The sequence below is a fragment of the Thiothrix eikelboomii genome (assembly GCF_900167255.1).
Classification (GTDB): domain Bacteria; phylum Pseudomonadota; class Gammaproteobacteria; order Thiotrichales; family Thiotrichaceae; genus Thiolinea; species Thiolinea eikelboomii.
Genome location: NZ_FUYB01000001.1, coordinates 315644 through 373122 on the forward strand (window position 1 = coordinate 315644; position 57479 = coordinate 373122).

Consider the following 57479-nt stretch of genomic DNA (forward strand, 5'->3'; position numbering starts at 1 on the left):
TCTTTGATGAAGGTAAAGAAGTCACGCGCTTAGAAGGCAAGCTATTTAATTTCCATTTCCAGCAGCTCTTAAACTATGTGAGTAGCCAAGGTTATAAAGAGCATAGCTTCCCAGCACATTTAGGTTTACGCCAAGCCGAATTACTGCAACAAGGTAAAACCGTGGATATTAGTGAATAATCGTTAATAACGATGAATATAATCTTTAAGCTAAATCAAGGTAAGGAGAGGAATATATGGTCTTTAGCGAGTTTTCGAGTGCTTGGCTTTCGTTTTTGCTAGCAGGTTTTATTATTGCTTTTATCTTAGGTCTAATTGCCAATAAAACCCATTTTTGTACCATGGGTGCAGTGTCTGATTGGGTGAATATGAATCATATTGGGCGCTTACGCTCATGGTTTTTAGCCATTGCAGTGGCTATCTTAGGAGTAACCGCTTTAGAATACGCAGGGATCACGAGCTTTGACAATAGTTATCCCCCCTATCGCAATGGCCAGCTGATTTGGGCAGAAAATATCTTAGGTGGTCTTTTATTTGGAGTTGGCATGACCCTAGCAGGTGGCTGTGGTAATAAATGTTTAGTCCGATTAGGGGCTGGTAATCTTAAATCCTTATTGGTATTTTTTATTATTGGCCTGACGGCTTATTTCATGTTGAATCCCTTCCCTAACTCTGATCAAACCTTATATTCACTGCTATTTTATCCATGGCTCAATCCACTGGCATTTAATGTCGGTAGCTCCCAAGATTTAGGGGCTTTATTAAGTAATGAAACCAATCTACCCCTGATGCGATTAATCATGGGCAGCCTCATTGGTATTCTATTATTAGGATATGTCCTGATCTCGGCCGATTTTCGCAGTAGCAAAGATTTTGCTTTAGGTGGCTTGGGGGTAGGCTTATGTGTATTAGCCGCTTGGTATGTAACCAGCCAAATTAAACTCGAGTTAGATGGGCAAGCGTATGCCCTCTCTCAATACTATGCCGAATGGGATATGTTGGCTGAGTCAGAGGCGGGTAAGCCAGCGAGTGGTGCGCCATTAAGCACTCAATCTTTTACATTTATTAATCCTATCGGGCAAAGCCTCGCTTATGCAGCCAGTGGTTTTAAGTCCAATTTACTGACTTTTGGTATTTTGGCATGTTTTGGAGTCGTTGCAGGTTCATTTGCTTGGGCTTTAATTTCACGGGGCTTTAAAGTCGAGTGGTTTGCCTCCATCGGTGATTTTGCCAATCATGTAATTGGCGCTGCCTTGATGGGTTTTGGTGGAGTTTTAGCGATGGGCTGCACGATTGGCCAAGGTATTACTGGAGTTTCTACTTTGGCAATTGGCTCAATATTGACCTTAATCAGTATTATTTTTGCCAGCGCTTTAACTATGAAAATTCAGTTTTATCGCATGATGTATGAAGCAGAGGCTAGTTTCTCAAAGGCCTTAGCCAGTAGCTTGGTGGATTTAAAGCTGCTCCCAGAATCTATGCGGCGTTTAGAAAAAGTTTAACTCTAGTTGTGAGGAAGTCGCTATGCTGAAATATGTAATCAGTGGTTTATTCGTTAGCATCTTAGCTTTAAATGGGAGTATCAGTACGCCGACTTGGGCAGCGACCACCCCCACCGATACCGCAAGCACAAGCACAAGCACAAGCACCGAACCTGAGTCACAAACTCAGCGCTTAGTGATTCAAATTAATAAAAATGACCCCGAGCTACAAGACCATGTACTGTCCAATATTGTTAATCTGCAGAAACATTTTGGGATGGATGCTATTGAAATTGAAGTAGTGGCTTATGGTCCAGGGATTTGGTTTTTAACCGATAAAAGCCCCCATAAACAACGCATTGAAAGCTTACTGCTGCAAAATGTAGTTTTCACTGCCTGTGGTAATACCTTAGACACCATCGAAGCAAAAGATGGCAAACGCCCGACTTTGATTGAGGATGTGGACACTGCTCAAGCAGGTATAGCCCGTATTATGGAAAGGCAGAATCAAGGCTGGAATTATTTAAGTCCTTAAGCTGCTACCTCAGCCGCCCTCAGCTCAGCTTAACTTAATGCGCTGAGGGCAGACTTTAAACCGTTAAACCGCCAAACCCGGATTCCCTTCCACATTTTTTAGCTTCGGTGTATTCAGCTCGACTTTGCTGATGGTCTTTTTATCACGCAGATAATCTGCCACCACGTCCCAAATCTGTTTATTGTCTGGCACGCTCTCTTGGACACTCGCCCAACCAGCAACTGGATATTTCTTGGTCATATCCAAGGGTGAACCTGCTAACTCAAGATCAGAAACACGCTCCCCCATTTTCGCCGTCGGGTCAAAACTAAACTTTAAGCCACCGACTCGTACCATATCCCCGCCTTGTTGATAATAAGGGTCAGGGTTAAATAGATTATCAGCAACATCCTCTAAAATACCTTTAATGGCTTCACCCGTCAGCTCATTGCGTGTGACCGTACCGTAGGTAATCGCGGTTTGATCAGCAACATGCTCAAACGTAATCGGTTGGCCGGGCAACAAACTAGTCCCCCAGCGGAAACCGGGTGAGAAGGCAATCGGTGCATCCAAGCGCTCCATTAAAGCATTGCAAATCAACTGATCAAACGTGCCATTGAAATTACCCCGTCGATACAGCACCTCATCACAAACCGCTAACTCTTCCGCTAATTCTTTCTTGAAAGGTTCACGGACTTTTTCAATCAGCTTGAGCATTTCAGGGTCAGGAGTGAGTAAATTCGAAAAGACGGGTAAGAGCTTATAACGATAATCGACAACCTTACCCTCTTTCACGTCTAAATCCAGCACCCCTAAAAACTTGCCATTCGAACCAGCATTAGTGACTAAGGTTTTACCGCTGGCATTGTCAACCACCACTGGCTGATAAACACCGTCATGGGTATGTCCGCCCATAATCGCATCAATACCCGTGACTTTGCTGGCCATTTTCAGGTCAACATCCATACCATTGTGCGAAAGCACCACCACCACTTTCGCACCCTTACTGCGAGCTTCATCCACCATCGCTTGCATACGATCATCACGGATACCAAAGCTCCACTCGGGAATCAAATGCTTAGGATTAGCCACGGGGGTATAAGGGAAGGCCTGCCCAAGAATAGCCACTGGCACACCATTGATCTCCTTAATCACATAGGGTGCAAAGACAGGCTCTTCAAAATCGGTACTCATCACATTTTGTGCGACGAAATCAATCTTACCTGCAAAATCTTTTTCAATGATTTCTTTGACTCGATCTGCACCATAGGTCATTTCCCAATGTGCAGTCATCACATTCACGCCCAAAGCTAATTGGGCATCGACCATATCTTGAGCTTTGGTTTTGAGTGAAGTCCACGAGCCTTGCCAAGTATCGCCCCCATCCAATAATAAAGCCCCTTTGCGTTGGGCACGGATTTGGTCGACCAAGGTTTTCAAATGCGCGAAACCCCCGACTTTACCATATTGCTTTGCGGCTTCGGCGAAATCTAAATAAGTAAAGGCATAAGCATCTAAGCTTTTTGCTTCAAGCTTATAATGCTTTAGAAAATGCTCACCGACTAAATGGGGTGGCTTAGCTAACATGCCGGCTATGCCTAAATTAACATTCGGCTCACGATAATAAATGGGTGAAAGCTGTGCATGGCAATCCGTATAATGTAACAGGGATACATTACCAAACGCAGGCAATTCATAGGGATTAGCAGGCTGGTCAGCAGCAAAGCTCAAGCGCGGATTCAAGTGAAAACCCGCCACACTCGCAGCCGTTAATAATTGTAAAAACTCACGGCGATTCATGCCCATTGGGTGATCCCCTAAACTGGAAGAATGTTAGATTAAGCGCTCAAATTCGAAATACTTGAGCGCTATTTTAAGATTACTTATTTACTGGCGATGCAGGGTCAACGAGGAAAGCAACCAGATCAGCGACCTGTTCAGGCGTCAGCACGCCGTTATGCCCAAAGCGGGGCATATTTGAGCAGGCCATATACGTCTGCGAATTGAAGATCTTCTCGTAAGTATACTTAATGGTTTCCTCACTATTACCACGCATTTTGCCGTAACCCGTTAAAGAGTTGCCAAGATTACCTGCTGCAACTTCTTTGGGGTCAGCAGCATGACAGGCATAGCAATTACCGCCACGGGGTTTATCCGCCTTATCCGGTGCAATGACACCGACACGCATCCCAAAACCTGTATTAAAAACTTCCTTGCCCTTTTCCCAATTACCCATCATTTTATTATCAGCGGGGTATTTAATGGTTGCTTTCTCACGCTCCATGATGGCTTTCATCAAGTCGGCAGGCGGTTTATTGCGATGCTCAGAGCAAGCTTTTAGAGTCTCGTCTTGCTTTAAACGCTCTAACTGCTGCTTCTCGCCCTGTTGATAACCGGTAGCTATATATTGATCGACTAAAGCTTGAATAGCTTTGTCATCGTCCGCAGCCCAAGCCACACCTGCTAAGGCTGCTAAAGCTAAACTTGCTAGTAATGTTTTTTTCATAACCCTTGCTCCTTAGCGTGACATGCCGGGTAAAACATAAGTGCCATCTTTAGCTTGCGCAGTCAGATAAGCAATCAAGGCCACACTCAAAGGCGCACCGTATTCTGTATCTGGCAAACGCATTTGCCCTTCACAATCCCAAATACGATGTTGCATAGTGCGCACCGCTGCATGCGATACACGATAAGTCGGCCAACCACCAATCGCCTTTTGTGCATCAGGGCCAGCTTTAGAGAAATTGCCGAGGTTTTGTAAACGAATCCGTTGCTTATCTGCACCATGACAAGAAGCACAGGAAAAATCTAGGGGGCCAGTGCGATGATAAAACAGAGCTTCGCCCACTTTAATCGCTTCTTGCTCTTTAGGATGAGCCAAGGATGGATTAATTTTCATACCGTCTGACTGCGCTGCGATATACACGGCGATAGCTTCTAAATCGGTGTTATCCTCATTCGCTTTTTCATTGGCATAGGTTTTTTTCTTCAGTTCTGCTGCATCAAAACCTTGTACCGTCGTCATACAGGTAATCATACGTGATTCTAAATCTTGCACTTGATCGGTATCTTTGAAATAGCGTGGCAGCTCGGCATAAACACCTTTCACGACACCTTTGCCTAAACCAAAATCACACTCTTCCATCGAAACATTTTTCGGGCCGCGCTTTTCTTTAAATAGCTCCTCGCCTCGATCAACCACCAATAAGGCCGGATTCGCATCACGGTCACCGTAGGTCATTTCACGATAAGCATCCGCATTCGGCTCTTCGGCTGCATACACTGCCGTCAGAGCCAAACTGCTGATGAGCAGTCCGGGTAATACTAATTTTTTCATTGAAAGCTCCTTCCCTAGCATTAGAGCAAAACTGATTTGACGGTTTATTCGACGGCTGCTTCGGCTGTATCCGTCCCGTCTTTATTGTCTTTCCAAGTTAACTTCAACTTATCGCCCACCGCGCCCTTATAATTGAAGGACAGATAAGGATTCTTGGAAACTGACCCACCCCAACTCGTTTTCATCACTTCCTTATCATTGGCAGTGACGACAACTTCGGTAATATAATGTGCTGGAACAACTGCACCAGAAGAATCTTTCCGCAGCCCCGTTTCCATCGGGTGAGTCATGAGGGCTTTCACTTCGATCAAGCCACCATCAATTGATTTTGCTTTGAGTTTTACGCTCGCCATCTAAATATTCCTCCTGCCTGTATTAACCGCCACAACCACCAATGGTCACTTTCACTTCCTGCTTAGCACTAAACAGCCCATCTTTGGTTTGCACTAAAGCAATCACTTCAGAAGTTTTGGCCATTTTAATCCGAGTCGACACGTCTGCCGATGTACCTTCAGGAATCGTAAAAGTTGCCGCTAAGGGAGTAGGATTATTCGACACCACAATACTGATGCCTGTAATTCCTGCCAGCGTTGAGCTAACCGTCAGCGGTACAACCGCACCGTTTTCAGCAATTTCAGGGGCTTTCAGTTGAATATCGGTCGAGGGTTTTGAATCGGTTGCATTAATCAGCTTTAAAACTTCATCCAAAGTTTTAGCCGTAAAAGGATTAGCTGCTGGGTCTTCAGCCGCCACTGCTAAGTTTGAACTAATTAAGCCACTGCCAATCGCAATACCGGCAGCACTAATGGCTAATGTATTCGTGAGAAACGTTCTCCGTTTCATAAGATCTCCTGTCTATCTTCTAGCTAAGCGCTCCTGAATGGAGCTTAAAATTAAAGTTACAATGGGATGGGTAATGGTATAGCCGAACTAGAGAGCTAGCGGAAATCACTGAATGAATTTGGCAAGTTGCAGTAGAGTAACTCATCAAACCACCTCCTCCTAGCGGCTATCAATTTAACTACAGTTAATTAGAATTGATAAATAACGAATGAGTAGCAAACATTAATAACACCTAAACTCTATAGGGTCAAACGTCTATCTCTAAAGGGAAGGGTGGCTTATACCGCTTAGCTAAGCTAGATCAAGGCTACTTTAGCGATGAATAGACAACCTATACACCCCCCTAAATCGCTCAAGGTGTTTGCTTAAGCACCGCCAACTCAGCGAGAATAGGCGCTTAAGTTAGCCTTTGAAACAGAGTCATGACCTCACGTCCCTATCAACTCAATCAACTCATCGCCCTCGCCCAAGATGAAGCCAACCGTTTTCGTCTGAATCACCCGCAATCGGCTAGGCTCGCTGAACAAGCCAAGCAGCATTTATATGGGGGTGTCCCGATGCATTGGATGGCAGATTGGTCGACCCCTTTCCCTTTATTTGTACAAGCAGCTAAAGGCGCCTGCTTTAGCGATGTCGATGGTCATCGCTATGCTGATTTTTGCTTAGGTGATACTGGCTCGATGTTTGGACACTCTCCTGCTCCAGTCGCTCAAGTCATCGCTGAGCAGGCCGCCCACGGCTATACCACGATGCTCCCGAGTGAAGATGCCATTGCCGTTAGTCAGCAACTCAGCGAGCGTTTTGGCTTAGCCTTTTGGCAAATCGCAACGACGGCCACTGATGCGAATCGTTGGGCTTTACGGTGGGCGCGTGCCGTCACCAAGCGCAAGGTGATAGTCGTCTTTGATGGCTGCTATCATGGCACGGTCGATGAGACGATGGTGCGGCTACACAACGGCAAAACCGTACACCGCAAAGGCTTAAAAGGCCAAGCTTTAGACTTAACTCAATACATGCGTGTCGTGGAATTTAACGATCTTGATGCGCTTCAAGCGGCTTTGCAAAACCACGATGTCGCTGCCGTCTTATGCGAACCTGTGATGACTAATATTGGTATGGTTTTGCCAGAGGCTGGCTTTCATGCCGAGCTGCGCCGCCTTACCCGAGCGTATGGTACGCTGTTAATCCTAGATGAAACCCATACCATCTCTACTGGCTATGGTGGCTATACTCAAGCCTTTGGCTTAGAGCCAGATCTATTTGTGTTAGGTAAGCCTATTGCAGGCGGCTTGCCTTGCTCAGTATTGGGTATGAGTGCTGAGGTTGCACAGAGCATGCAGCAGCTCAATACCTCAAATAATCCTAATGATCACGATGGGCATGGGCATAGCGGGATGGGCACAACCCTATCTGCGAATATGTTCACGATGCGAGCGATGCGGGCTAATCTTGAGCAAGTCATGACCCGAGCAGCCTATCAAGATATGATCCCTAAAGCAGAGTATTTAGCACAAGGCTTGCGGGCGATGCTGGCCCAACATCAACTAGCTTGGTGTATTACCCAAATTGGCGCACGGGTAGAATTTCAATTTAGCGCTACTCCACCACGGACTGGGCATGCAGCCGAACTTGCCTTTGACGATGAATTAGAACAGTGCATCCATCTCTATCTGCTGAATCGTGGTATAATGATCACCCCGTTTCACAATATGATGCTCGTGTGTCCGGCGACTCAAGTTACTGATATTGATCAACTTATTCAAACACTCGCTGCCTTCATTCAAGCATTATACTAAGGATTGATCATGCAACCGACCGCCCCTGTTCGCTCACCGGAAGTGACGAGTTTTTTAAGCGCCCATCCACATTTGTCACAAATCGCACTGATTCTGACGGATATTAATGGGATTGCGCGTGGCAAATTTTTGCGCCCTCACGAATTGCATGCTTTATTTTTACAGGGTCGCCCGCTGCCGAGTTCAATTCTTTCTTTAAATGTATTAGGTGAAGATGTTGATACGACCGGTTTGGTTTGGGAAGTCGCGGATCAAGACTGCCTCGCTAAACCTATCGTGAACTCACTCAAACTCTGCCCGTGGCTACCCAATACTGGGCAAGTCTTGGTCAGTATGGATAAATTGGCAGGTCTGCCAGCGGCGGTGGCGGACCCGCGTTTGCGCTTAGCTGCGATTATCGCAGGATTGAAAGCGGATAACTTACAGCCTGCGTTGGCGTGTGAATTAGAGTTTTATTTGCTCGATGCACAAGCTTGGAAACAAGGCAAAGTCATGCCTGCTACCGCTAGCAATCAATTGCCACTCACGCAAACTCAGGTCTACAGCGTGGATGATTTAGAAGCCATGCGCCCTTTTTTTGCCGATGTATATAAATACGCCGCACTGCAAGGTTTACCTGCAGAAACCGCCATTTCTGAATACGCACCGGGGCAATTTGAAATCACCTTAGTCTATCGCAAAGATGCCCTGCAAGCCGTGGATGAAGCCATTCAATTCAAGCGTTTAATCAAGGGCGTTGCTGAGCAACACGGAATGTTGGCCTGTTTTATGGCTAAACCGTTTACGGAGCAAGCTGGGAGTGGCATGCATATTCATGTCAGTTTGCAGGATAATGATGGCTTAAACCTCATGAGTACCGATGAAACTGAAACCAATGCCTACTTACTGCATAGCATTGGCGGTATGGCTGCGACCATACAAGACAGCATGGCAATTTTTGCCCCACATGCCAACTCGTATCGGCGCTTTAAAGCCAATAGTTATGCGCCCACTGCTGCGACTTGGGGGATTAATAATCGCAGTGTCACCTTCCGCGTCCCCACGGGAGCAGCAGCAAGTCGGCATATTGAACATCGTGCTTCGGGTGCGGATGCGAATCCTTATTTGGCAGTGGCTGCAGTCTTAGCAGGTCTGCATCATGGGATTAAGCATCAGATTCATCCGGGCAAACCTATCGAAGGTAATGCGTATGGCGAGCAAAATAATACGCTGCCATTGAATTGGTATGACAGTTTAGCCGTATTTGCAAACTCAGATTTTATTGCTGATTATTTTGGCGAGGACTTCCAACGCATTTACAGCGCCTTAAAACGTGAAGAATGCGAGCGCTTTAATGCCGAAGTGAGTGAGTTAGATCATCGTTGGCATTTACGCTTAGCCTGAAGCATCCATGAACCCATGAAGAAGCCGTGAAGGAGCGCTTGCCCCTTCAATCTGACTGACTACGCTGCACCTATGGGTTCTGGGCGAGATTAATACACATCACGCTGATAGCGATGCTCGGTGATTAATAATTCCAACCAGTCATGCGCTTGCTCTGGTGTTTTACCGCCCTGCTGAACTGCAATCTCCAGTAGCGCCTGATGCACATCTTTTGCCATACCGTGCATATCGCCACAGACATACAGATGCGCTCCGGTTTGCAGCCACTGATAAACCTCTGCCCCTGCTTCTAATAAACGATGCTGTACATAGATTTTCTCAGCCTGATCCCGCGAGAAGGCCACACTCATCCGTTCAAGTACACCAGACTGCAATAAGCCTTGCCATTCAATTTGGTAGAGGAAGTCGGTACGAAAACGCTGCTCACCAAAAAATAACCAAGTATTACCGCTTAGACCTTGAGCTTCACGCTCAAACAAAAAGCTACGGAAAGGTGCTACCCCTGTACCTGCGCCGATCATAATCAGCTTAGTAGTTGGATCAGCTGGTAGGCGAAAATGGGGATTTTCTTTAATATAAACCTGACTGAAATCACCTGCTTGCAAGCGGGCTAAACCATTAGAAGCCGTACCTAAATGCTCGCGCCCATTAAACGGGTATTGGACACGCTTGACTAATAAATGAACCTCATCAGGATGCGCCTTCGGGCTAGACGCAATTGAGTATTGGCGATCTTGGAGCGGACGGAGTAACTCGACTAGAGCTTGAGCCGTTAATTTACTCGGATAGGTTTGCAAAACATCCGCCCAGTCAGCAGTCCACAAAAAATCCTTCAAAGCGTCTTTAGCTTCGACGGCTGCTTGCAATTCAGTCTGCTTAATTAATTCGGCATATTGCTTTAATTGGCGTTTCGTCACCGTTGATAATTCTAAATGATGGCTTAAAGCAGTGCGTAACGCTAACTCATGCTCATTGAGCCTAACCGTTTCAGAGCCGGTGAATTGCCCCTGCCTTAAGACTTCATCAACCAAAGCGGCATCATTTGGGAGTTGAACTGCTAAAATATCGCCGGGTTGATATTGAATACCCGAATCTTCTAAAGAAAACTCTAAATGCCAAACTTCCTTGCTAGAACCCGTATCGGTTAGATTGATGCTCGTTAATAACTCGGATTTAAACGGACGCTCACTTGAATATAAAGCCTCACTCACACTGGCAGCGACGGGGTTAGTGATAAATTGAGTATTCGCAGCCTCTGTTTCTGGTTTGAATTGTGCTAAGACTTGCTCCTGCCAAGCTTGAGCCGGTTTAGCAAAATCGACATCGCAATCTACTCGCGCTAATACCCGCTGGGCGCCTAATTCGGCCAACCGTGCATCTAAGAGAGCGCCTGCTTGACAAAATTCATCATAACTCGAATCACCTAAGGCTAAGATGCTGTACTCAAGTTTTTCTAGGCGAGGTGCACGCGCTGACTGAATAAAATTAAAAAAGGCACGGGCATCATCCGGTGGTTCGCCATTGCCATGCGTACTGACAACCATCACTAAGCGCTGTTCTTGCTTCAGCTGCTGCGGGCGATAGTCCTTCATATTGCTCAGGCTCACTTCACCACCTTGGGCTGTTAAGCCAGCAGACAATTGCTCGGCAATTTTCTTACCATTACCTGTTTGGGTGGCATACAGAATCAAGGTTTTGATCGCCGCTGGCGTCGTTACGACCGAACTCATCACGGATGTCGTCGCTATAGCGGTACTGCGCTGTGGGAAAGGAATTACATTGTCCTTCCCCATCGACAAACCTGAAAGATAGCCACCCAACCAAGCGAGTTGGACAGGGCTTAAATCCGTGACAGCGGAGGTAATACGCTCTAATTGTTGGGCACTCAACACGGTCATAACTGCTCTCATTCAGGCTAAAAATAGTAGATTCGCGCCAGTATGCCGCACTAAGTATTTCTGTTAAAGTGATATAAAAAGATTAAAATATCACATTTTTCGCTATTAAATTTTAAATAAAAATACCTGCTAACCAGCAGGTATCCAAAGCACAAAACGATCAGATCACTTCGTATATTTAAAAGCAGGCATCTTTTCTAATAGCTCTTTAGTTGCACCCTCTAATACAATTTGCTCATCTTGCATTTGGAGGAATTTAACGGGTACAGCCACTCGATGTTCACCCATCCCTAAAAATCCGCCCACTTCGATCACTGCATAAGAAAGAAAGGTATCCGGTGCAATAATTAAGTCCTCGACCTCACCTACTTTGTCACCTTTCTCATTTACCACTTTTTTATCAAGAATCGACTTTTCTGCACTCCAACCATTCATGACATCCACAAACTCCGTTACGGAAACTCCAGTCAGCGAAGCACCTGCAACGGGTGTGCTAGTCGCGGCTGGAGCCGGTGCAGCGGTCGCCTCAGCTGGAGCAGCTGTTGTTTCAGTTGGAGTCGTAGCCGCTGGCGTTTCAGCTTGAACGAAACTCGTGGTAGCTAATAAAGCCGTGCTTAATACTAATACAAGGCGATAATTCATTAATAAACTCCTTCAATCAAAAATTAAAATAAAATATTTCAAACACTTCAATCCAATCAATCATCTCAGCCTCAACGAGATACTGAATGTATTCATTATCATTCAGCAAAACTAAACACTAGACTTAAGTATCAACTTAGGATTTAGGTTGTAGTTAATTGATTTTAGTTAAGTGCAACTTGAGTTTAGGAGATATTTTAGAATTTTTATTAAAAATAACGCTTAGCCATAAAAAAGGCTGGTACTAGACCAGCCTTTGCAGTACTTGGGTAAACCGTTTAATTAATAACGGTTACGATAGCCGCCACCGTCACGATCACCACCGCGACCGCCACCACCGAAGCCACCGTCACGACGTGGAGGACGACCGCCACCACCACCGCCACCTGTGTTTTCACGTGGTTTAGCTTCATTAACTTTGGCATTACGACCACCGATATTGGTGTCATTTAAGCCATTAATGGCCGCTTGCGCTGAACTATTATCAGGCATTTCTACGAAACCGAAACCCTTTGAACGGCCAGTTTCTTTATCTTTAATAATGCTAACTTTGCTAACATCACCGAAGGCACTAAAAATGCTGCGCAGGTCTTCTTCAGTAGTTGCGTAGGCCAGGTTTCCAACGTAAATATTCAATTGTAGTCATCTCATCTATTGTGTGCTGCGGAAATTCAATTAGTTAACGGGCAAGCAGACACACAAATTACCCGTAACATTTAGGCATCAAGCCCTCAGCAATTACTAGTGTATAGTAGTTTTGTTTCAATGAAAGAAAAATCTTGCTAAATTTCGCCTCCATGCTCGCCTTATTTACATCAGTAAATTATCATTTACTGATGCTTCACCAGAGAAGTAAGCAGCCAAGAACTGATCAAAGCTAATTTCATCTGAATTTTCAATAACTTGCTGCTGATACAAAGAGTCTTGTGCCATCTGGACAAATTCAGTCGTGCGTATTTGGGATAATTGTCTTTTTAGAAAGAAATCACGATGTTGCCGCGATTTAGCTTGAGCAAAACTGAAAAAACTTGCACCTTTTTCATGCATTTCCGCCATCATCTGTGCAGAAGGGGTTGCTTCAGGATTAAACAGCAACTCCCGTTGATGCTGCACTGCAACAGTATACGCTGGCTCTTGATGCACCCGAGCTAACAAGTCTGCTACGGGTTGCATTTGCTCGAGTAATTCTAACCCCCAATCTTTTAAACTCATTTGCCGCTCACCTGACTGCAGGATTAAACCCGGTTTACGTCCTTGATGCGCGACCAGCATTTGATTGCTATTAATCAGTTGCCGCTCGGTGGAATCAATTTTTGGGCTAGCTTGGAATAAGCAAAAATGCATAAAGACTTCTAAGAAACGTAATTGCTCGTAGGTCAAACCTGCTGGATGAAAGATATTGATGTCAACCGAACGTAACTCAATATATTTAATACCGCGTTTTTTGAGCGCATTCACTGGTTTTTCAAAACCTTGCAAAGGTTGTTTAGGACGTACTGTACTGTAATACTCATTCTCAATTTGTAGAATATTGGTATTCAGCTGCCGATAAACACCATCGACTTTTACCCCGATCTTTTCATATTCAGGACTCGGAGTATGAATCGCTCGCCGTAAGCTTTCCGTATAGCTAGATACCGAGTCATAACAGACCTGTACCCCGCTCGCACTTTCCTTGCTATTGGTATAGCCGATATTACCCATGCGTAAAGACGTGCCATACGGCTCATACAAAGTGTAGTCATTCAATTCACGCATGGTTGCCGGCGCTTTACGTCCACCTAAGAAACTTTTGCAAATCGCCGGAGACGTACCAAATAAATAGATAATCAACCAACCGTAGCGTAGCAAATTGCGGGTGAGTGCCATGTATTGCTCATCACGGAACTCACGCAAACTGCCCTGATGTTGCTCCACCATTTGCCAAGGTTTCCAAAATGGCTCAGCAATAGAATAGTTAAAATGAATACCGGCGATCACTTGCATGGTTTTGCCATACCGCCAAGCTAAGCCTTGTCGATAGACATGCTTCATTAACCCTGCATTGGAGCGACCGTATTCTGCAATCCGAATGTCCTGCTCACCATTTAAAACACAAGGCATGCTAGTCGTCCATAGCAGCTCATTATCTAAATGCTGATACACGAAACTCTCAATATCAAGCAAAAAATCCAAAGCAGCCGATGCACGCGCTTGGGGCGGTGTAATCAGTTCAATCAAAGACTCCGAATAATCCGTGGTAATCCAAGGGTGGGTTAAAGCCGAACCGAGCACTTTGGGGTGATCTGTTTGTGCTAGCGTACTGTTAGGGGTAACCCGTAAACTTTCTTTTTCTAAACCAGTGCGGCTCTCCTGTAAGGCAGCCGATAACCGATGTTTTTCAATAGCCTGTAAGCGCTGTTCCAATCGTTTATACACAAACAGCTCCTCCTAAATTTTGATGGGGTTTGGTCAATTTAAAGAATAACAGCTTTAAAGCTAAACGTCTGATAGCAGTTTTTTGAATTGGGATATTTAAGCTCAACGGTCATGCCTAGTCTCTGCACAGAACAGCCGTTATACTCGAATCAGTCTAGGTGGAGGAAGGATGGATGGAGTTTGAAACGATCTTATTAACAACGATTGAGTCGGGTATTTACTGCCTAACCATCAATCGTCCTGCTCAATTTAATGCACTGAATGCACAAACTTTAGCAGAGATTCACTCAGCCGCTGAGTATCTTAAAACTCAAGCCGATGCACGAGTCCTTCTTCTAACAGGCTCAGGACAAAAGGCGTTTGCGGCAGGGGCTGATATTAAAGAAATGCAGTCAAAAACTGCCATCGAAGGCCAAGCCTTTGGGCGCAAAGGTATGCAGGCTTTCCGTAGCTTAGAGCTATTACCGATACCGGTGATTGCTGTTGTGCAGGGCTTTGCCTTGGGAGGTGGCTGTGAATTAGCCATGAGCTGCGATTGGATTATCGCTTCTGAACAAGCGCAATTCGGTCAACCTGAAGTGGCTTTAGGTGTCACACCGGGCTTTGGGGGTACACAACGTTTAAGTCGCTTAATTGGGCGTTCTAAAGCCCTCGAATTATTGGTATCCGGTCGGCGCATTGATGCAGCGACTGCGTTAGCGTGGGGACTAGTGAATCATGTCTATCCTGCTGATCAATTGATGAATGAAGCACTCAAAATAGCGCGTGAAATTGCCGCCCAAGCACCGCTGGCGGTACAAATGTGTAAACAACTGGTAATTCGTGGGCAAGACTTAGAGCTAACAACCGCGTGTTTACTTGAAGAACAGGCCTTTGGCTTAAGCTTCTCAACCACTGACCAAAAAGAAGGTATGGCTGCTTTTGTAGAAAAACGTAAAGCGGTATTCCGGGGCTTTTAATGACAGTTAGAGCTTAAACTCATCCACTAGCTTGCGTAGTTTTGTTTTACTTAGCGCCACTATCCATGCGGCAACACTCGCATAGCGGCCAGAAGCTGATAAACTGCGCGGCTATGAAAATTGGCCCTTATACCTTAACCAATCACCTGATCGTGGCTCCCATGGCTGGAGTCACGGATCGTCCTTTTCGTACCTTGTGTAAACAGTTGGGTGCAGGCCATGCGGTTAGCGAAATGATGGCCGCAGACATGAGTTTATATGCACAAAAAAAATCCATGTTCCGGGCTAATTTTGACGGTGAACTCGCACCTATCTCTGCCCAAATCGCAGGCTCTGACCCCAAACAAATGGCCGAAGCAGCACGTTATCAAGTCGCGAATGGTGCGCAAATGGTAGACATCAATATGGGCTGCCCTGCCAAAAAAGTCTGTAAACGTTTAGCAGGTTCGGCTTTATTGCAAGATGAAGATTTAGTGGCCAAGATTTTGGATGCAGTCGTCGCCGCTGTCGATGTGCCCGTCACCTTAAAAACCCGCCTAGGCTTTGCGAATGGGCAAGAAAATATTCTGCGGGTCGCGCAGCGTGCTGAGCAAGCCGGAATTGCGGCCCTAGCGATTCATGGGCGTACTCGTGAGCAAATGTATACGGGTGAAGCCCGCTATTCACTGATTCGGGAAGTCAAACAGCGCCTTCAGATTCCAGTGATTGCTAATGGTGATATTAATAGCCCTGCCAAAGCTCAATTCGTACTCGAGCAAACTGGGGCAGATGCCCTGATGATCGGTCGAGCGGCTCAAGGTCGCCCGTGGATTTTTCGTGAAATCGCACATTATTTACTGACAGGTGAGTCCTTAGCTGCACCGAGCCTCCGTGAAATTCATACCGTGGTTTTGCAGCATTTAACGGATTTGTATGCCTTTTATGGTGAGTATTCAGGCTGCCGCATGGCACGCAAACATATCGCTTGGTATACGACTAACTTACCGAATAGCCATGCCTTCCGTGCCGCCATGTATACGGAAACATCGACAGCCACCCAAGCAGAAGCGGTGGAAGCTTATTTTGCAAGGCTGATGGTTCAATTTGATCCCTCTCAGCCTTTAGCTGCGTGACTGCTTAAACTTAAGGCTCGGCGCTGCGTGCACGCTCCACTGCTTGCGTCAGCATATAACCACCTCCCCGCACCGTTTTAAATAGAGCTTGCTCATCCCTAATCGGTAGTTTTTTACGAAGTTGGCCAACACGAACATCAATCGTGCGATCAAAGGGGGCAGCCTCACGCCCACGGGTTTGTTGCATTAAATAATCCCGATTCAAAACCGTTTGGGGATGCTTGACAAACACTAACAACAAATCAATTTCTGCAGGAGACAAGTCGATTAGAGCTTGTTGTTGATTACGGACTTCACGTAATTTGCAATCGAGCGCATAACCTGCAAAGCGATAACAACTCGTTTCTAGTTTAGGCATTTGTTTAAAGCGACCTAAACGCCGCAATACCGCATTAGAGCGCGCATGCAATTCACTCATCGCAAAGGGTTTAGGCATATAATCATCGGCCCCACCATTCAAACCGTGCAAGCGAGCGTCAAGGTCATTTTCCACTGTTAGCATAATCACCCCTGCCTGATGCTCGCCTTTGATTTCATCAAGCAGCTCAAAGCCATCCTTGCCCGGCAAATGTACATCTAAAAACACCATATCAATCGCTTCAGTATTCAGCACGGCATGCATTTCCTCACCTGAAGCCGCACAATGCACCACCATACCTCGCTTTTCGAAATAACGCTTGACGAGTGAACGGATCGCTGGCTCATCATCAACGATCAGAATCTGATTGGGGGTAGGACTTATTGATTCAAGCATGTTCTGCCTTCAACAGCGCCTGCAATTTGTGGGCTAGCTGATTTCGCATAAACGGCTTACGTAGCAAATGTTGCTCACTTAAGGTTGACTCCACCTGTTCGCTGTAGCCAGTCATGCACAGCACTTTGGTTTCAGGATAATCGTGTCGAATCCGCGAGTAAAGCTCTAAACCACTGATAGAACCGGGCATAATAATATCGGTCAACACTAAAGCATAATGCCGATTGTGGAGGAGCTTCTCCCAAGCGAAATCGCCGTTTTCTGCCAAATCTACGGCATAACCCATTTTTTGCAAAGTGCGCTGAACAAATTGACGCACACCGACATCATCTTCGACCAATAAGACCTGTGCTTGTCGCCCATCCTGCTTTAAACGTAAAAGCCGATTTTGCTGCTGAATCGGGGTTTCATCAACGACGGGGAAAATTAAACGAATTGTCGTCCCCTCACCTAACTTTGAGTGAATCTCAATCCCGCCCCCTGATTGCTTCACAAAACCATATACCATACTTAAGCCTAGCCCCGTGCCTAACCCAGCTGGTTTTGTGGTATAGAAGGGTTCAAAGGCACGGCTAATCGTTTCACGGCTCATACCCTCGCCTTCATCTCGCACACTCAGCATCAGGTATTCACCGATGGGTAAATCGTTGAAAGCATTGGAGTTGGTGAGCTTTTGATATCGCTCAGTCCGAATAATCAAGCGCCCACCACGCGGCATAGAGTCACGCGCATTGAGTGCTAGATTCAATAAACTGGTTTCAAGCTGATTTTTGTCCACTAAAACGGGAGCTAGGTTTTCGGCTAATTGCTTTTGTAAATGAATGGTTTCACCCAAAGTACGCTGCAAGAGCACACTAAAATCATCCACTAATTCGCCGACATCGGTAGCGGTAGGTTTTAAGGCTTGGCGACGTGAAAAGGTCAGCATCCGTTGAATCAGCTCGCTGCCCCGTTGTGCAGCTTGTAAACTGCATTGCACTGCCTCGCGCATTTCCTCTAAATCTAATTCTTCATCCTCCTCCAGAAAATTCAAATTACCCAAAATAACCGTCAGCAGATTGTTAAAATCATGAGCCATGCCTCCGGTTAGGCGTCCTAAGGCTTGCATTTTTTGCGATTCAATCAGTTCACGCTGGGTCTGCTTGTATTCGGTTAAATCCTGCCCCAAAAAGAAATAGCCGAGCATTTGCTCTTGCTCATCAAAATGCGGAATAAAGGAAATCGACACATCTAAAGGGCTACGGCCTTTGCGACCTAGAACATATTCAGTTTGGACTTCTTGGCCTTGCTGAACCGCATCAATATCTTTATGAAACTGCTCAAGATTGCGGGTTTCGACGAGATCAAAAATGGACGTTCCGATTAATTGGCTGCGATTAAGACCGAACCACTCCTGATGCATCTGATTGATAAATTGATAATCATTATTTTTATCGACATAGGCAATCAAGGCGGGTACTGCATCCGCGATTTGCCGAATCCATAACTCACTTTTACGCAAAGCTTCCGCTGTTTTGCGATGAGCTTCACTTTCAAGACGATACTCTTCGGTGCGTTGCTCTACACGGCGTTCTAATTCTAGCTCAACCATGCGTTGGTGAGTGACATCGGTATAAGTGGTGACAAAGCCACTATTATTGGGCAAAGGATTCCCGCGTACTTCAATCACACTGCCATCAGGGCGCACGCGATCAAAAACATGCGCAGCGAAGGTTTTAGCAAGGACAATTCGTTCGGCCACTAGCTCATCAATATTACCTTCACCATATTCGCCACGCTCTGCGTTAAAACGGAAGAATACTTCTAGTGGTAGACCGTGCTGCGCTAACGCCTCGGGTAGTTCAAGTAGCTCAAACATACGCCGATTCCACGCGAGCAAGCGTAGATTTTCATCAAACACCGAAATACCCTGATCTAAGTAGTTCAGAACATCCAGTGTTAAAGCGCTGTGGTTGCCAAGGATAGCCTCTGTACTCATTTACTTAGTATTACCCAGTCTTAGCCGAGATGGGAGTAGCTTTACCTTCGGTTTACAAATTATCAGCCGGATGTTGCTTAGATTACGCCCTGTCTCTAGTCTAGTTAGCCTGCTTTAAGACGAGTAGAATGGGTGGCTTTCTTTTCCCTTACTGGACTGATTTCTATGCCATCATTCAGCAAAGTTAAGTGTTTGGGCTTGCTTATTCTGCTTCCGCTGCTCTTAGTCGGCTGTGCGACGACCGCTGATCCCGAGTCAGCGTCAGTTGCATCAACCGAAGAAGATAAAGCTTGGGCGATGAATATCCCTAACCAAGCACATACGCATATTGTGCGTCTCCCCGGTTGTTCAGAAGAGCTATTAACCTTTACGCATGTACACAGACCCAATCAAAACTATATGGAGAGCGGTGCGCTAGTGAAGATGCATAAACACAATGGCTGTTTCCAATGCCCACCGAAGAGAGCCGGTGTAAAGCGAATTTTGCATTAAAAGGCCAGAAAATCAGTGACTTAGTTCAAGCCATGCTCAAGCTGCTCTCAAGCAGTTAAATGCCTGAATGCAGTTTTACACTAGCTTTACAAACTAAGCTTGGACACCTTACCTGCTTTGCGCTTAGGATAAAAACTAGGAATCAGGCGAAGGAGGAGTCGCGTGAATCACCAAACTGATACTTTCCCGAAATTACTAAGCGACAATGCTCAACGTCTTGCTAGTAAGGTAGCGATGCGTGAAAAAGACTATGGCATTTGGCAGTCCTGGACTTGGGCAGAAATGCGCGATGAAATTTTTGCACTTGCCAATGGTTTGGCTGCACTGGGATTTCAGCGGGGCGATAAATTAGCCATTGTTGGTTCGAATCGCCCGCGTCTTTATTGGGGCATCTGCGCTACCCAGTGCTTAGGTGGTATTCCCGTCCCTGTTTATCAAGATTCCGTCGCTGATGAAATGCAGTATGTACTTGAGCATGCTGAGGCAAAATTCGTCATTGCTGAAGACCAAGAGCAAGTCGATAAAATGCTAGAGATTCAGGATCGCTGTCCGAATATGCAGCATATTATCTATGACGACCCGCGTGGAATGCGTGCTTACCAGCACGATCATTTGCATGATTTTGTAGATCTGCAAACCCTAGGCCGTGAGTTTGCCCAAGCTCATCCTGACTACTTAAACCAAGCCATTGCCCAAGGTCAAGGCAGCGATATTAGTATTTTTCTCTACACCTCAGGCACCACCGGTAAGCCTAAAGGGGTAGTGATGACCTATGACAATATCATTCTCACAGCACGCAATAGTGCTGAGTTTGATAAGCTCACGAGTTCTGAAGAAGTATTATCTTATCTGCCAATGGCATGGGTAGGTGATCATATTTTCTCCTATGGGCAAGCGTATGTAGCAGGGTTTGCTATCAATTGCCCAGAAAGTGAAACCACGATTGCTACGGATTTACGCGAAATTGGCCCCACTTATTATTTCGCCCCGCCACGGGTGTTTGAGAACATCCTGACCACGGTCACTATTCGCATGCATGATGCAGGCAAGCTCAAACAGCGCATGTATAACTATTTTATGGGTGTAGCCCGTAAAACAGGGGTGAAATTATTGAATGGCGAAGCCGTCAGCTTTAAAGATAAATGGCTTTATGGCTTAGGTAACATTCTAATCTATGCCCCTTTGAAAAATACGATGGGTTTTACTCGTATCCGTTTAGCTTATACGGCAGGTGAAGCCATTGGCCCAGAGATTTTTGATTTCTTCCGCTCGCTGGGCATTAATATCAAGCAGCTTTACGGTCAAACCGAAGCAGCGGTCTTTATTACCATGCAGCCGGATGGGCAAATCTTTGCCGATACGGTCGGCATCCCTGCCCCCGGAGTGGATGTAAAAATCGCTGATAATGGCGAGGTGTTGTATCGTGGTCCTGGTGTATTCCACAGCTATTTCAAAAACGAGCAAGCCACGCGGGAAACCAAAAATGCAGAAGGTTGGGTTTATACGGGTGATGCAGGCTATTTTGCTGAAAACGGGCATTTAAAAATCATTGACCGGATTAAAGATGTCGGTCGCTTCAATGACGGCTCGATGTTTGCGCCTAAATATATTGAAAATAAGCTTAAATTCTTCCCACATATTAAAGAAGCGGTCGCCTTTGGGCATGAAAAAGATTATTGCACGGCCTTTATTAATATTGACTTAGAAGCAGTGGGCAATTGGGCAGAGCGCAATAATGTCGCTTATGCCAGCTACCAAGAATTGGCTGGTGATCCTCGGGTTTACCAAATGATGCTGGACAGCATTGAAGCAGTGAATCGTAGCCTTGCTAGTGATCCGCTGTTATCTAACTCGCAAATTCACCGCTTCTTAATTCTGCATAAAGAACTCGATCCTGATGATGGCGAACTCACCCGTACTCGCAAAGTACGCCGCCGGATTATCGCTGAAAAATATGGCGTGCTAATTGATGCACTCTACAACGGTTCAAAAGCCTGTTTTATTCGCACCGAAGTGACCTTTGAAGATGGTCGTAAAGGTGCGATTGAAGCGAATTTAGCAATCGTTGATGTACCCACCTTGGCTGCTGTGAAGGAGGCTGCATAATGGCTGAACTGACACAAGATGGGCGCAAAATTGGGGACATTTTGCTAGAAGTCAAGAATATCACCCTCGCATTCGGCGGTGTGAAAGCACTCACTAATATTAGTTTTGATATTAAAGAAGGTGAAATCCGCGCCATTATCGGCCCAAATGGAGCCGGTAAAAGCTCGATGCTAAATGTGATCAGCGGTTTTTATCATCCTCAGCAAGGTGAAGTTTGGTTTCGTGGGCAAAAACGCGGCCCGATGCGGCCTTATGAAGTCGCACGTCAAGGCATTGCGCGTACTTTCCAAAATATCGCGCTGTTTAAAGGTATGTCGACCCTCGATAACCTGATGACTGGACGCATCACGCAAATGCATACGAATATCCTTTGGCAAGCCTTGTGGAAAGGGCCAGCGGAACGTGAAGAAATTGCCCATCGTGAAAAGGTGGAACGCATTATTGATTTCCTAGGTATTCAAGCCATTCGGAAGACTCCGGTCGGACGCCTGCCCTATGGCTTGCAAAAGCGAGTCGAGTTGGGGAGAGCCTTGGCAGCAGAAGCCAAGTTACTGCTGCTAGACGAACCGATGGCAGGGATGAATCTGGAAGAGAAAGAGGATATGTGCCGCTTCATTCTGGATGTGAATGAGGAGTTTGGTACAACGATTGCCCTGATTGAGCATGATATGGGGGTAGTTATGGATTTGTCTGACCGCGTGGTAGTGCTGGATTACGGCAAGAAGTTGGCAGATGGTACACCGAATGAGGTACGCAATGACCCAGCGGTGATTGAAGCTTATTTGGGTGTAGGGCATTAAGGAAGGGTTGCGATGAGTCCAGAATTATTGAATGTCCTCGAAGTTATTATCAACGGTCTACTAGCTGGTGTCATGTACTCACTAGTAGCCTTAGGGTTTGTGCTGATTTATAAGGCCTCTGGCATTTTTAACTATGCACAAGGCGTGATGGCTTTGTTTGCGGCTCTGACACTAGTTGGTTTCCAGACTGGTCAAATACCCTTTGCTCATGTCATTAATACCATATTTGGAACCCATTTAGAAACTTGGGGGCCGGGTTTGCCGACCTTCTTCGCCATTCTCCTAACGATGGGGGTGATGGTGCTATTTGCTTATCTAGTGGAGCGAATTGTGTTAAGGCACATGGTCAACCAAGCACCGATTATCCTGTTTATGACAACCATTGGCTTGGCGTATTTCATGGAAGGCTTTGGTGACTTGATGTGGGGTGCGGACATTAAAACCATGGATGTCGGTTTGCCTTCTGGCGCATCAACTTGGTTTGAGACGATGACCGCAGGCTGGGCAACGGAAGGTTCTAATTATCCCGGCATGTATGTTGATATGCTCGATGTAGCAGCGGCAGGAATTGCCATTTTATTAGTCGTCGTGTTGACCTTGTTTTCACAATATACCAAGACTGGACGCGCTTTACGTGCCGTGGCAGACGACCATCAGGCAGCACTCACCGTTGGGATTTCCTTGCGAACTATTTGGGTAATTGTCTGGTCGATTGCTGGGTTTGTAGCTTTGGTTGCCGGGATTATGTGGGGAGCCAAGTCTGGAGTACAGTTCTCGCTGTCGCTGATTGCACTCAAGGCCTTACCCGTATTGATTCTCGGTGGCTTCACTTCGATTCCGGGCGCTATTGTCGGTGGTCTGATCATCGGTGTTGGTGAAAAGCTGTTTGAGTACTCCATTGGTGGGATGCTAGGTGGTGCGACCGAAAACTGGTTTGCCTATGTGCTGGCATTGTTCTTCCTAATGTTCCGCCCACAAGGTTTGTTTGGCGAACGCATTATCGAGAGGGTGTAATTGATGTTTTACCGTGAGTCGGGTGATTTCAAAACCTCGTATAGCGCAGACCAGCAGACTTTTCCGATCCGTTTAGATCGGCATGTGGTGTACGGGATTCTTGCATTTGCTTTCTTGGTAGTGCCATTTCTGATCAATGACTATTGGGAAAAGTCCGTGCTTTTGCCCTTTCTGGTTTGGGCGATGGCTGCACTGGGCTTGAATATTCTGACTGGGTTTTGTGGTCAGGTGAGCTTGGGGACAGGCGGCTTTATGGCCGTGGGGGCTTATGCCTGCTACAAGCTGATGGTGGCCTTTCCGTGGTTGAATATGTTCATTGTGGTGATCCTCGCTGGCTTGATTACCGCGATGGTAGGCGTTGTGTTCGGTTTACCGAGCTTGCGGATCAAGGGTTTTTATCTGGCAGTCGCCACCCTAGCTTCGCAGTTCTTCTTAGTCTGGTTATTTAATAAAGTACCTTGGTTTTACAACTACTCTGCGTCTGGGATGATTTCCGCTCCAGAGCGCACTTTGTTTGGTATCCCAGTGACAGGGGCAGAAGCCCCCCCGTGGATGACCTATCTGTTTTGCCTGACTTTGGTAACGATATTTGCTTTCATTGCCCATAATTTGGTGCGCGGCCGGATTGGGCGTTCATGGATGGCCATTCGTGATATGGATATTGCCGCTGAAATCATTGGGGTACCGCCCTTAAAAGCCAAGCTGTCAGCATTTGCCGTCAGCTCCTTCTATATTGGTATGTCAGGAGCGATGCTGTTTGCCTTGTATCTAGGGTCTGCTGAGCCAAATGATTCTTTTGGTATTGCCAAGTCTTTCTTGGTGCTGTTCATGATTATTATCGGTGGACTGGGCAGTATTTTGGGTTCATTTCTGGGTGCTGCTTTCCTGACTTTAATGCCAGTTTTGCTGAAGAATATTATGGTGGGCTGGTTTGGGTGGCCTGCTGATTTGGCAGCACACCTAGAGTTATTGCTGATTGGTGCCTTGATCATGTTTTTCCTGATTGTTGAGCCACATGGGTTGGCACAGTTGTGGCGGGTGACGAAAGAGCGCCTGCGTCTGTGGCCCTTCCCGCATTAATGTTTTATCTGGAGGAGAGAAACGTATGAAATTGAAAAAAATGGGTGTTGCCCTGCTCGCAGCCGGACTGTTGGTAACCTCAGTACCTGCGATGGCTGATCTGATGTTCCCCGTACTCAGCTATCGCACGGGGCCATTTGGTGCCAATGGGGCTGAAAATGCCGATGGTTATCTAGACTATTTCGCCCTCCTCAATGAGCGGGATGGTGGTATCGGTGGCGTCAAGGTGCAAACCCCTGAATGCGAAACTGAATATAAGCCAGAAAAAGGCGTTGAGTGCTATGAATCCACCAAAGGCAATGGTGCTTTACTCTACCAACCACTCTCAACGGGTATTACCTATCAGCTCATCCCGAAAGTGACTGCGGACAAAATTCCAATGTTGACCCCCGGTTATGGGCGCACCTCTTCTGCCAACGGTAAGGTGTTTGAGTATGTTTTCAACTACCCAGCGAACTATTGGGATGGCGCATCGGTTGGGGTGAAATACATGCTTGACCAAGAAAAAGGTGACCTGAAAGGCAAAAAAATCACCTTGGTCTACCACAACTCTGCTTACGGTAAAGAACCTATCCGTACTCTGGAAGAATTGTCCAAGAAACATGGCTTCACGCTGAAAACCATCCCCGTTGACTCGCCCGGGCAAGAGCAAAAATCACAATGGCTGGAAATCCGCCGTGACAAACCTGACTATGTACTAATGTGGGGTTGGGGGGTCATGAACCAAGTCGCCATCAGTGAAGCGTCCAAAATGGGCTTCCCAATGGATAAGTTCATTGGTATCTGGTGGGCGGGTTCTGAGAATGATGTAAAGCCAGCGGGTGAAGGTGCAAATGGCTACAAGGCCTTGACTTTCCACGGTGTGGGTAAAGACTTCCCCATCTTCAAAGACATCGAAACTCACTTAGTGGCTAAGGGCAAAGCGTCCAACGGTGGCAAGAATATCGGCACTGCCTTGTATAACCGTGGCTTGTACTTTGCAATGCTCGCTGCTGAAGCTGCCGCTACTGCTCAGAAAATTCATAACACTAAAGACTTGACGGGCGCACAGATGCGGGATGGCTTGGAAGCTCTGAAACTGGATAAAGCCCGCTTAGAGGCTCTTGGCTTAGCTAACTTTGCCCCAGAAATTACCGCCTCTTGCGAAAACCATGGTGGCTCTGGTTTGGTTGCCGTCCAGCAATGGGATGCGAAAGCTGGCTCTTGGAAGTTAGTGTCTGACTTCATGCAATCGGATCGGGAGGTCATCGACGCACTGATCAAAGCCGATTCTGAAGCCTTTGCAGCGGAAAACAAAATCACGCCGCGTGAGTGTAAGTAAGGTGTAGGTATCGTCCCACTCTCCCCATCCCCACCCCTTTCCCCCACAAGGAGGGAAGGGAGTTAAGGCTGGGGTCAAGTTCCCTCCCTCCTTGCGCGGGAGGGTTAGGGTCGGGGATAAGAGTAGTGCTCATCAATTGTTCAGCCATTATCAATGGACAGCTATGACGACAGAAAACTCGATGCTCAGTATCAAAAACATTGAGGTGATTTACGATCACGTCATTCTGGTGCTGAAAGGTATATCGTTGGAAGTGCCTAACGGCGGGGTAGTAGCTCTGCTGGGAGCCAATGGAGCGGGTAAGACCACCACCATCAAATCCATCTCCAATATTCTTAAGACCGAGCGCGGTGAAGTCACCAAAGGCTCGATTGAGTTTGAGGGAGAGCGGGTGGAAAACTTGTCACCGAATGATCTGGTTAAGCGTGGTGTGGTGCAGGTCATGGAAGGGCGACATTGTTTTGGACATTTGACAGTGGAAGAAAACCTACTCACCGGAGCTTATACCCGTACCGATGGGCGTAAGGCAGTGGCGGATGATTTAGAGATGGTCTACAGCTATTTCCCGCGCCTCAAAGTTCGCCGCAAAAGCCAAGCAGGCTATACCTCTGGCGGTGAACAACAGATGGTAGCCGTCGGGCGGGCGATGATGGCTAAGCCCAAACTAATTTTGTTAGACGAGCCTTCAATGGGGCTAGCACCACAATTGGTGGAAGAGATTTTCGAGATTGTCCAAACTCTCAACCAAAAGGAAGGCGTAACTTTCTTGCTGGCTGAGCAAAACGCGGCGATTGCCCTACGTTATGCAACTTATGGTTATATTCTTGAAAATGGACGGGTGGTGATGGATGGTGCAGCAAGCCACCTAGCCTCCAATGAAGATGTGAAAGAGTTCTATCTCGGCCTCAGTGGTGGAGATAAAAAAAGCTTCCGTGATGTGAAGCATTATCGTCGTCGTAAGCGTTGGTTAGCTTAAATCACTGAGGAGAAGGCTGCGTGAGCAAGTATTATGATGAGCTAGAAACACGGGATGCTGCAGAACGCGAAGCGGCCTTAATCGCTGCCGTCGCCCAACAGGTGGCTTATGCTCAAGCCCATGCACCTGCTTATACTCAATTATTAGCTGAGGTGAATCCGCTGGAACTGACGTCTGCGGCTGCGATTGCCCGCTTGCCCGTCACGCGCAAAGCCGATTTATCCGCTCAGCAAAAAGCAGCCCCCCCTTTTGGGGGTTTAGCGGCGATACAAGGCCAAGCCCTGACCCATATTTTCGCCTCCCCCGGCCCCATTTATGAACCGGGTTCAACGTATCGCTCAGACTTTTGGCGCTTAGCACGCGCTTTATATTGTGCGGGCTTCCGGCAAGGTGATCTTGCCCATAATACCTTTTCCTATCATCTCACACCGGCGGGGATGATGATGGAAACTGGAGCACATGCTTTAGGCTGCACGGTGATTCCTGCAGGAGTGGGGCAAACAGAACTCCAGTTACAAACGATTGCTGATTTAAAACCAAACGCTTATGTCGGTACCCCTTCCTTCTTAAATATTCTGCTGGATAAGTCGGCCGAATTAGGTCTGGATATTAGCTCCATCACACACGGCTTAGTCAGTGGTGAGGCGTATCCACCAGCCTTCCGCACTAAATTCGCCGCACACGGTATTACTTGTTATCAAGCTTATGCGACCGCAGATGTGGGCTTGATTGCTTATGAAACCGAAGCAGCCCAAGGTTTAGTGGTGGATGAAGGGATTTATTTAGAAATTGTTCGCCCTGGCACAGGCGACCCGGTTGCAATTGGCGAAGTAGGCGAAGTCGTAGTGACTAATTTGAATCCCGATTATCCGTTGATTCGCTTTGCAACGGGTGATTTGTCCGCGCTGATGCCCGACTCAAGCCCCTGTGGTCGTACCAATAAACGGATTCGTGGCTGGATGGGCCGTGCGGATCAAACCGCCAAAGTGCGCGGGATGTTTATCCACCCTTCACAAGTGGATAAAGTGACTAAGCGCCACCCAGAAATCGCTAAAGCTCGTTTAGTGGTAGAATGGCGAGATCAGGCCGATCAACTTAGCTTGCATTGTGAAACGGCTACCCCCAACGAGCCACTGGCACAAGCTATTGCCGCGAGTATTCGGGATATTTGTAAATTGCGGGGCGAAGTAAAGTTCGTCGAACTCGGCAGCCTTGCCAACGACGGTGTGGTGATTAGTGATTTACGCAAATATGACTAAAGTTTAGCTCTACTTTCGCTTTAGCCGACCACACGGACTCAACGCAGCCAAAGATAATGATAGGCGAGCTTTGCTGGACTTGAATACGCATGTCCCCTCCTCACATGCATCGCCAGTCAATGTTTGTGTGGTTTGGCTTTTTATAGAGGTTTTTTATAGCTATGCTCGGGATCTACTCAATGAATACTCCACCCATTAGCCGCTTTCCTGTACCTAGCTTGGCTAGTTTGCCTGAAGATATTCGCGGCCGCATTGAAGCTGTTCAAGAAAAGTCCGGTTTTATTCCTAATGTTTTTTTAGCTTTAGCGCATCGACCTGATGAATTTCGTGCTTTCTTTGCTTACCACGATGCTTTAATGGAAAAGCCGAGCGGATTAACTAAAGCCGAACGAGAAATGATCGTAGTGGCTACCTCGAATGCCAATCAATGCCATTATTGCGTGATTGCGCATGGGGCTATTTTACGAATTCGGGCTAAAAATCCGTTAATTGCTGATCAAATCGCCATTAATTATCGCAAAGCTGATATTAGCGACCGCCAAAAAGCGATGCTGGATTTTGCGATGAAAGTTTCTCAAGCCGCTTATGCAGTAAATGATGAAGATTATACGAATTTACATACGCAGGGATTTAGCGATGAAGATATTTGGGATATGGGTGCAATCTCAGCTTTCTTTGGCATGAGTAATCGGCTAGCCAATCTGTTGTCGATGCGGGCGAATGAGGAGTTTTATGGGATGGGACGAGGATAACGACCAATGTGTCGAGGCTGCTGCATCAAACAAGTCGATATTTCTCCGCCTACTAGAGCCTAACCCCAGCTTCCGCTACAGTATCCACTTTACCTCCAAAGCAGGAAGAGAGACCTATGAATGTAAGCGAAGCATTGCACGCTCGAAAATCCACGCGCGCTTTTTTAGATAAACCTGTTAGCCGCGAAACCATTGAACAAATTCTCGAGGCAGCACGTTGGGCACCTTCCGGCACGAATACCCAACCGTGGCAGGTCGCTGTGTTTATGGGTACAAAAAAGGATGAGCTGCAACAGAAAATTGAAGAGGCTTACCGCAGTAGTGTAAAAGGCGGGATGGATTACTCCTACTACCCCGATGAATGGAAAGACCCGTTTTTAGCTCGCCGTCGGGTTTGTGGTTTACAACTGTATAGCGCTTTAAAAATTGGCAAAGAAGATAAAGAACGCCGTGCCGAACAGTGGGTTGCCAACTATCGCGCCTTTGATGCCCCCGTCATGCTGTTATTTTTCATTGACCGGATTATGGATACTGGCTCGTACTTAGATTATGGTATGTTCCTGCAATCGGTCATGCTTGCCGCCGTTGAACAGGGTCTAGCCACTTGCCCACAAGCCGCTTTAGGTGAATATCCCAATATTGTGCGTGAATACCTAGGCTACGACCAAAATCAGATTGTTGTCTGTGGCATGGCTTTGGGTTATGAAGACACGAGTGCAGTGATTAATAGCTATCGAACGGTACGTGAGCCTGTCAGCCAGTTTACCCAATTCTTAATCGACTAATCGACTCAGTACAGTCCTACAGCGCCGACTAGAAAATGCTATAATCCCCAGCATTTCGTTGTTTGGGGATTATTAAACTGTGGACATTGCCATTTTATTTGGCTTGATATTATTAAATGGCTTTTTTGCCATGTCGGAAATCGCGCTGGTGGCAGCTCGGAAAACACGCTTACAAAATCTAGCCCAACAGGGCGATCATGGAGCTGAAGTGGCTCTGCGTTTGGGTGAAGACCCCACTTTTTTCTTATCTGCGGTGCAAATTGGTATTACCTCGATTGGGGTATTAAACGGTATCGTGGGTCAGGCGGCTTTAAGCCCGCCCTTTAGTACTTGGCTACAAAGTTTAGGGTTAGAGGAAACGATTGCAAATCCCTTAGCTATTGGTTTGGTGGTCGTCAGTATTACTTATTTTTCGATTGTTTTAGGTGAGTTAGTCCCTAAACGTTTGGGGCAAATGCATCCTGAAAGCATTGCCCGCCGAGTCGCCACGCCAATGTGGTGGTTGGCGATTATTACTAAACCTTTTGTTATGTTACTGTCTGGCTCAACCCGCTTATTATTAAAACTGCTCGGTGCAAAAGATGGTGGGCGCTCGTCCGTGACCGAAGAGGATATTCATTTATTGCTCAGTGAAGGCTCTGAAGCCGGTGTCATTGAAGCACAAGAACATCAAATGGTCAGAAATGTGTTCCGCTTAGATGATCGACAAATCTCCTCCTTTATGGTGCCTCGCAGTGATGTCGCTTATTTGGATATTGAACGGCCTTTAGAAGAAAACTTAGCCTTAATCCAAACCAGTCGCTATTCGCGCTTCCCTGTCGTGAGTGGCAATTGGAAAGAAGTTCTCGGTGTGGCGAGCACCAGTCGTTTATTGAACCAGATCTTAGCGGGTGAACCGATTGATCTGACCAATAATTTACGCCCTGCCGCTTTCGTTCCAGAATCCTTAACCGGAATTGAGTTATTAGAAAACTTTAAAGATTCTGGCAGCCAGTTAGTATTTATTATTGATGAATACGGCGAAATCCAAGGAATTGTCACGCTGCATGATATGATGGAAGCGATTATGGGTGAGTTCAAACCGCAGCATCAAGATGATACTTGGGCTGTGCAGCGCGATGATGGCAGTTGGTTACTAGATGGCTTGATTCCGATCCCAGAATTAAAAGATCGTCTGGACATTCGCACTGTACCCGAAGAGGATAAAGGGCGTTATCATACAATTAGTGGAATGTTGATGTTGTTATTAGGTCGCTTACCCCAAGAAGCCGACCATTGCGAATGGGAGGGGTGGCGTCTAGAAGTTGTGGATATGGACGGTACACGGATTGATAAAGTCCTAGCCACTCGCCTGCAGTCTGAAGAACCTTAAAAATAGGGTAGCTGCGTGTTTTTGCACTGCTTATTCGAACTGTACACTACAATTAGCCTATAAGAAGCGTGGGAGTCTCTCTACAATGGAACTGTTGATTGGTATATCTCGCGAGGCACGCTTGCGGGTGATTGAACTTGGCAAAAATTGGAATCATTTCCTCATCCTTGGTTGCATCCTGCTATTAGGCGGTGTACTCGCGATTACGCTGCCTTTAATGACACGCTATGATGCAGATCAAGTCATCGGTTGGACTTTCTTAGTGTGTGGTTTTTTTCAATTATTCCAAGCCCTGCGGGTGCATGGATCAACAACTTTTCGCTGGTGGCTAGTGTTCGGAACGCTATTGGTGTTGCTTGCGATTGCCGTCTTACGCAATCCCTTGGAAAACTTCAGCACCGTGCATGTAGTCGCAGGGCTATTAGCTTGCTTGGGGCTATTAAAGATTATTTATGCCTATCGCTTACGTCCCGCCCGCGAATGGTCTTGGCTGCTATTATCAGGTTTGATGAGTCTGGTGCTGGCGGCACTTCTAGCGACTCATCTCTTACCCGCAGACCTGAAGCTGAGCCTGCTACTCGCAGTCGAGCTAATTAGTGCTGGCCTCTGCTTGACCCTAATTGGCTGGGGCTTTAATACCATGAATGAGCGGCTTATTAAGCAAGTGATCTAAATCACTTGCAATCACTGGCTTGCTGATTTGAGTGCGGGCTTGAATGAGCCGCCTATCCCTTTAAACACAACAAAACGACTGCTCAGCCAACCTACTAACCTAGTTGAATATAGTTGGCTGAGGTTGTAGTTTGACTCTAGTTTAAATATTCGGGAAACCCGATAGGGCAATCAAAACCACTTGCAGCAGCAAAATTGCAACCAAAGGTGATAGATCGACCATACCAATTAAGGGTACAAATTTACGAATTGGATCTAGGAGTGGAGCGGTTAAACTATCTAAGAGTGATCCCATCGGATTGCCATAACTATTCCCAACCCAACTCATAATCGCCTGAATAATTAAAGCGATCATAAAAATCCAAACGACAGTCCGTAGTAAATCCGCCAATACGGCTAATAATAAACTACCTAAACCTGCATCAATCCCTTGAAGGCTCATCAATAAAATGACGGCAATCAATTTTAGGGTAAACGCTAAGACTAAAGATGCGGTATCAATTTTACCCATCGGCGGCACAAAGCGACGCAAAGGCACTAAGACTGGATTAGTGATTTTTACTAAAAACTGTGACAGTGGATTGTAAAAATCAGCACGAACCAAAGCGAGTAGAAAACGTAGCAATACCGCGCCTATATACAAGGAGAAAAGGGTCGAAATCAAAAAGACCGCAATATTTTGCAAAACCATGAAAGCTCCTAAGTGTTCGCCTGTGCTAATTCTTTTGAGCGCTGTTCAGCAGCTTTTAAAGCTTCAGCAAATAACGGCACTAAACCACCTGTATTTAATTGATTCAAAGCAGCCTCAGTCGTTCCACCTTTAGACGTGACTTGTTTGCGTAAATCCGCTGGCTGCTGATCACTTTCTAAAGCTAAACGGGCTGCACCTAAGGCCGTTTGCACGACTAACAGCTGAGCATCCTCAGGTTTAAGCCCTAAAGACTCCGCTGCCGCTTGCATCGCTTCCATCACTAGGAAGAAATAAGCAGGGCCGCTACCGGAGACTGCAGTAACTGCATCCAGTTTATCTTCATCCTCAAACCACAAGGTAATTCCAACAGTCCGCAATATGCTTTCTGCTAAACTGCGCTGTTCTTTAGAAACTTGTGAGTTAGCATATAATCCTGTCGCACCCGCTTTCACTAAAGCTGGGGTATTCGGCATACAACGGACAATCGGCAGCCTACCCCCTAGCCAAGTATTTAAAGAGGCTTCACGAATCCCTGCAGCAATGGATACAAACAGTGGCTGTTGCTTTTGCGCTAAGGTTTGCAACGGCTCAAGTACGCTACGCAGCACTTGTGGCTTAACGGCGAGCACGACAACATCGGCTCCGTCGATCACCTGCTGATTATCTGTGCTGGTAAAAATTTCGCTGCCGTAGCTACGAATCACATCCAGTTGATTTTGATCAGGGTCAGACACGCGAATCTGTAGCTCACCTGCATCTTGCAACATGCCCACAATCAAACTGCGTGCCATATTGCCGGCTCCAATAAAAGCAACCGTGGTTAATTTTCTGGATAATTGTGGAGTCATGGTGGTTTTATCTCTCTACTCAAAGATGGTCGATTAGTTTATACAGGAAACCGCAAAACGTCGCTAAGCTTGTACAAAAACTTAAATCATTCGCATCGCTTTCATCAGAATAAACATTTCCCACAAGCGATTGCCTTGGGTTGATGAAAAATACACAGGCTGACGCAGGCCATTAAACTTTTTCTTATGGCTAATATTGCCTTGGAAAGGATAGAGGTGATTCAACTTACGATAGGCATATTTTAAGCCTTTCATAGTGAATTCATTATGACGGAAATGCTTGCGCAGTACATATAAAGGCATTAAACCTAAAGATACCTTCTGCACCCCTTCTGCTTCAAATTGGCGCATCGCTTCGAGAATAATAAATACACTCGTGCCATTGGGAGCATCCGCCGTGATCCGATCAAAGTTATGGTAGTAGCCGATGATTTTTCCTTGGGCATACATCGGATCAAAAATCGCTAAACCCACCAACTTACCCTGTTGACGCGCCCAAAAACAGCGGACATCTGGCTCATCAGCATTCACAAAGGGGCGAGTGAGGAGCGTTAATTCTTTGCCGCCTTTTTCTTGTATCCAAGCTTGCGATAAGGCTGCAATTTCGCCAGCATCACCCGCCGAAATCGCTCGCTCTTCCACACTCACTCCTTCGCGCTCACACTTATTCCGCCACTGACGCAATTTAGAGCGCTCTTTACCCGCTAAATCAAAGGGGATCGGTAATTCAGTTTCTTGACCAAAATGATTGACCTCATACCCCAGTTTTTCTAGTACTTGGCCAATAAACGCTGAGCATTGCAAAACAATCACACGCTTATGAATAGCAATAAAACGCTGGAGTAAACCTTGCGCTTGCTCAGATGCACAGATTGGATCCGCTAAAATAATTTTCCGCCCCAGTGGGGCAAGAATCGGATGACGAAAAGGGAGATAAGCAATAAAGCCGATCCCCTCTTCAAGATAATAATGCATACCCGTTTGCAGCACTGAATAGCTTAAGCAGCTTTGCCCATAGTGCTTAAGATAAGGCTCAAGTCGCTGCCAATCTGGATGAATCATGGCTGGCCTAAATTCATTGGAAAGCACGCATTGTCGAAGAAAGCTTTAAGAAGAGCAACTGAGGCTAATACTATCAGCCCAAGCAGGTGGGTGATCTGCATAGCGCTCCATTCCTACCTGCTCAGTAAATGGCTGTTGTAAAAGCTTCAATAAGCGCTCGACTTCGCGAGCATCTCCACGCTCGGCCTGTTCAATGGCTTGTTGTGCCATATAATTACGCAAAATATAAGCCGGATTAACCTGCCGCATCTGAGTGTGGCGCTGGGCATCCAGTGAATCTTCTTGGGCTAAACGCTGCCGATAATGCTCAACCCAGCTCTCAAAAGCAGTACGCTCTAAAAATAAATCACGCACCTTGGTATCCGTATTCTGCGGCTGTCGACTTAAGCTCGCTAAACGCCGGAAAAAAATCGTGTAATCCACTAAGTTTTGCTGCATGTTAGTCAGTAGCTCAGCAATCAGGGCTTGATCCGCCGCAAACTCTGCTTGCAAACCCAATTTGGCACGCATCCCATTCAACCAAGCTTGATCAAATTCTGGTTGATACTGCCATAAAGCTGAGCGGGCTTTTTCCACAGCCTCGTCAGGATCGTCTGCTAGTAGTGGCAGGAAAGCATGGGCTAAGGCATTTAGATTCCACAATCCTATTGAAGGCTGCTGATCAAACGCATAACGGCCTTCATGATCGGAATGATTAGAAATAAACCCCGGCTCATACACATCCAAGAAGCCATAAGGCCCATAGTCGAGGGTCAGACCCAAGATTGACATATTGTCGGTATTCATCACCCCATGCGCAAAGCCTACACACTGCCATTGCGCCATTAAGCGGGCTGTACGCTTGACCACAGCCTCCAACAAGGCTAAATAAGGTTCAGGCTGGTGCTGCAACTCGGGAAAATGCTGAGCCAGCAAAAAATCAGCCAGCTCGGTTAATTGTGCATATTGGCGACGATGAAAAAACACTTCAAAACTACCAAAGCGCAAGTGTGAAGGTGCCATCCGCACTAATAGAGCTGCCTGCTCGATACGCTCACGATACACTTCCTCGTCACTAATCAGCATGCATAAAGCACGGGTCGTCGGGATGCCTAAACCATGCATTGCTTCTGAGCATAAATATTCGCGCACTGTCGAGCGAATCACCGCTCGCCCATCACTGCCCCGCGAAAAGGGAGTCGGTCCTGAGCCTTTTAGCTGCAATTCCCAGCCTTGAGTCTCACCAAGAATCATGGCACGCCCATCACCTAGCTGTGGCACATAACTGCCAAACTGATGACCTGCATACAACATGGAAACCGGCTGAGTCCCTTGCCAAGCACGCTCACCATTGAAATAAGCGACCAAGTTTGGATTTTGCGCCTCAGCAGGATCTAATTGAATCAACTGCGCGGCCGCTGCATTAAAACTTAATAAGCGGGCATTTTCTAAAGGGGTCGGAGCCACCCGCGCATAAAAATGCGCGGGCAGTTGCGCAAAACAATTCTTAAAAGGTAGGGTATCAAGGGTATACATTAGCAAGTCATATAATCGTGTGGATCATCTTGATAGCCCCCCTCAATACCCTTGATAGCCACCGAAACAGCATTATGGGCATGTAAACTTTCCAAGTGATTTACCCGAATCCAGAAATCACGCACTGAAATATCTTCAGACATCGCCACTTTCAAACGACGGGCTGCATCTTCACAAAACATCAGATTCGCTGCATTTAACCGAGCAAACTCTTGTTCATCTTCACGCTTGACAGCAGCCTGTACTGGGGTTTGTAAGGCATTTTCAATCCGATCAATCAAACTTGTCAGAGGCAAATTGCGGATTTTTTCTGCTAATTTCACTTTGACTTGCGCCATACTGCGTTGACTATGAGGGGTAGCACTGATGCCTTGTGTCGTCCCTAGCCAATCATAGACCTGCTGTGCATTCACAACCGCCTCTCCAAACTGATCACGAAAACCTTCTTGAATCAATTGGCGGGCTAAAGCTGCCGAGCATGGGCAAGTCGAGGAATAAGGTACTTCCACCTGCACTTCCAAATCAAACTGTTGCCCACGCAAAGTAGCTGCTACTCTGACTGGATAGTTTTTCCAACCCCGATTGTCACTCACCAGCGAGCTACGCTTTTCGAAATAATTGAACCGGCACTCAAGATAGGCAGCCGTACTCAAACTACCATGCGACTCTACAAACTGAGTCACCGTTTTACGTAAGAGTTCAGGGGTTAGCTCGTGCATACTCAGCAAATTATCGAGAGCTAAGTACAAACGAGACATGTGAATCCCTTTACTATGGGGATCCATTAAATTCACATAGGCTTGTACCCGTGCAAGCGTTTGAATTTTTTCGCCAGTGGCATTGAGTACAAAAACCGGAATTTCGATAGCACTCATACCGACCCAGTTTAATGTACCTTTTGGTCCTGCATGCGGCTGGCTCGCAATATCTGGTAAGATATTGCAAGACAAATCAGTGCAGGCATTAGTTGCACTCATGGACAAGCTCCTTAACTTGAAGTTAATTGGATATCAATGGGGACTAAGGTAACAAAACTCAAGGAGTTCTAGCAATTCACCTACTAGAAGGTAGCAGTATAGCAATCCGCTGATCAAAGCCTAAGCTCATCAAACCATTTTGCGGGGGACATAAAAATACCCCAGAATCCCATGATAGATAGGCCAGACTAATAGGCTACTCAAAAGTGGCATCCAATAAAGTAGACCCGCGCCCATATTGCCAGTGACACCGCGAATCCAAAGATTAATCAGCATGAAAATGCCAACTACAATAAAAATCAAGGCAAACTGCTGCAAAAACGCCTCGGCTGACATCCGCAAACTTAGGCGCACAGCAAAGTAAGTGACTAAAACATAACCTAAAGCATGCTGGCCTAGCAAAGAATATGAAATCGTATCCGCGAGTAGCCCCATGAAAAAGGCCATGAACAAATTCACATTTTGGCGCATCGCTAAGGCCCAATGAATCAAGCTCAGCACTAGAAAATCAGGACGCCAATAAGCCCATTCCGGGGGCAATGGCATATTATTTAAGCCTAAACCCAGTAATAAAGTTAACCAAATCGCACCGGGGAAGCGTGGCAGATTCTCAATCATTGTGGCTGCTCCGCTGCTCTATTGGCTGCATTGGGTTTGGTATTCGGTTTATTTGCTGGTTTATTCGTTGGTTTATTCGCTGGCTTAGTTTCTTTTTTATTTGTCACTGCCGGGACAGGTTTGGCAGGCATGACCCCAGCACTCGGATTCACGGGTGGCAAAACTTGAGTCGGCAACGGGTTAATACGCCAAAGCAATAGCACTTCGCGGGTATTATCAAAATTAATTAAGGGCCTAGCACTAATATTTGCAAAAGGATCACCCGGAATATACTGCACACCATTCGGAATCACTTTTGCTACTGGGAAATCGGGCGGGAATAACATATCTAAACCAGAGCTAACAAATACATCACCATCTTGCACATTGCTCCCTGCGACGATACTTTTTAGCTCCAGAATATCTGATTTGCCCGTACCATTAGCCAGCGCACGCATCCCGGTCCGTTGATTCCGCACTGGAATCGCATGCTGACGATCAGTCAGCTCCATCACTTTAGAACTAAAGGGGGTGACTTCAACCACTTGCCCGTAAATATTACCGCCCTCAGCTAATACCACCTGCTTTTCGTGAACCCCATCCCGTGAACCTTTATTTAAGGTCACTACTTGGCGGCCACGTTCATCGGCCGCAGCAATGACCTCAGCCATCGTGAAGGTATATCCCACCCGTTTATCCACTTTCAGTAGCTCACGCAAGCGTGCATTCTGCTGCTCTAGCACCTGCATATCACGGTATTGCACTGAATATAAGCGCAGCTGCTCTTTTAAAGCGGCATTTTCACTGGCTAAATGGGATTGATTAGAAAAAAAGCCTGTGACCCGGCTATAGAGATAAAAGGGGGCATCGACAATCGCTTGTAAAGGATAAGCAACAATCGAAAATCCCGTGCGGATGGGCTTGGTGGCAGCCGGATTACGATAATCCACTGCCATCAAAGACAAAGCGGCTAGCAACAGCAATACAAACTGAAAAGATAAGCCCGGTGTTGCGTGATGATCGGTATCGTTAATGGCAGTCTAAGCTCCCTATTATCTACCTTGAAACTGACTGCTACAGGTCATTATTAATATTATTAAGCCAGCCCCGCCGCTTAATCCGTCGCGAGGAAGGCATCACCTTCGGCTTCAAGAATTTCTAGAATTTTACCGCCACCGCGTGCAACACAAGTTAGCGGGTCATCGGCGATCACCACCGGAATCCCCGTTTCTTCCATTAATAAGCGATCTAGATCACGCAATAAAGCCCCACCACCCGTTAAGACAATGCCACGATCAGCAACATCAGCCCCTAGTTCAGGTGGGGTTTGCTCCAGCGCTGTTTTCACGGAGCTTACAATCCCAAATAATGGCTCTTGTAGAGCCTCTAAAATCTCATTGCTCGTCAGGGTAAAAGCACGAGGTACACCTTCAGAAAGATTACGGCCTTTGACTTCGATTTCTAAGAGCTCTTTACCCGGATACGCCGAACCAATTTCGCACTTAATCCGCTCAGCCGTAGCCTCGCCAATCAGCATTCCATAATTACGGCGTACATAGCTGATAATGGCCTCATCTAAACGGTCACCACCGATACGGACAGAAGCCGAATAGACAATCCCACGCAGCGACATAATCGCCACTTCAGAAGTACCACCGCCAATATCCAGAACCATCGAACCAATCGCTTCGTCGACAGGAATGCCCGCGCCAATCGCGGCAGCCATCGGCTCTTCGATCAGATAAACTTTGCGTGCACCTGCACCTAAAGCAGAATCTTTAATTGCACGCCGTTCCACTTGAGTTGCGCCACAGGGGACACATATTACGACTCGTGGACTTGGACGCAGAATACGCCCCGAATCAACCTTACGGATAAAATGTTGAAGCATTTTCTCTGTGTAGGTGAAATCAGCAATCACCCCATCTTTCATGGGGCGAATCGCTGTAATGTTTTCTGGCGTGCGTCCTAACATTTTTTTGGCTTCCGCGCCAACCGCTTCAATAGACTTAGGGCCACCAGGACCGCGATCTTGCCGAATAGCCACAACGGAAGGCTCATTGAGGACAATGCCTTTTCCGCGCATATAAATGAGGGTATTGGCTGTCCCAAGATCTACTGAAATATCATTGGAGAATAAACCAGAAATGGCTTTGAACATTGTTATAAAGTCCGGCAAAAGCTAAATTATGAGAGAGAGACCGTGAAGTTGTCCTTAATGGTCCTTGTATCCATGCCTCAAATCAGGTTGGCCCAAATTTCCTGCGCAAATGTAGCAACCAGAAGGGTTTTGGGCAAGCCAACTTATATGATAAGTTCACCAGCCATCTTTCCCAAATAGGCATTGCGCGGGAATTTTATCACACACTGACACGAAAGGTAGTAGCCACAAGGCTGATTCTGCATGATAAAAGACATTTTACGCCGTTTTATTCTCGAAACAGCGAATATTCGCGGTGAATGGGTACAATTAGAAAATACTTGGCATCAACTCTTAGAGCGTGCCGACTATCCCCCTATTATTCGTAATGTATTAGGGGAGGCTTTAAGTGCTGCGGTTTTATTATCCGCGACCGTTAAACACACAGGCTCACTCATTTTACAGATTCGTGGCGATGGTCCTGTACCGCTCTTAGTAGTACATGCCACGCCCCAAGGTGAGGTAAGAGGCCTAGCTCAATGGACTAGCGTCCCTCCTGAGGGTAGCAGCTTGCCCGCTATTTTTGGTGTGGGGCATATTGCCATTACCCTAGAGGCTGCGAGCAATCATGAGCGCTATCAAGGTATCATTGCTTTAGAGGGCGATAATTTAACCCAAGCCCTCGAGCAATACTTCGCTCGCTCTGAACAGTTGCCAACCCGTTTATGGTTGAGTTCTGACCACCATCGTTGTGCAGGTTTACTCTTACAGCGCTTACCTGAAGATAAATATGCTAGCCCTGAGCAGTTAGACGCACAACTCGAAGATTGGCAGCGGGTTTCGATGTTGCTAGATACCTTAACCGCTGAAGAATTACGCGACCTTCCGGCCGAAGACTTGATCTATCGACTCTTCCATGAAGAGACACCGCGTTTATTTGAGCCTAAATCAATTAAGTTTCAATGCAGTTGCAGCCAGCAAAAAATTGAAACCCTGTTACGTTCCTTAGGCCAAACAGAAGTCCAAGCTATTTTGGCTGAACAAGGCAGTATTAGCGTTATCTGTGAATTTTGTAATGCTAAGTACGCGCTTGACTCCGTTGATGCAGCTCGCCTTTTCACCGAAAACGTGGTGGATTTAGCTAATACCACCCTTCACTAACTAAAGAAGCTAACACTATGCGCGTTTTAATTGTTTATGCTCATCCCAATCCTGCCAGCTTCAACCATGCAATGCTTGAGTATTGCCAACGAGGTTTAGTCGCTGCAGGTCATGAAGTGCGGGTCAAAGATTTATACACAGAAAACTTTGATCCCGTACTGCGCGCCAGTGATTTAGCTAGCCTGCAAACGAGTGTGATTCCAGAAAAAATCGCCCAAGAACAAGAAGCTTTATTGTGGGCTGAAGGTTTAGTCTTTATTTACCCATTGTGGTGGTATGGACGACCCGCCATTTTAAAAGGCTGGTTTGATCATATTCTTACCAATGGTGTGGCCTTTGCTTATTCTGCTGAGGGTCCGATAGGTCTACTCCAACATAAAAAAGCCTTAGTTCTAATTACAGCGGGTAGCGATAAAAGCTTTTTTCAAGCGAATGACTCAGAAACCTTAATTCATCGCCCCATGACTGATGGCACCCTCTCGTTTTGTGGTATTAAAAATATTCAATACGAAATTTTTTACAATGTCCCAACTTTACCACTAGAAGAACGTGAAAAAATTCTCCAGCAAATTACCCGCTTAGGGGAAAACTTTGATGCTTAATTATCGCATTTATGGTCAGCCAGATAAGCTGGAACGTCCCCTGTTAGTGCTGCATGGTCTATTGGGTTCATTAGATAACTGGCATACCTTTGCCAGTAAACAGCAGAACGAGCGTAGTATTATTGCCATCGACATGCGCAATCACGGCGCCTCCCCCCATGTTGAAGGCATGAACTATCGCTTGATGGTGCAAGATGTACTGGAAGTGGCGGATCATTTGCAGCTCCAACAATTTGATCTGATGGGGCATTCAATGGGTGGCAAAGCCGCGATGTGGCTCGCTCTAGAGCATCCTGAACGCTTAAAAAAACTGATTATTGTGGATATTGCGCCAGTCAATTATCCACCACGGCATCAAGCGATTCTGCAAGCGATGTTAACCCTACCGTTGGCAAGTTTTAAAACTCGAAAAGAAGCGGATACTTGGCTAGCGCCAACGATTAAACACCCGTTTGAACGCGCCTTTTTGCTGAAAAATCTGAAATGGGATGAAAACGGCCGCTTTATTTGGCAATGCTATTTAAGCGAAATTGCCCGCCATTATTTAAGTATCACCGCTTTTCATCCAACCGAGCAACGCTATCATGGCTCAACTTTATTCATTGGTGGGGGGCAATCCGATTATCTACAGCCCGAACGCTGGCAAATAGCTCAAAACTATTTTCCCAAAGCACGCTTAGTGATGCTTGAGGAAGCAGGACATTTACCGCATGTTCAAACCCCGGAAGTATTTACTGATCAGGTGAACAGGATGTTGGATGCATGAATCCTTAAACACGAATTTCAGCGAGCCAGTTATCTTCTAATGACTTCAGTTGGGCTAATTCCTCATGACTAAACCCCGCTTGTAAGCGCCCTTCGGTATAAAAAGGGCCGCGTACTGGGGCTTGCAATACTTCCCGCAGGAGTTGGCGGAAAGTTGCTTCTGGCTCTAGGCCACGCAATTCACAGCAATACCGATACCAATGAGAACCCATCCGCACATGTCCCACTTCGTCACGCAAAATAATCGCTAACACATCAGCTGTCACCCCATCACCGACTTCACGCAAACGCGCCATCATCGGCGGAGTAACATCCAAACCACGCGCCTCTAATACACGTGGGACTAAAGCCATTCGTACCAAGACATCCTGATCAGTTTTTAAGGCATGTTCCCACAAACCATTATGGGCGGGTAAATCACCATAGTCAGCCCCTAGTTCACGTAAGCGAGCACGCACTAAAGCAAAGTGATAGGCCTCTTCTGCAGCGACTTGCAGCCAATCGCTATAATAGGCATCCGGCATTTCACGAAACCGATAGACCGCATCTAAAGCTAAATTAATCGCATTAAACTCAATATGCGCAACTGCATGTAACAAAGCGATCCGCCCCTCTAAATGATGCAGTTTACGCTGCTTCATTTGCTTCGGTAGCACCAACTCGGGTTGAGCGGGTCGCCCCGGTCTGGTAATTTTTTCTACCACCCCCGCTTCGGAACGTAGCAAGTCACCCGCCAACCAAGCGGGTTGTAACTGAGAGACCGCGTTAATTTTTTCGTCAGGGTCAGTGACTAATAAGCAGCTTAAAGTAGCCGCATACAAATCCTTAGCTAAATTTAGTTTGGGCATGAGGTTTTTAGGGCAATGACAAGATCCATAACATTGGTACCAGTCGGCCCTGTTGTAATCAGATCACCGCTAGCGGCTAGAAATCTACCTGCATCCGCCCGCTGTAAGCAAGCCACTGGATCAAGATTCTCCAATTGACCGCGTGCTAGCGTTTGTGCATCGACTAAACCACCCGCATCGTCGGTGACTCCATCCGTTCCATCTGTTGCTGCACACAGCAAGCTAATCCCTTGATCAGCGACTAAGGCTAACTCTAAGGCGGCTGCCAAGGCAAAATGCTGATTCCGTCCACCTCGTCCCGGATTGGCGGGCAAATTGACTGTCGTTTCCCCCCCCCAAACATAGATCCCTGCTGGTTGAGTTTTTAAGAAAGCGACACAGCGCTTAGCCGCCTCGACCGCTTCTATACTCAAAAACTCAGGCATAATATGAAGCGGTAGCGTTTGTTCTGCCGAGTTTGGCGGCTCTAGCCTTGAGGCTTGTATCGCTGCCAGCATTTGCTGATTACTCGCGACGATTTGCCAAGTAAACTCAGGATGCGCAGGGGCTGGAAATAATAAGCCTGAACCAATCACAGCGGGATCATCCCCCTGTACATCCGAGATTAATAAACAGGATACGGGGCGCTTGCTAATAAATTGCCACAACTTGCCACCTTTAATCCGCGACAGCTGTTTACGCATGGCATTGATCTCAGCAATCGACGCCCCCTCAGCTAGCTTATCCTGAGTCGCAGCTTGTAATTTTTCTAGCGTCCAGCCTTCTTCTAAAACCTCACACAGGCTAGAAGCACCGCCAGAAATCAGAAAGAGCAAGGGTTCATTCGCAGGGAGCTGAGCTAGATACTGTAATAAGGCTTGGCCTGCTAACAGTGAGGACTCAGCTGGTACAGGATGGGCAGCCTCCAGCACCGTGATCTTACGCTCAGCCAATAGCTCAGGGGAAAAATGCCCATACTTACTGATGAGCAAAGCTGTTTTAATATCTTTATCGAAGTAACGCTGTGCACCTTGATACATGGCCTCAGCCGCTTTACCAATCGCCACCAGATGACAAGCGGCTTGAGTACCTTGGGCCATTAGAGCTTGATACACCGCCTGATCCCCTTTCACAGCATTGAGACCGAGACTGTACAACTCAAGTAATTGCGCGGCTGCTTGCATACGAGTCTCCGAGGGCTGAGAAATAGAAACTAAATTTTAACCCTTTCCTAGCTTTTTCTTAGGTTTTTCTTAGCTTTTATTGAAACTCTAAACAAAAAAATCACCCCTTAGCAACTAAGGGATGGTTTTCTGCGTGAAACCCACTAGCGGCACTTTAAGCTTAGTTTTTCGTCAAGCAACTGGTATCGGTACCATAAGGGCTAACTGCATTCGGTGGAGCAATATCACAGGAACTAACATCGGCTGCCAGTACAGGTAATACAAAATCGGTTGTTTCAATATACTCCGTTCCAGAGACAACGATCCGCGCTGTCAATCGAACCTTATTCCAAAGCGCTTGGCTTTGCGGGTAGATGACCGTTGCTAACACCTTACCTTCTGCATCAGTCACTGCGCTGTTAGTAACCGTGGCAGCATGGGTAGGCTCTAAACGACCATTACCGTTTAAATCCTCACCTTCATCTAAGCCACCATCTTGGTCAATATCTTCAGAGGGGCAAATCGCGGTTTGGGAAAAGGTAGGTTCAGTACTAACCACACCTGCGATCATTGTTCCACAGGGCATAACCCCACCTTTGGCATAATGGGTGGGTACTAAAGTGAAATCTACCTTCTTATCTTTGACTGGATTGCCTGCACTATCCGTCACAATCACCCCGAAGGATTTTTTATAGAAAATACCGTCTTCAACGATCTTTTCATCCTCACCCAAAACAATACGTAAAGCCTGCCCACCGACTGTTAAGGTGATATTATCGGTAATCGGTGCGGCATTAGGATCTGACAAACGTAAGGTGCTGGTAATTTTAACCCCATCTTTTGCACTGGTTGCATTACCTGCGGTGTAACCAATTGTTGCTTTACCTAAAGAATCGGTCGTGGCCTTGGAGGCACTTAACTCACCCCCCACTGTATCTATCAAATTAAACTCAACCAATTGATTTTTAACTGGATTATCAGCAATATCTTTCACTACTGCAATCACATTGGTGCTAGCTTCTGGGGCAATCAGTTCTTTTTCGACTTGTGTACTTAAAATGGCGGGCGTGGTAGCAACAAACTCACGAGTTAAGCTGGTTGAAAGCCCTGTACTCGCATCCGTGGCGGTGATCACGGTACCGCCCGCAGTGGCTGAAGTCACGCTGAAGCTGGCTTGACCTTGGGCATCGGTTACGATTTGCAAAGGTGTCAGGCCGCGAGTCGCCGAGATTTTAATTGTTCTATTGGCTTGAGCAATACCATTGTGCGTCCACTTGAGGCTAACCGCTTCAGCTGTACCCACTTTAATCTCTGGGTTGGCACTCGTAATCGTAAAATCATCCCCCGAAATTTCTAAAGTTTTAGAGCTACTCACGCCTAAAGCTGAGACAGTAATCGTATCTGTACCACTGACCGCTGCATTAATTTTAAACTGAACCTCACCATTCGCATCGGTCACGAATCCTGAACCTGAAACAGGGGTGAGTGCATTATTCAAACTCGAATCAATACTGATGGTTTCATCGGCTAGCGCTTTGCCTGCTGAATCCCTGAGCTTAGCGATAAACGTCGTGGGGCTGTTCAAAGCCAGTCGTGTTGGTCCATCCAAGACTAAACTCGTGCCAACAATCGCAACCTCAATCGTTTTGACTAAAGATCCAGACTTTACGGTCACTTTTACAGTACGATTCTCAGGATTTTCTAAGCCCGGCGTTAATGTTGCCGTTTTGACTGCACTGGCTGCCGTTGTCGTATCCGCTTCGATAGTCGCCTCGCTATCCACTGAAAATTGTACAGCGACGCTTTTCAAAACATTATTATTTGCATCTTTAGCCACCGCTGAAATAATCACTGGCTTGTCCCCGCTAGAAGCCAGTTGCCGAGAACTCGCTGAAACCTCTAAGGATTTAGCCCCTGTATCGGTGTTACCCCCTGAACCGCCAGTGTTCCCCCCTGAGAGTTGATTGCCATCGCCGCCGCCACAACCCGTCAGTGCTAGCACGCATAAAGTCAGGGCGCTACGTTGAAAAAGCTGCTTCATAAACCATCCCCTTTGTTATAATTTTTATCAGTAGATTCAGGAATCTTATTTCATAGCAATTACTTATTTCAAGATAAATAAGATAAATGATGTAAATGATATTTTTTAACTAATGCAGCCCCTACACATCTCTGGCAGACTATAAACAACTTAGAAAAATACGATAAGGAGCTCGTTTATGTTTGACTTCCCTGAGCGTTACCGCGTGCCCTTCGATGGCTCATTTAAGCTAAACAAGGCACAAACGGCTGAAGAACATCATAAAACTGAAGAAGAACTGGAAGATCAGTTAAAAAAGCTCGTTAAAAAAATTGATAAGCTTCAACAAGTGCTCTACGCGGAAGATCGTCATGCACTTTTGTTAGTCTTCCAAGCAATGGATGCCGCAGGTAAAGACAGCACCATTCGCGCTATTTTAAAAGGCGTGAATCCAGCGGGTTGCCAAGTGTTTTCCTTTAAACAGCCTTCAGCCGAAGAATTAGATCATGATTTTTTGTGGCGCACAGCACGTTGCTTGCCTGAGCGGGGGCGGATTGGCGTTTTCAATCGTAGTTATTATGAAGAAGTGTTAGTAGTCCGTGTCCATCCTGAGTATTTAGCCGGACAAAACTTACCTCAGCATGACAATCTTGAAGATTTATGGGAAGAACGTTATACGTCGATTCGTGATCACGAAAAGCATCTAGCTCGTAATGGTACAGTGATTTTAAAATTCTGGCTGAATGTGTCCAAAGCAGAACAAAAAAACCGTTTCCTGTCGCGCTTAGATGAACCCGACAAAAATTGGAAGTTTTCAGCCGGTGATGTCATTGAACGCCAACATTGGGATGCGTATATGCAGGCGTATGAAACAGCGCTACAGACTACTTCGAGTCACTATGCACCTTGGTATGCAATTCCGGCGGATGATAAAGCCTATATGCGGGTGGCCGTTGCAGAAACCATCGTGAATACCTTAGAAGCGCTGCAGTTAGCCTATCCTGAAGTCCCTCCAGCCGAGCAAGCCAAATTGACGGAAGCACGGCGCGTATTAGAAGCCGAGGGCAAAACCTAATGAAAACCCTGTTCCCTGCGATTCGGGATAATCGCCATTTCTTTTTACCCGTGGATTCTATGCATACTTTATATGTAGAAGAATCCGGCAATCCCGATGGTTTACCGGTGGTATTTTTACACGGTGGCCCTGGCTCCGGCTGTGAAAATTGGCATCGCCAATTTTTTGATCCTGAGCGTTATCGGATTGTACTCTTTGATCAGCGTGGCTGTGGACGTTCCACTCCCCATGCCGAGCTTACCAACAATACCACTTGGCATTTAGTCGCTGATATTGAACGTATTCGCCAAGAGTTGAACATTGAAAAATGGGTGGTATTTGGTGGATCTTGGGGTTCGAGTTTAGGTTTAGCTTATGCACAAACTCATCCTGAGCGGGTCGCAGGTTTAATTCTACGTGGCATTTTCCTGTGTCGACCTCGTGATATTGATTGGTTTTATCAAGATGGTGCCAGCTATATCTTCCCCGATTTCTGGCAAGATTTTATTAGCCCGATTCCCGAAGCAGAACGCGGTAATTTGCTGCAGGCTTACTACAAACGCCTAACCGGGCAGAATGAAATTGCGCGCATGCAAGCCGCTAAAGCTTGGTCAATTTGGGAGGGACGCACGGCAAATCTTTCCCCGAAAGAAAGTACAGTGGATCATTTTTCTAATCCTTTTACAGCGATGAGTGTGGCTAGGATTGAAGCCCATTATTTTATGAATCGGGCTTTCTTTGAACCTGATCAATTGCTCAAAAACGCCTATAAACTTGCCAGTATTCCGGGCATGATTGTGCATGGGCGCTACGATATGATTTGCCCCTTAGAACAAGCCTATGCCTTGCATGAAGTTTGGCCGAGTGCAGATTTTGCGATTATTCCTGATTGCGGGCATGCCGCCAGTGAGCCGGGCATTCAGGCTGCCTTGGTAAATGCTACTGAATTCATGGCTGATCAACTCACATGATTGGTTTAATCCAGCGGGTGCTTACCGCCAAAGTGGTGGTTGACCAAAATACGGTCGGGGCAATTCCGGCGGGCCTATTAGTGTTATTAGGGGTAGAGCGTCATGATACTGAGGCACAAGCTAAGCGCTTATTAGAGCGGATTCTGAATTATCGTGTGTTTGCCGACCACGAAGGCCGCATGAATCGGTCTTTATTAGACGTGCAAGGCGGCTTATTAGTCGTGCCTCAATTCACCCTGCCAGCAGATACGCAAAAAGGAAACCGTCCCAGCTTTACGCCAGCAGCCCCACCTGAGTTAGGTAAACACTTATTCACTTATTTTTGTGAGCTGATCCCAGCGCAAGGGCTGGAGCTACAAGCCGGTATCTTTGGAGCAAATATGCAAGTGCACTTAATTAATGACGGTCCTGTCACCTTCTGGTTAACTACTTAAACCGTTTAAACCGATGCAGAAACTTATTCTCAAGGGTGGATTCATCAGCTTAGTCGTACTGCTCGTGGGCTGCACAGAGCAAGACAAACCTACGCCCCCAACCGCAGCTCAAGCCACGAGTCAACCCACTCAACCTGAAATAACGCAGGCCATGAGCGCGCTGAGCACGCCGCCTGAAGCCACGCAGCCCCCAACCCAGCAAACCTCGAAGCCAACCACTGAAGCCCAACCAACCACCGTTATTGCAGAGGAAAAGGAAAAAGAACAAGAACCTGAGTGTGAATAAGTTAATTATCGAGTAGCTTTTTTAGATCAGCATGCTTAGCGCTTAACTCACGGACTAATTCATCTAAGCTACGAATCACAAACTCCAGCAAATTAGTTGAAATATACGGCTCCTCAATCCGTAGACGGCTGTACATTTGGCGCTTAATTTCTAGTAGCTGTGCACCTGACTCACCGGTTTTTAAACGCACAGTTCGGGGGCGACGATCAAAAAACGACATTTCTCCCACCAAGCCCCCCGGAGAGATCGCACCAACTGCATATTCAGCCTCGCCATCCACTTGGAATAATTGAATAGAACCCCCAATCACCATATAAAAACTTGCGCCCACATCGCCAATATCGGCGAGCATTTCATTTGCACCCAACTCAACAAAGCGCATATAGTGTACAAATTTGCTGACTTCATCTTGTGTTAAGGCAGCACAAAACTCAACACAGGTATCTTGTACCTGTTTTATCAAATCGTCGTTAGACATTGATGCTCCCAAACTTCCCAACAGTAGACTCCAAGCATTATATGCGCTATAAGCGAGAAAAGAGCAAGTGCTGGCTATTAGCCTTGTTAGACCCAATTTTCAAGCGATCAAAGGCATAGATTTTTCATGAGTATTAGTAATGATGCAGTCACACAACTCATCCACACTCGACTACCCGATGCACAGATTGAAGTGCAGGGTGATGGCTATAAATATCAAGCTGAAGTTATCAGCTCCAGCTTTCAAGGCTTGAGCAAAGTGAAACGTCATCAATTAATTTATGCAGCGGTTAATGAGGCTATTACCTCAGGGCAATTACATGCGTTGACGATTACTGCTTATACCCCTGAAGAAAAAGCAGCCCTTTAATTGCTGAACCAACTCACACCTCTTAGACAAGAAGAATAAGGTTATGGATCAAGAAACACGTGCACAGCACCCCGTCTTACGCCCCATTGACGATAAAGAATTGGCTCGTGAAAGCTGGAAAATTTTTCAGATCATGGGTGAGTTTGTAGAAGGTTTTGAGCGTCTAGCGCGGATACGCCCTTCAGTAAGTATTTTCGGCTCAGCCCGTACTCCACGTGATCACCCTTTATACTTATTAACCGTGGAGGTGGCACGCAAGCTATCTGATGCTGGCTTTGCCGTTGTCAGTGGTGGTGGGCCGGGTTTAATGGAGGCGGCCAATAAAGGTGCTCAAGGTGGAAAATCACCCAGTATTGGCTTGAACATCCAACTGCCCAAAGAGCAAAGCGGGAATGCTTATCAGGATATTTCTTTGTATTTCCGTCACTTTTTTTCGCGCAAAGTGATGTTTGTGAAATATGCTTCTGCCTATGTGGTGATGCCCGGGGGTTTTGGGACTTTAGATGAGTTAGCAGAGATTTTAACTTTAGTCCAAACCAGCAAAACTCAGCGCATCCCCATTGTATTAGTACATACCCCGTTTTGGACTGGCCTAATTGAATGGTTCAAAACCACTTTGGTCGCAGAAAGCACTATTTCGCCACAGGATTTAGACTTATTTGTCCTCTTAGATGATGCTGATGCGATTGTTAATTACATTTTCCAACACTATGAGCGCACCGTTTCTGGGCCTACTGCAGAAGAGCGTGCCAATCAGATGGAGCTATAATAATGAAAAATAACCGCTTGACGTATTTGCTGGCAATTAACCTCTTAATCAGCAGCTCAAGTCTGTATGCTGAAACAGATACGACCGTGGCTGAAGAGGTGAATGGCAAAGTAAAATTACAAACCATTCGCACTCAAGACCGCTTTGGCACGATTGAGGAAGAGCGGGTGCAAGCCATCGCCAGCACCGTGCAATATCTGCCCTCGAGTGGTGGCAATGGCTATCATCTAATTGGCTCTGAAGCAGGCTCGACTTCGGTTAAAAGCGCCCATAGTGATAGCGATGAGTTAATGATTCCTAGCTGGCAAGTCTTTTCTTGGTAATTGGCTAGCGATGTCTGTTTTTACTCCCGTGAATGCTCAGGAGCTCACTGAGTTCTTGAGTCATTATGCTGTCGGTGAACTCCTGAATTATCAAGGTATTGCTGCTGGCGTTGAAAACAGTAATTTTTTTGTCACCACTACCTCAGGCACTTATGTCTTAACCCTGTTTGAGCAGCATGCGCCTGCAGAACTTGTGTATTTTCTGCAAGTGATGCAACACATGGCCAAGGCTCAGTTGCCGATTGCAGCCCCCATCCGTGATACGACCGGCCAACTTCTGCGAATCTGCAACACCAAACCCGCTGCCTTAATTACTTGCTTAGTTGGAGAAACACTGGATCAACAGCAACCTAGTACACTGCAATGCGCTGCAATGGGTAGTATATTGGCTCAGATTCATTTAGTGGGGCAGAGTTTTCCACTGAAACGCCCCCCTGATCGCGGCCACGAATGGCGGCTGCAAACAGCTAAGCGCTTACTACCGTTAGCCGAACCGAGTGATCTAGCACTCCTCACCCGAACACTACGCAATCAACACACCTTAAATTTTAAAAACTTACCCACTGGGCTGATCCATGCTGATTTATTCCGTGATAATACGCTTTTTTTAAATGCGCAACTGAGTGGGGTACTGGATTGGTATTATGCTTGCGATGATTGTTGGCTATATGATTTAGCGATTGTGGTGAATGATTGGTGCTGCTTTGAAAATGGTGCTTTGGATACTGAACGCTTAACGGCTTGTTTACACGCTTATCATCAGCTTCGCCCGCTGACCCAACCAGAGGCCGTGCAATGGCCAAGTATGTTAGAAGCTGCTGCCTTGCGCTTTTGGTTATCGCGTCTAGTGGCTATCCTTGAGCCACGGGTTGGCAGCCTAGTCCTACAAAAAGATCCCTTAGAATTTCGCCAAAAACTTGAACAACGCCAACTAGAAACAGCTTTGATTCGCGCTTGTTGGGTAGGCGCGGTATAATTTAAGTCTTATCCTAGCCTAAACTTTAATTGCCATGTCCCAAACAGTGACTCTCGATGCTCGGCGTTTGCTCTGTCCTCTACCCGTCATTCGTGTTCAACAAGCGATTGAACAACTACCTGTAGGTACGATACTTACCGTTTATTGTACGGATCCGGGTGCTTTACATGATGTTCCTGCTTGGGCGCGCATTCATGGTCATACCTTACTTGAAACGCGAACTGAAGGCCGCGACTATATTATTAGTCTACAACTCGAGACAAGCCGATGAAGCCCAGCTTACCCCTCTCCAACGCTGACTCCGCAGAAAATAATGTGCGCCAACAGACCACTCAGCGAGTGGCTTTGGTAGGGATGGGTGTCAATATCATTCTAGTGATTGCACAAATCCTCGGCGGTATTTTCACTCACTCACAAGCACTGATTGCCGATGCCATGCATACGCTCTCTGATCTAGTGGGGGATGTGATTGTTCTATTCGCTGCTCATCATGCAGGCAAAAAAGCGGATGCAGATCACCCGTATGGACATGGGCGGATTGAAACTTTAGCCACGGTGGTTTTGGGTTTACTACTAAGCGGGGTTGCAGTGGTCATCCTCTTGCAGGCATGGGGTAGACTAATGGGCGAAGCGCCACTGGTTGTACCGGATGCCAGTGCTATGTTTTTTGCGGGTTTAGCGATTTTAGGCAAAGAAGGTTTGTATCAATACACCGTGCGAGTTGCTAAAAAAATTCGCTCACCGCTGCTCAAAGCCAGTGCTTGGCATCATCGCTCCGATGCATTCTCTTCGGTCTTGGTACTGGTGGCGATTGCAGGTACGCAATTCGGTTATGCTTGGCTGGACGCTGTAGCTGCCATTATTATTGCGATCATGATTCTTTATATGGCGCTGCAATTATTGCTAGAAAGCACCCGTGAATTAGTGGATACCGGGCTTGCCCCTGAAGAGTCTAATAAGATTATTGAGTATATTCATACGCTCCCCGGCGTTGAAGATCTGCATCTGCTACGTACCCGCAAAATGGGGGGTAATGTTTTTGCTGATGCACATATTCAGGTTGCCAGCCATATTAGCGTATCGGAAGGTCACAAAATTGCTGAATATGTCACCCATCAATTAGAGAGTCATTTTCCAGAAGTCACCGATGTGACGGTACATATTGACCCCGAAGATGATGAGGCTGGTGAGATCAGTGTCGACTTACCGAGTCGACAAGAAGTGATCCAAGCCCTGCAAGCACAGCCACTCGCTCAAGGACTTCAAACCTCGATTCATCACCTTGTGATGCATTATCTAGATGGAAAAATCGAATTAGAGGTTTATCTACAAACGACACCGCCTCCCGCCCTACTCCGTGACTTCAAACAAGCCTGCACTCAGCTTCCTTATCTTGGCTCTGTTAAATTCTATACAGAGATTGCTTACTAATGGTGCGAAAGAATATTATGGCGCACCATTATTGTGCTTTTAAATAACCAACTGTCCGTGTTTACGCTAGAAAACAAGCTATTAGCAAATGGCATAAGGTTTGCATATAATTCACCACTTTTCTGGTTTTTTTGACCATTGACCCATTTCTGCAATTTCAGGAGACAACAACATGTCTGTACAAGACGTCATGAACCTCATCGAAGAAGCGAATGTCAAATACGTTGACTTCCGCTTTACTGACACTCGCGGCAAAGAGCATCACGTGTCTGTGCCTATCAGTGAATTCAATGAAGACATTTTCGAAGATGGTAAAATGTTCGATGGTTCCTCCATTGCTGGCTGGAAAGGTATTAATGAGTCCGACATGATCCTGATGCCAGATCCAGAATCTGCTTTCATCGACCCTTTCTTCCAAGATGTTACTTTAAATATCACTTGCGGTATCGTTGATCCAGCGACGATGGAAGGCTATGAGCGTGATCCGCGTTCGATTGCTATGCGCGCTGAATCCTATTTAAAATCCACTGGCATTGCTGATACGGCTTATTTTGGTCCAGAACCTGAATTCTTTATTTTTGATGATGTCCGTTGGGGTGCAGATACCAGTGGTTGTTTCGTTAAAGTTGACTCAGTAGAAGCGGGTTGGAACTCTAGCAAAGAATATCCCGATGGCAATATGGGGCATCGTCCGGGTATCAAAGGTGGCTATTTCCCAGTGCCACCGGTGGATTCTTTCCAAGATATTCGCGCAACCATGTGTAATATTTTAGAAGAAGTGGGTGTTCCGGTTGAAGTCCATCACCATGAAGTCGCAACTGCCGGTCAGTGCGAAATCGGGACTCGTTTCTCTACGATGGTCAAACGTGCTGATTGGGTCCAACGTCAAAAATACGTGATCCACAATGTGGCGCATCAATATGGCAAAACCGTAACCTTTATGCCTAAGCCGATCGTAGGTGACAACGGTTCTGGTATGCACGTACATATGTCTTTAGCTAAAGACGGCACGAATACTTTCGCGGGTGAGGGTTATGCAGGTTTATCGGAAACGGCACTGTATTATATCGGCGGTGTGATTAAACATGCGAAAGCGCTGAATGCTTTCTGTAATCCTGGTACTAATTCGTATAAGCGTCTAGTTCCCGGTTTTGAAGCACCCGTTATGTTGGCTTATTCTGCACGTAACCGTTCTGCGTCAATTCGTATTCCGTTCGTGTCTAGCCCGAAAGGTCGTCGTATCGAAGTTCGCTTCCCCGATCCAAGTGCTAACCCCTATCTTGCGTTCGCAGCGCTGATGATGGCTGGCTTAGATGGTATCAAAAACAAAATCCATCCGGGCGAAGCGATGGACAAAGACTTATACGATCTGCCACCTGAAGAAGACAAATTAATTCCAAAAGTTTGCCACTCTTTAGACATGGCCTTAGACGCACTGGATAAAGATCGTGAGTTCTTATTAGCGGGTGGCGTGTTCTCTAATGACATGATCGACGCTTATATCGAGCTGAAAACTCAAGAAGTGACTCGTTTCCGCATGACGACTCACCCTGTTGAATACGATATGTATTACAGCTGCTAAGCGATTCTCAGCTTTAATACAAAGGCCGGACTATCGTTCGGCCTTTGTTTTTTCTGGCTTTAAAATGGTGGGAATTCTGCCCACTGCACGGACAAAACAGCTGACAAACGGTATAATTAAGCTCATCCCCAAGTGATCAGAGCTTGTTCACATGCCCAAAGTGTTCATCAGTTACAGCCACAAAGACGAAATATGGAAAAATCGTCTGCAAACCCAATTGGCCGTACTGGAAATGGAGGGTCTACTGTCGGTCTGGGAGGATCGTCGGATCGCCTTGGGGGATGACTGGTATCCAGAAATTGAAACAGCGCTTAACACAGCCGATGTTGCCATCCTGTTGATCAGCGCTGATTTTCTCACGTCAAAATTCATTCGTGGTGAAGAAATACCGCGTTTGTTAAAACGGCGTGAACAAGAGGGTATTAGGGTTATACCGCTGATCCTAAAACCTTGCCCTTGGGAGAAAGTCGCTTGGCTCAGCGCAATGCAAGGTGCGTCTAAAGACAATGTGCCGCTCTCGGGTCTTTCCAAATATAAGCAAGATACTTTCTTATGCAAATTAGCTAAACAGATTCAAGGTTTGTTGGAAGAAAATAAACCACAACCCAATAGCAAGCCTCCGATCAAAATTGACCGCCTACCGACTGTCAAGGGTAAGTTTTTAGGTCGTAAAAAAGACCTAAAGCTACTCAATGAAGCTTGGGCGAATGAGGCCACCCATATCGTCCAGCTCATCGCCCCGGGTGGTACAGGTAAAACTAAATTATTGCGCCACTGGCTCAACCAGACATCTAATATTCCTAATCTAATTGCATGGTCGTTCTACTCGCAAGGTGTTAGTGCAAATAAGCAAATCTCCGTGACACCGTTTTTCGAGCATGCCTTCGAGAAACTGGGTTCACCCCGACAGGTTGCTGATTTTGTGAATGAAGCTGATCATAAACGAGTCAATAGATGGAAGGATATGGGTGAATACCTCGCAGAACTCTTACGAGATCAGCGTTGTGTACTGGTGTTAGATGGTTTAGAACCACTCCAACATCCAAGCAATAATAGAGGTTCGATCAAGGACAGCGCCATTCGTCATCTATTAAAAAGCCTTGCCATGCACAACAACAGCCTGTGCATTATCACCTCACGAATTGCTGTGTATGAACTCAGTGACTATCCGTCACCAAAAGTGATTTCTCATAAACTGCAAAACCTCAACCAAAATGAGGGTGTGTCACTGCTCAGATCACTTGGGGTAAACGGTGACTTGAAGGAGCTACGTCAAGCGGTCAAGGAATATGGCCGCCATCCTTTAGCCTTGAGCATGTTAGGCAATCTGCTCCGCCTGCGTTATCAGGGCGATGTCCTTAAACGGAAGACCCTTAAAAATTTATCAACTCCATCTAAAAGCAGGCCAGAAAGCCGAGAGGCTTTCAAAGTGATGCAGGCCTACGAGGAATGGTTTTCAGGTACACCGGAGCTGGCTTTGCTGCGTTTATTAGGGTTATTTGATCATCCTATCGACTTGGATGTCTTACAGGTCTTGTGGGATACACCGATTCCCGACTTGACCGCAGGCATTGATGAAGGCGAATGGCAACAGGCAGTGTCGATTTTGCGTGAGGAACATCAGTTGCTGGCACAGCAAGACGGTGAAAAAGATCTCGATTGTCACCCGCTGATCCGTGAATACTTTGGTCAACAATTACGTGAGAAACAGCCACAAGCATGGCAACAAGCCCATGAAATCTTGTATGCCTACTACAAAGACCTTCCAGCTAAACACCACCCCGATACACTGGCAGAAATGCAACCGCTATTCCATGCTATTGAGCATGGTTGCCATGCAGGTTTACATCAGCACGTATTTGACGAGATTTATTGGCCACGAATTAGCCGTGAAAAACAGTATTACTTGAACAAAAAAGGGTTTATAGGGGATGATCTAGCGGTATTGACCCATTTCTTCACGCAGTTATGGGATAAACCGAGTAACTACTTAAATCTGAAAACTCGAGCACATATATTACAAAGTATGGGACATCGTTTGCGAGCTTTAGGCAAACTGGCTGAGTCCATTAAGCCGTTTACGGCGGCCTTAAAACTGTATGAAAGCCTAGGTGACAGCCAAGAAACGACTATCACTGCCAGCAATCTGATTGAACCGCAATTGACCCTAGGGAATGTACGAGATGCTTTATTAAGTGCTCAAAGCGCAGCCCATTCAGAGGATCCTAAACTTATCCGGCGGTTACAAACCTTTTCCATTTTTGCCCGAACCCTGCATCAGGCAGGACAGCGACAGGAAGCCTATGAGCAATTTCTAGAAGCCGAGCGCATTCAAACACTCGATGACCCGAAATACCTCTATTTGCATTCATTATCCAGCTTCCGTTTTTGTGAGTTATTGCTGGAACTACAGCAATTTGCTGAGGTAAAAAAACGTGCTCATTACGCGCTTGAGATTGCATTAGACAGTACCCATCCTTTGTATATTGGTCTCCACCAGCTACTGATAGGGCGGAGTTTGCTGAACAATCAGTTGTTGGAAGCTGACGAATGGCTATCCAAAGCGTTGAATTCATTGCAGGAAGCGGGTAATCAAGACCATCTGCCCCGTGCTTATCTCGCCTACGCTACTCTATATCGTCACGCACAGAATTTTGAGCTTGCTCATACCCACTTGCAGGACATGTTCAACATC

57 protein-coding genes (2 of these 57 running past the window's edge) are annotated in these 57479 nt (G+C 46.4%); 34 read left to right on the forward strand and 23 right to left on the reverse strand.

The annotated features are described in order from the left end of the window. The 3 genes in view from B5D50_RS01465 to B5D50_RS01475 are tightly spaced (at most 56 nt apart) and all read left to right on the forward strand, a layout consistent with a single transcriptional unit that may run on beyond the window. Positions 1-179: the 3' end of a thioredoxin family protein gene (locus B5D50_RS01465; RefSeq protein WP_078920798.1), read on the forward strand. The gene continues 859 nt to the left of window position 1, outside the view; the window shows 179 of its 1038 coding nt (coding positions 860-1038); its start codon lies off the left edge, out of view; its stop codon occupies positions 177-179. A 56-nt stretch (positions 180-235) separates the two neighbouring features. Continuing rightward, positions 236-1501, forward strand: coding sequence for a YeeE/YedE family protein (locus B5D50_RS01470; protein WP_078920799.1), 1266 nt, complete (start codon positions 236-238; stop codon positions 1499-1501). A gap of 22 nt (positions 1502-1523) precedes the next feature. Beyond that, entirely contained in the window at positions 1524-2015 is a 492-nt protein-coding gene (locus B5D50_RS01475) for a DsrE family protein (RefSeq protein WP_078920800.1), read from the forward strand. A 63-nt stretch (positions 2016-2078) separates the two neighbouring features. Here the strand turns inward: B5D50_RS01475 and soxB are convergent, their stop codons facing one another. From soxB to soxY, 5 genes are all read right to left on the reverse strand, one after another. Then, on the reverse strand, positions 2079-3800 hold the full coding sequence (soxB, locus tag B5D50_RS01480; protein ID WP_078920801.1) for a thiosulfohydrolase SoxB: 1722 nt from the start codon (positions 3798-3800) through the stop codon (positions 2079-2081). Between the two features lie 73 nt (positions 3801-3873). Beyond that, on the reverse strand, positions 3874-4500 hold the full coding sequence (gene soxX, locus B5D50_RS01485; protein WP_078920802.1) for a sulfur oxidation c-type cytochrome SoxX: 627 nt from the start codon (positions 4498-4500) through the stop codon (positions 3874-3876). 12 nt (positions 4501-4512) lie between these two features. Then, positions 4513-5331, reverse strand: a complete 819-nt coding sequence (gene soxA / locus B5D50_RS01490; RefSeq protein WP_078920803.1) for a sulfur oxidation c-type cytochrome SoxA — start codon at positions 5329-5331, stop codon at positions 4513-4515. A gap of 44 nt (positions 5332-5375) precedes the next feature. Next, positions 5376-5684, reverse strand: coding sequence for a thiosulfate oxidation carrier complex protein SoxZ (soxZ, locus tag B5D50_RS01495; protein WP_078920804.1), 309 nt, complete (start codon positions 5682-5684; stop codon positions 5376-5378). Between the two features lie 22 nt (positions 5685-5706). Further along, positions 5707-6174, reverse strand: a complete 468-nt coding sequence (gene soxY, locus B5D50_RS01500; RefSeq protein WP_078920805.1) for a thiosulfate oxidation carrier protein SoxY — start codon at positions 6172-6174, stop codon at positions 5707-5709. A gap of 422 nt (positions 6175-6596) precedes the next feature. On the opposite strand from soxY, the gene B5D50_RS01505 reads away from it, so the two are divergent. Beyond that, positions 6597-7970, forward strand: coding sequence for an aspartate aminotransferase family protein (locus B5D50_RS01505; protein WP_078920806.1), 1374 nt, complete (start codon positions 6597-6599; stop codon positions 7968-7970). 9 nt (positions 7971-7979) lie between these two features. Further along, complete coding sequence (locus tag B5D50_RS01510) at positions 7980-9353, forward strand: glutamine synthetase family protein (RefSeq protein ID WP_078920807.1); 1374 nt, start codon at positions 7980-7982, stop codon at positions 9351-9353. Positions 9354-9442: 89 nt separating this feature from the next. Here B5D50_RS01510 and B5D50_RS01515 read toward each other — a convergent pair whose 3' ends face one another. The 4 genes from B5D50_RS01515 to gshA form a co-directional block, all read right to left on the reverse strand. Then, positions 9443-11251: an assimilatory sulfite reductase (NADPH) flavoprotein subunit gene (locus tag B5D50_RS01515; protein WP_078920808.1), complete on the reverse strand. Its 1809-nt coding sequence runs from the start codon at positions 11249-11251 to the stop codon at positions 9443-9445. Positions 11252-11416: 165 nt separating this feature from the next. Further along, positions 11417-11893 carry a PRC-barrel domain-containing protein gene (locus B5D50_RS01520; protein ID WP_078920809.1) on the reverse strand — a complete coding sequence of 159 codons (477 nt, stop codon included), beginning with the start codon at positions 11891-11893 and terminating at the stop codon, positions 11417-11419. 282 nt (positions 11894-12175) lie between these two features. Then, positions 12176-12529 (reverse strand): RNA recognition motif domain-containing protein, encoded by a 354-nt coding sequence (locus B5D50_RS01525; protein ID WP_078920810.1) that lies wholly within the window; start codon positions 12527-12529, stop codon positions 12176-12178. Between the two features lie 174 nt (positions 12530-12703). After that, positions 12704-14311 (reverse strand): glutamate--cysteine ligase, encoded by a 1608-nt coding sequence (gene gshA / locus B5D50_RS01530; RefSeq protein WP_078920811.1) that lies wholly within the window; start codon positions 14309-14311, stop codon positions 12704-12706. A gap of 173 nt (positions 14312-14484) precedes the next feature. Between gshA and B5D50_RS01535 the strand changes: the two genes are divergently transcribed. Further along, the gene (locus B5D50_RS01535) at positions 14485-15270 is read left to right on the forward strand and encodes an enoyl-CoA hydratase-related protein (RefSeq protein WP_078920812.1); all 786 of its coding nucleotides are present in this window, start codon (positions 14485-14487) and stop codon (positions 15268-15270) included. A 113-nt stretch (positions 15271-15383) separates the two neighbouring features. Further along, complete coding sequence (gene dusB, locus B5D50_RS01540; protein ID WP_078920813.1) at positions 15384-16382, forward strand: tRNA dihydrouridine synthase DusB; 999 nt, start codon at positions 15384-15386, stop codon at positions 16380-16382. Between the two features lie 10 nt (positions 16383-16392). Here dusB and B5D50_RS01545 read toward each other — a convergent pair whose 3' ends face one another. Together B5D50_RS01545 and B5D50_RS01550 are read right to left on the reverse strand one after the other, a co-directional pair. Next, positions 16393-17136 carry a response regulator transcription factor gene (locus tag B5D50_RS01545; protein ID WP_078920814.1) on the reverse strand — a complete coding sequence of 248 codons (744 nt, stop codon included), beginning with the start codon at positions 17134-17136 and terminating at the stop codon, positions 16393-16395. Beyond that, a complete protein-coding gene (locus B5D50_RS01550) occupies positions 17129-19114 on the reverse strand; it encodes a PAS-domain containing protein (RefSeq protein ID WP_078920815.1) in 1986 nt (661 codons plus the stop codon). Before B5D50_RS01550 ends, B5D50_RS01545 begins: the two co-directional genes overlap by 8 nt. Before the next feature lie 198 nt (positions 19115-19312). On the opposite strand from B5D50_RS01550, the gene B5D50_RS01555 reads away from it, so the two are divergent. From B5D50_RS01555 to B5D50_RS01610, 12 genes are all read left to right on the forward strand, one after another. Further along, the gene (locus B5D50_RS01555) at positions 19313-19606 is read left to right on the forward strand and encodes a hypothetical protein (RefSeq protein ID WP_143594208.1); all 294 of its coding nucleotides are present in this window, start codon (positions 19313-19315) and stop codon (positions 19604-19606) included. Positions 19607-19768: 162 nt separating this feature from the next. Continuing rightward, a complete protein-coding gene (locus B5D50_RS01560; protein WP_234975761.1) occupies positions 19769-21712 on the forward strand; it encodes an AMP-binding protein in 1944 nt (647 codons plus the stop codon). Continuing rightward, complete coding sequence (locus B5D50_RS01565; protein ID WP_078920817.1) at positions 21712-22512, forward strand: ABC transporter ATP-binding protein; 801 nt, start codon at positions 21712-21714, stop codon at positions 22510-22512. The genes B5D50_RS01560 and B5D50_RS01565 overlap by 1 nt, the downstream gene beginning before the upstream one ends. A gap of 12 nt (positions 22513-22524) precedes the next feature. Then, a complete protein-coding gene (locus tag B5D50_RS01570) occupies positions 22525-23526 on the forward strand; it encodes a branched-chain amino acid ABC transporter permease (RefSeq protein ID WP_078920818.1) in 1002 nt (333 codons plus the stop codon). A gap of 3 nt (positions 23527-23529) precedes the next feature. Then, on the forward strand, positions 23530-24606 hold the full coding sequence (locus B5D50_RS01575; RefSeq protein WP_078920819.1) for a branched-chain amino acid ABC transporter permease: 1077 nt from the start codon (positions 23530-23532) through the stop codon (positions 24604-24606). A 25-nt stretch (positions 24607-24631) separates the two neighbouring features. Then, positions 24632-25927 (forward strand): ABC transporter substrate-binding protein, encoded by a 1296-nt coding sequence (locus tag B5D50_RS01580; protein WP_078920820.1) that lies wholly within the window; start codon positions 24632-24634, stop codon positions 25925-25927. A 163-nt stretch (positions 25928-26090) separates the two neighbouring features. Beyond that, the gene (locus tag B5D50_RS01585; RefSeq protein WP_078920821.1) at positions 26091-26903 is read left to right on the forward strand and encodes an ABC transporter ATP-binding protein; all 813 of its coding nucleotides are present in this window, start codon (positions 26091-26093) and stop codon (positions 26901-26903) included. Positions 26904-26923: 20 nt separating this feature from the next. Next, positions 26924-28162, forward strand: a complete 1239-nt coding sequence (locus B5D50_RS01590; RefSeq protein ID WP_078920822.1) for a phenylacetate--CoA ligase family protein — start codon at positions 26924-26926, stop codon at positions 28160-28162. Between the two features lie 179 nt (positions 28163-28341). Then, a complete protein-coding gene (locus B5D50_RS01595) occupies positions 28342-28914 on the forward strand; it encodes a peroxidase-related enzyme (RefSeq protein ID WP_078920823.1) in 573 nt (190 codons plus the stop codon). Between the two features lie 116 nt (positions 28915-29030). Next, complete coding sequence (locus tag B5D50_RS01600; protein ID WP_078920824.1) at positions 29031-29699, forward strand: nitroreductase; 669 nt, start codon at positions 29031-29033, stop codon at positions 29697-29699. 79 nt (positions 29700-29778) lie between these two features. After that, positions 29779-31071: a hemolysin family protein gene (locus B5D50_RS01605; protein ID WP_078920825.1), complete on the forward strand. Its 1293-nt coding sequence runs from the start codon at positions 29779-29781 to the stop codon at positions 31069-31071. An 85-nt stretch (positions 31072-31156) separates the two neighbouring features. After that, on the forward strand, positions 31157-31744 hold the full coding sequence (locus tag B5D50_RS01610) for a DUF308 domain-containing protein (RefSeq protein WP_078920826.1): 588 nt from the start codon (positions 31157-31159) through the stop codon (positions 31742-31744). 141 nt (positions 31745-31885) lie between these two features. Here B5D50_RS01610 and B5D50_RS01615 read toward each other — a convergent pair whose 3' ends face one another. The 8 genes from B5D50_RS01615 to B5D50_RS01650 all read right to left on the reverse strand — a co-directional run bounded on the left by B5D50_RS01615 (position 31886) and on the right by B5D50_RS01650 (position 39594). Continuing rightward, positions 31886-32434 carry a YggT family protein gene (locus B5D50_RS01615; RefSeq protein ID WP_078920827.1) on the reverse strand — a complete coding sequence of 183 codons (549 nt, stop codon included), beginning with the start codon at positions 32432-32434 and terminating at the stop codon, positions 31886-31888. An 8-nt stretch (positions 32435-32442) separates the two neighbouring features. Then, the gene (gene proC / locus B5D50_RS01620; protein WP_078920828.1) at positions 32443-33282 is read right to left on the reverse strand and encodes a pyrroline-5-carboxylate reductase; all 840 of its coding nucleotides are present in this window, start codon (positions 33280-33282) and stop codon (positions 32443-32445) included. Between the two features lie 81 nt (positions 33283-33363). Further along, complete coding sequence (locus tag B5D50_RS01625) at positions 33364-34344, reverse strand: DUF2156 domain-containing protein (protein ID WP_078920829.1); 981 nt, start codon at positions 34342-34344, stop codon at positions 33364-33366. A 45-nt stretch (positions 34345-34389) separates the two neighbouring features. Continuing rightward, a complete protein-coding gene (locus B5D50_RS01630) occupies positions 34390-35859 on the reverse strand; it encodes a protein adenylyltransferase SelO (protein ID WP_078920830.1) in 1470 nt (489 codons plus the stop codon). Beyond that, on the reverse strand, positions 35859-36836 hold the full coding sequence (gene folE2 / locus B5D50_RS01635; protein ID WP_078920831.1) for a GTP cyclohydrolase FolE2: 978 nt from the start codon (positions 36834-36836) through the stop codon (positions 35859-35861). Before folE2 ends, B5D50_RS01630 begins: the two co-directional genes overlap by 1 nt. A 129-nt stretch (positions 36837-36965) precedes the next feature. Then, positions 36966-37454: a rod shape-determining protein MreD gene (gene mreD, locus B5D50_RS01640; protein ID WP_078920832.1), complete on the reverse strand. Its 489-nt coding sequence runs from the start codon at positions 37452-37454 to the stop codon at positions 36966-36968. Continuing rightward, positions 37451-38389 carry a rod shape-determining protein MreC gene (gene mreC / locus B5D50_RS01645; RefSeq protein ID WP_234975763.1) on the reverse strand — a complete coding sequence of 313 codons (939 nt, stop codon included), beginning with the start codon at positions 38387-38389 and terminating at the stop codon, positions 37451-37453. Before mreC ends, mreD begins: the two co-directional genes overlap by 4 nt. A gap of 158 nt (positions 38390-38547) precedes the next feature. Next, a complete protein-coding gene (locus B5D50_RS01650) occupies positions 38548-39594 on the reverse strand; it encodes a rod shape-determining protein (protein ID WP_078920834.1) in 1047 nt (348 codons plus the stop codon). A gap of 243 nt (positions 39595-39837) precedes the next feature. Here B5D50_RS01650 and hslO point away from each other — a divergent pair, with 243 nt between their 5' ends. The 3 genes from hslO to B5D50_RS01665 are packed head-to-tail and all read left to right on the forward strand — an operon-like array spanning position 39838 to position 42102. Continuing rightward, positions 39838-40734, forward strand: coding sequence for an Hsp33 family molecular chaperone HslO (hslO, locus tag B5D50_RS01655; RefSeq protein ID WP_200807005.1), 897 nt, complete (start codon positions 39838-39840; stop codon positions 40732-40734). Positions 40735-40751: 17 nt separating this feature from the next. Then, on the forward strand, positions 40752-41336 hold the full coding sequence (locus B5D50_RS01660) for an NAD(P)H-dependent oxidoreductase (RefSeq protein WP_078920835.1): 585 nt from the start codon (positions 40752-40754) through the stop codon (positions 41334-41336). Continuing rightward, complete coding sequence (locus tag B5D50_RS01665) at positions 41329-42102, forward strand: alpha/beta fold hydrolase (RefSeq protein WP_078920836.1); 774 nt, start codon at positions 41329-41331, stop codon at positions 42100-42102. Before B5D50_RS01660 ends, B5D50_RS01665 begins: the two co-directional genes overlap by 8 nt. Positions 42103-42106: 4 nt before the next feature. Here the strand turns inward: B5D50_RS01665 and B5D50_RS01670 are convergent, their stop codons facing one another. The 3 genes from B5D50_RS01670 to B5D50_RS01680 form a co-directional block, all read right to left on the reverse strand. Beyond that, positions 42107-42949 carry a ferritin-like domain-containing protein gene (locus B5D50_RS01670; protein WP_078920837.1) on the reverse strand — a complete coding sequence of 281 codons (843 nt, stop codon included), beginning with the start codon at positions 42947-42949 and terminating at the stop codon, positions 42107-42109. Further along, positions 42937-44112, reverse strand: a complete 1176-nt coding sequence (locus tag B5D50_RS01675; protein WP_078920838.1) for a glycerate kinase type-2 family protein — start codon at positions 44110-44112, stop codon at positions 42937-42939. The genes B5D50_RS01670 and B5D50_RS01675 overlap by 13 nt, the downstream gene beginning before the upstream one ends. A gap of 160 nt (positions 44113-44272) precedes the next feature. Beyond that, a complete protein-coding gene (locus B5D50_RS01680) occupies positions 44273-46132 on the reverse strand; it encodes an Ig-like domain-containing protein (RefSeq protein WP_078920839.1) in 1860 nt (619 codons plus the stop codon). A 178-nt stretch (positions 46133-46310) separates the two neighbouring features. Here B5D50_RS01680 and B5D50_RS01685 point away from each other — a divergent pair, with 178 nt between their 5' ends. From B5D50_RS01685 to B5D50_RS01700, 4 genes are read left to right on the forward strand one after another with little or no spacing between them, the layout of a single operon-like run. Continuing rightward, positions 46311-47186, forward strand: a complete 876-nt coding sequence (locus B5D50_RS01685) for a polyphosphate kinase 2 family protein (protein WP_078920840.1) — start codon at positions 46311-46313, stop codon at positions 47184-47186. Continuing rightward, positions 47186-48136, forward strand: a complete 951-nt coding sequence (gene pip, locus B5D50_RS01690; RefSeq protein ID WP_078920841.1) for a prolyl aminopeptidase — start codon at positions 47186-47188, stop codon at positions 48134-48136. Before B5D50_RS01685 ends, pip begins: the two co-directional genes overlap by 1 nt. Further along, positions 48133-48570: a D-aminoacyl-tRNA deacylase gene (gene dtd / locus B5D50_RS01695; RefSeq protein WP_078920842.1), complete on the forward strand. Its 438-nt coding sequence runs from the start codon at positions 48133-48135 to the stop codon at positions 48568-48570. Before pip ends, dtd begins: the two co-directional genes overlap by 4 nt. A 13-nt stretch (positions 48571-48583) precedes the next feature. Beyond that, positions 48584-48856: a hypothetical protein gene (locus tag B5D50_RS01700; protein ID WP_078920843.1), complete on the forward strand. Its 273-nt coding sequence runs from the start codon at positions 48584-48586 to the stop codon at positions 48854-48856. A 1-nt stretch (position 48857) separates the two neighbouring features. Here the strand turns inward: B5D50_RS01700 and B5D50_RS01705 are convergent, their stop codons facing one another. Beyond that, positions 48858-49334: a Crp/Fnr family transcriptional regulator gene (locus B5D50_RS01705; RefSeq protein ID WP_078920844.1), complete on the reverse strand. Its 477-nt coding sequence runs from the start codon at positions 49332-49334 to the stop codon at positions 48858-48860. A gap of 126 nt (positions 49335-49460) precedes the next feature. On the opposite strand from B5D50_RS01705, the gene B5D50_RS01710 reads away from it, so the two are divergent. From B5D50_RS01710 to B5D50_RS01745, 8 genes are all read left to right on the forward strand, one after another. Further along, positions 49461-49703 (forward strand): BolA family protein, encoded by a 243-nt coding sequence (locus B5D50_RS01710; RefSeq protein ID WP_078920845.1) that lies wholly within the window; start codon positions 49461-49463, stop codon positions 49701-49703. A 43-nt stretch (positions 49704-49746) separates the two neighbouring features. Further along, positions 49747-50472: an LOG family protein gene (locus tag B5D50_RS01715; protein ID WP_078920846.1), complete on the forward strand. Its 726-nt coding sequence runs from the start codon at positions 49747-49749 to the stop codon at positions 50470-50472. Positions 50473-50474: 2 nt separating this feature from the next. After that, positions 50475-50795: a hypothetical protein gene (locus B5D50_RS01720; RefSeq protein WP_078920847.1), complete on the forward strand. Its 321-nt coding sequence runs from the start codon at positions 50475-50477 to the stop codon at positions 50793-50795. Between the two features lie 10 nt (positions 50796-50805). Further along, positions 50806-51771, forward strand: coding sequence for a homoserine kinase (locus tag B5D50_RS01725; RefSeq protein ID WP_078920848.1), 966 nt, complete (start codon positions 50806-50808; stop codon positions 51769-51771). Between the two features lie 34 nt (positions 51772-51805). Further along, the gene (locus B5D50_RS01730) at positions 51806-52042 is read left to right on the forward strand and encodes a sulfurtransferase TusA family protein (protein WP_078920849.1); all 237 of its coding nucleotides are present in this window, start codon (positions 51806-51808) and stop codon (positions 52040-52042) included. Next, entirely contained in the window at positions 52039-53202 is a 1164-nt protein-coding gene (locus tag B5D50_RS01735; RefSeq protein WP_078920850.1) for a cation diffusion facilitator family transporter, read from the forward strand. Before B5D50_RS01730 ends, B5D50_RS01735 begins: the two co-directional genes overlap by 4 nt. Positions 53203-53374: 172 nt before the next feature. Next, the gene (glnA, locus tag B5D50_RS01740; RefSeq protein ID WP_078920851.1) at positions 53375-54784 is read left to right on the forward strand and encodes a glutamate--ammonia ligase; all 1410 of its coding nucleotides are present in this window, start codon (positions 53375-53377) and stop codon (positions 54782-54784) included. A gap of 151 nt (positions 54785-54935) precedes the next feature. Then, a protein-coding gene (locus B5D50_RS01745; RefSeq protein ID WP_078920852.1) for a toll/interleukin-1 receptor domain-containing protein crosses the window boundary here: on the forward strand, positions 54936-57479 show its 5' portion. 255 nt of this gene lie beyond the right edge of the window; 2544 of the gene's 2799 nt are visible here — the first part of the coding sequence; its start codon is at positions 54936-54938; its stop codon lies off the right edge, out of view.

What these genes read in the sequence shown, in the direction of transcription:
- B5D50_RS01470 (WP_078920799.1), top strand. Translation starts at nt 236, where the DNA reads ATGGTCTTTAGCGAGTTTTCGAGTGCTTGGCTTTCGTTTTTGCTAGCA.
- B5D50_RS01475 (WP_078920800.1), top strand. Translation starts at nt 1,524, where the DNA reads ATGCTGAAATATGTAATCAGTGGTTTATTCGTTAGCATCTTAGCTTTA.
- soxB (WP_078920801.1), bottom strand. Translation starts at nt 3,800, where the DNA reads ATGGGCATGAATCGCCGTGAGTTTTTACAATTATTAACGGCTGCGAGT.
- soxX (WP_078920802.1), bottom strand. Translation starts at nt 4,500, where the DNA reads ATGAAAAAAACATTACTAGCAAGTTTAGCTTTAGCAGCCTTAGCAGGT.
- soxA (WP_078920803.1), bottom strand. Translation starts at nt 5,331, where the DNA reads ATGAAAAAATTAGTATTACCCGGACTGCTCATCAGCAGTTTGGCTCTG.
- soxZ (WP_078920804.1), bottom strand. Translation starts at nt 5,684, where the DNA reads ATGGCGAGCGTAAAACTCAAAGCAAAATCAATTGATGGTGGCTTGATC.
- soxY (WP_078920805.1), bottom strand. Translation starts at nt 6,174, where the DNA reads ATGAAACGGAGAACGTTTCTCACGAATACATTAGCCATTAGTGCTGCC.
- B5D50_RS01505 (WP_078920806.1), top strand. Translation starts at nt 6,597, where the DNA reads ATGACCTCACGTCCCTATCAACTCAATCAACTCATCGCCCTCGCCCAA.
- B5D50_RS01510 (WP_078920807.1), top strand. Translation starts at nt 7,980, where the DNA reads ATGCAACCGACCGCCCCTGTTCGCTCACCGGAAGTGACGAGTTTTTTA.
- B5D50_RS01515 (WP_078920808.1), bottom strand. Translation starts at nt 11,251, where the DNA reads ATGACCGTGTTGAGTGCCCAACAATTAGAGCGTATTACCTCCGCTGTC.
- B5D50_RS01520 (WP_078920809.1), bottom strand. Translation starts at nt 11,893, where the DNA reads ATGAATTATCGCCTTGTATTAGTATTAAGCACGGCTTTATTAGCTACC.
- B5D50_RS01535 (WP_078920812.1), top strand. Translation starts at nt 14,485, where the DNA reads ATGGAGTTTGAAACGATCTTATTAACAACGATTGAGTCGGGTATTTAC.
- dusB (WP_078920813.1), top strand. Translation starts at nt 15,384, where the DNA reads ATGAAAATTGGCCCTTATACCTTAACCAATCACCTGATCGTGGCTCCC.
- B5D50_RS01545 (WP_078920814.1), bottom strand. Translation starts at nt 17,136, where the DNA reads ATGCTTGAATCAATAAGTCCTACCCCCAATCAGATTCTGATCGTTGAT.
- B5D50_RS01550 (WP_078920815.1), bottom strand. Translation starts at nt 19,114, where the DNA reads ATGAGTACAGAGGCTATCCTTGGCAACCACAGCGCTTTAACACTGGAT.
- B5D50_RS01565 (WP_078920817.1), top strand. Translation starts at nt 21,712, where the DNA reads ATGGCTGAACTGACACAAGATGGGCGCAAAATTGGGGACATTTTGCTA.
- B5D50_RS01570 (WP_078920818.1), top strand. Translation starts at nt 22,525, where the DNA reads ATGAGTCCAGAATTATTGAATGTCCTCGAAGTTATTATCAACGGTCTA.
- B5D50_RS01575 (WP_078920819.1), top strand. Translation starts at nt 23,530, where the DNA reads ATGTTTTACCGTGAGTCGGGTGATTTCAAAACCTCGTATAGCGCAGAC.
- B5D50_RS01580 (WP_078920820.1), top strand. Translation starts at nt 24,632, where the DNA reads ATGAAATTGAAAAAAATGGGTGTTGCCCTGCTCGCAGCCGGACTGTTG.
- B5D50_RS01585 (WP_078920821.1), top strand. Translation starts at nt 26,091, where the DNA reads ATGACGACAGAAAACTCGATGCTCAGTATCAAAAACATTGAGGTGATT.
- B5D50_RS01595 (WP_078920823.1), top strand. Translation starts at nt 28,342, where the DNA reads ATGAATACTCCACCCATTAGCCGCTTTCCTGTACCTAGCTTGGCTAGT.
- B5D50_RS01600 (WP_078920824.1), top strand. Translation starts at nt 29,031, where the DNA reads ATGAATGTAAGCGAAGCATTGCACGCTCGAAAATCCACGCGCGCTTTT.
- B5D50_RS01610 (WP_078920826.1), top strand. Translation starts at nt 31,157, where the DNA reads ATGGAACTGTTGATTGGTATATCTCGCGAGGCACGCTTGCGGGTGATT.
- B5D50_RS01615 (WP_078920827.1), bottom strand. Translation starts at nt 32,434, where the DNA reads ATGGTTTTGCAAAATATTGCGGTCTTTTTGATTTCGACCCTTTTCTCC.
- proC (WP_078920828.1), bottom strand. Translation starts at nt 33,282, where the DNA reads ATGACTCCACAATTATCCAGAAAATTAACCACGGTTGCTTTTATTGGA.
- B5D50_RS01625 (WP_078920829.1), bottom strand. Translation starts at nt 34,344, where the DNA reads ATGATTCATCCAGATTGGCAGCGACTTGAGCCTTATCTTAAGCACTAT.
- B5D50_RS01630 (WP_078920830.1), bottom strand. Translation starts at nt 35,859, where the DNA reads ATGTATACCCTTGATACCCTACCTTTTAAGAATTGTTTTGCGCAACTG.
- folE2 (WP_078920831.1), bottom strand. Translation starts at nt 36,836, where the DNA reads ATGAGTGCAACTAATGCCTGCACTGATTTGTCTTGCAATATCTTACCA.
- mreD (WP_078920832.1), bottom strand. Translation starts at nt 37,454, where the DNA reads ATGATTGAGAATCTGCCACGCTTCCCCGGTGCGATTTGGTTAACTTTA.
- mreC (WP_234975763.1), bottom strand. Translation starts at nt 38,389, where the DNA reads ATGGCAGTGGATTATCGTAATCCGGCTGCCACCAAGCCCATCCGCACG.
- B5D50_RS01650 (WP_078920834.1), bottom strand. Translation starts at nt 39,594, where the DNA reads ATGTTCAAAGCCATTTCTGGTTTATTCTCCAATGATATTTCAGTAGAT.
- hslO (WP_200807005.1), top strand. Translation starts at nt 39,838, where the DNA reads ATGATAAAAGACATTTTACGCCGTTTTATTCTCGAAACAGCGAATATT.
- B5D50_RS01660 (WP_078920835.1), top strand. Translation starts at nt 40,752, where the DNA reads ATGCGCGTTTTAATTGTTTATGCTCATCCCAATCCTGCCAGCTTCAAC.
- B5D50_RS01665 (WP_078920836.1), top strand. Translation starts at nt 41,329, where the DNA reads ATGCTTAATTATCGCATTTATGGTCAGCCAGATAAGCTGGAACGTCCC.
- B5D50_RS01670 (WP_078920837.1), bottom strand. Translation starts at nt 42,949, where the DNA reads ATGCCCAAACTAAATTTAGCTAAGGATTTGTATGCGGCTACTTTAAGC.
- B5D50_RS01675 (WP_078920838.1), bottom strand. Translation starts at nt 44,112, where the DNA reads ATGCAAGCAGCCGCGCAATTACTTGAGTTGTACAGTCTCGGTCTCAAT.
- B5D50_RS01680 (WP_078920839.1), bottom strand. Translation starts at nt 46,132, where the DNA reads ATGAAGCAGCTTTTTCAACGTAGCGCCCTGACTTTATGCGTGCTAGCA.
- B5D50_RS01685 (WP_078920840.1), top strand. Translation starts at nt 46,311, where the DNA reads ATGTTTGACTTCCCTGAGCGTTACCGCGTGCCCTTCGATGGCTCATTT.
- pip (WP_078920841.1), top strand. Translation starts at nt 47,186, where the DNA reads ATGAAAACCCTGTTCCCTGCGATTCGGGATAATCGCCATTTCTTTTTA.
- dtd (WP_078920842.1), top strand. Translation starts at nt 48,133, where the DNA reads ATGATTGGTTTAATCCAGCGGGTGCTTACCGCCAAAGTGGTGGTTGAC.
- B5D50_RS01700 (WP_078920843.1), top strand. Translation starts at nt 48,584, where the DNA reads ATGCAGAAACTTATTCTCAAGGGTGGATTCATCAGCTTAGTCGTACTG.
- B5D50_RS01705 (WP_078920844.1), bottom strand. Translation starts at nt 49,334, where the DNA reads ATGTCTAACGACGATTTGATAAAACAGGTACAAGATACCTGTGTTGAG.
- B5D50_RS01710 (WP_078920845.1), top strand. Translation starts at nt 49,461, where the DNA reads ATGAGTATTAGTAATGATGCAGTCACACAACTCATCCACACTCGACTA.
- B5D50_RS01715 (WP_078920846.1), top strand. Translation starts at nt 49,747, where the DNA reads ATGGATCAAGAAACACGTGCACAGCACCCCGTCTTACGCCCCATTGAC.
- B5D50_RS01720 (WP_078920847.1), top strand. Translation starts at nt 50,475, where the DNA reads ATGAAAAATAACCGCTTGACGTATTTGCTGGCAATTAACCTCTTAATC.
- B5D50_RS01725 (WP_078920848.1), top strand. Translation starts at nt 50,806, where the DNA reads ATGTCTGTTTTTACTCCCGTGAATGCTCAGGAGCTCACTGAGTTCTTG.
- B5D50_RS01730 (WP_078920849.1), top strand. Translation starts at nt 51,806, where the DNA reads ATGTCCCAAACAGTGACTCTCGATGCTCGGCGTTTGCTCTGTCCTCTA.
- B5D50_RS01735 (WP_078920850.1), top strand. Translation starts at nt 52,039, where the DNA reads ATGAAGCCCAGCTTACCCCTCTCCAACGCTGACTCCGCAGAAAATAAT.
- glnA (WP_078920851.1), top strand. Translation starts at nt 53,375, where the DNA reads ATGTCTGTACAAGACGTCATGAACCTCATCGAAGAAGCGAATGTCAAA.